Source organism: Ectopseudomonas composti, from assembly GCF_900115475.1.
Lineage (GTDB): Bacteria > Pseudomonadota > Gammaproteobacteria > Pseudomonadales > Pseudomonadaceae > Aquipseudomonas > Aquipseudomonas composti.
This window is the reverse complement of sequence record NZ_FOWP01000004.1, coordinates 228,615-286,285: the sequence shown is the minus strand read 5'-3', so window position 1 is coordinate 286,285 and position 57,671 is coordinate 228,615. Positions and strand designations below refer to the sequence as shown.

The window sequence follows — 57,671 nt, the reverse complement described above, 5'->3', positions numbered from 1 at the left end:
ACCTACCAGGGCCTGGCCGGCGACAGCATCGCCAGCGCCCTGTTGGCCAACCAGCGCTGGCTGCTGTCGCGCTCGTTCAAGTACCACCGCCCGCGCGGCCCGCTGTCGATGGCCGGGCAGGACGCCAACACCCTGGTGCAACTGCCGGACGAACCCAACGTGCTGGCCGATATGCAGCCGCTGTCTGGCGGCCTGCAAGTCAGCGCGCAGAACTACAACGGCAGCCTGGACAAGGATCGCGACGCCCTGCTCGGGCACTTCTCCAAGTTCATGCCGGTGGGCTTCTATTACCGCTCGTTCTACAAGCCCAAGGGCATGTGGAAGGTCTGGGAACCGCTGATCCGCAAGAAAGCCGGCCTCGGCGTGCTCAACCTCAAGCTGCAACCGCAGTACCACGACAAGGCCTTCCTTTTCACCGACCTGGCGGTGATCGGCGCCGGCCCAGCCGGCCTGTGCGCGGCGCTGACCGCTGCCAACGCCGGGGCCAAGGTGCTGCTGATCGAACAGCAGAGTTATCTGGGCGGCGCGCTGGCCTGGGCGCGCTTCGATGTCGAAGGCAAACGTGCCGCCGAGCTGCGCGCCGAGCTGTTGGCCGCCGTCGAAGGCCACGCCAATATCCGCATCCTCAAGGAAGCCACCTGCAACGCCTGGTTCACCGATCACTACCTGCCGGTGATCCAGGGCAATCGGATGTACAAGGTACGCGCCCGCCAGTGCATCAATGCCGCTGGCGCCTTCGACCAGCCGGTGGTGTTCCGCAACAACGACCTGCCCGGCGTGCTGCTGACTAGCGCCGCGCAGCGCCTGATCAAGCTCTATGCGATCAAGCCGGGTCAACGCGCCGTGGTGCTGACCGGCAACGACGACGGCTACCTGGCCGCCCTCGATCTGCTCGATGCCGGTGTCGAGGTCGCCGCCCTGGTGGACATGCGCGAACGTGCCGATGACGCCAATCTGGTCACCGCCCTGCAAACCCGTGGCGTTGCCTGCCATGCCGGCAGCACGGTCTACGAAGCGCTGGGCGACAAGCACCTGAACGCCGTCGACGTGCGCCGCATCAGCGGCCAGGGCAAGGTGGCCGACAGCAGCCTGCGCATCGGCTGCGACCTGCTGTGCATGTCCGCCGGCTACATGCCGGTGTACCAGTTGCTGTGCCAGGCCGGCGGCAAGCTGGCCTACGACGACGCCAGCGCCTGCTTCAGCCTGTCCGGCCTGCCGAGCGGGTTGCAGGTGGTCGGTTCGGTCAATGGCCGCAACGCCCTCGACGCGCTGCTCATCGATGCCGCCAACGGCGCCCTGCGCGCACTCGCCTCCCTCGGCCTGGAAGCCAGTCAGCCACTGCGCGAGCTGCCAGCCGAGCCACGGGTCAACTTCCCCTGGCCGATCTTCCCGCACCCGAAAGGCAAGGATTTCGTCGACTTCGACGAAGACCTGCAGGTGCGTGACATCGTCAACGCCACCCGCATCGGCTACCGCGACGTGCAACTGGTCAAACGCTTCTCCACCGTCGGCATGGGCACCTCGCAGGGCCGCCACTCGGCGCTGCCCACCGCGCGCCTGGTGGCCCAGGCCACCGGCCGCAGCGTCAGCGAAACCGGGGTGACCACCGCGCGCCCGCCGTTCAGCCCGGAAACCCTGGCGCAGGTCGCCGGCCGTGGCTTCGATCCGTATCGGCAAACCGCCATGCACGCGCGCCATCTGGAGCTGGGGGCGAAGATGATGCCCGCCGGCATCTGGCAGCGCCCGGCCTACTACGGCAAGCCGGAAGAACGCGAAGCCTGCATGCAGGCTGAGGCGCGCCAGGTGCGTGAGAAGGTTGGCCTGATCGACGTGTCCACCCTGGGCGGCCTCGACGTGCGCGGCCCGGACGCCGCCGAGCTGCTCAACCGCCTCTACACCTTCGCCTTCGCCAAACAGCCGGTGGGCCGTTCGCGCTATGCGCTGATGACCAACGAGCACGGTGTGGTGATCGACGACGGCGTCTGCGCGCGCTTCGCCGACGAACACTTCTACGTCAGCGCCACCACCAGCGGCGTCGACCGCGTCTACCAGCAGATGCTCAAGTGGAACGCGCAGTGGCGCCTGAACGTCGATATCACCAACGTCACCGCCGCACTGGCTGCGGTCAACCTGGCCGGGCCAGACTCACGCAAGGTGCTGGCCAAACTGTGCAGCGATATTGACCTGTCCGCCGAGGGTTTCCCCTACCTGGCGGTGCGCCTGGGCACGGTTGCCGGCATGCCCGCACGCCTGCTGCGGGTTGGTTTTGTCGGTGAACTGGGCTACGAAATCCACGTCCCGGCGCGCTACGGCGAAGCCCTGTGGGACGCGCTGATGGAAGCCGGCCGGGAGTTCGACATCCGCCCGTTCGGCGTCGAGACGCAGCGCCTGCTGCGCCTGGAAAAGGGCCACGTGATCATCAGCCAGGACACCGACGGCATGACCAGCCCAGCCGAGATCGACATGGGCTGGGCCATCGCCCGCAGCAAGCCGTTCTTCGTCGGCAAACGCTCGGTGGAAATTCTCGAAGTGCAGGCGCCGATCCGCAAGCTGGTCGGCTTCACCCTGGCCAAGGGCAGCAGCCAGCCGCTGGAAGGCCATCTGGTGCTCAAGGGCTCGGACATCAGCGGCAACGTCACCTCCTGCGAGTACTCGCAAACCCTCGGCCAGATCATCGGCCTGGCCTATTGCGCGCCCGACCAGGCCACGCCAGGCCAGCGCCTGCCGATCCGCGTCGAAGGCGGCGAGATGGTGCAGGCCACGGTGGTGCAACTGCCCTTCTATGACCCTGAAAGCCAACGCCAGGAGCTGTGAGATGACCCTCCAAGCCAATCAATTCGCAGCGCGCAACCCGCTCTACCGCCTGCAGACCGATGCCACCCTCGCGCACTTCGGTGAGAGCTGCATCGTCACCGACTACGGCCAGGGCGACGAAAGCGCCCTGCTGGGCCACTGCGCGCTCATCGACCTGACCAGCCTCGCCCGCTACGGCCTGCGCGGCCCGGCCGCCGCTGACTACCTGGGCGCCCTGGGCTACCAGCTACCGCAAGCGCCCAACCAGGCGCTGAGCCAGGCCGATGGCAGCCATGTGCTACGCCTGTCGCAAACCGAGTACCTGCTGCTCGGCAGCCTGCACGATGCCGGCAGCAAAGCGCAGCGCGAGGAAAGCCAGTGGCAGGCCAGCGCCGGCCAGTACCTGCTGCCGCGCCAGGACAGCCACGCCTGGCTGGTGCTCAGCGGCACCTGCCAGGCCGAGGTGATGGCCAAGCTCTGCGGCGTCGACCTCAGCGCGCAGGCCTTCGCCGTCGGCCAGGTGGCGCAGACTTCGGCGGCGCGGGTCAACGTCATCGTCGCCAACCTGCCGCTGGGCGAAGTGCCGTGCCTGCACCTCCTCTGCGACCGCGCCTCGGTGCATTACTTCTGGGGCGCGCTGCTCGACGCCATGCAGGAATTCAGCGGCCAGCCGGTGGGGATCGACGCATTGCCCTGAGCCCCCTGGTGCGCACGGCGCACCCTACGGCCATGGCGCCAAACGTAGAGTGCGCCATGCGCACCACCTCCCCAACGAATCTGGAGGACAACCATGGGCATCCACGAAGACGAGCTGGAACGCGACAGCGACTACCGCGTCCCCGCCCTGCAACGCGGCCTGAGCATCCTGCAGATGTTCAACGCCAGCGAGCGCAGCCTGAGCAGCAACGCCATCGCCGAGCGTCTCGGGCTCAGCGTCTCGGCCATCTACCGCATCCTGGTCACGCTCACCGACATGGGCTACCTGCACAAGCTCGGCAAGAACAGCTACGAGCTGGGCCCGCAGGTGCTCTGCGACGGCTTCGCCTACCTGGCCAGCCGCGACCTGGTGGACATTGCCATGCCGCACCTCAATGCCCTGCGTGATCGCACCTCGCTGTCGTGCCACCTGTCCATCCGCGAACAGACTGACAGCCTCTACATCGGTCGCGCCTTCGCTGCCCAGCGGCTGTCGGTGAACATCCCCATCGGCACGCGAATCCCCTGCCACTGCACGGCCATGGGCCGCATGCTGCTCAGCGGCCTGACGCCCATGGAACTGGACAAGCTCTACCAGCACGTCCGCCTGGACGACTACCCACCGCCCGCACCGAAGACCCTGCCCGAGCTGCAACAACTGCTCGAACGCGACCGCGAGCGCGGCTGGGTGATGCACCGCTCCGACTACTCCACCGCCATCGCCTGCGCCGTACGTGACCACCGTGGCGACGTGGTGGCGGCGATCAACCTGTCCGGGCCGGAAGCGGTGATGGACAGCCCCGTGGCGCGTGAACGCTACAGAGAAAGTCTGCAGCAATGTGCGGATGCTATTTCCCTCGAACTCGGAGGTAAGTAGGTCATTCGGCAGCGAATATGCTGAACTTCCCCGCAGGAACGCCAATAGACAGGCGTCATTTTTTTAACGAAATACGTAACATCATATTGCCATCATCTGCCAGATTGATATTCTGCGGACGCCAGATCACTTCGAGTGGCGAGCATTAACCGCACGCTTGCGGGCACATCCGATAACGCCAGGGTCAACTGTCACGCCCGGTGATGACCAGGAAGTCCACACGCGCCTCCTTCCATGAAACCTGGCCGGACACCGGACCAGCTCGCCTCCAGCACCACCCACTCGTTGTATTGGCACCCGCTTTGCCCACACGGTCGAGCATGCCTGCCGATCATTCCAGCAGGCAGTCATGCACGCTGCAGACCCCAGGTTCTGAGAGAAAACGCCTTACAAGGAGTTGCCATGAATACGCTTGCTAGAGTCCTGCTTGACCTGAGTGTCCGTAAGAAACTCATGGCCGGTTTCGGCCTGATATTGCTCATTACCCTGTGCACCGTATGGATCGGGCACTGGGCACTGGAAACCAGCCTGGCGCGCTTCGACAACCTGCTGGGCGTCAACGCCATCGACAGCAAGCTGACCCAGGCACGCCAGCAGGAAAAGAACTACATCATCCGTGGGGAAAACCAGTACCTGGCCCAGGCTGTCGCACTGGCCGATGAGGTCGACACCCAGGCACAGACCAGCGAAGCACGTCTGCAACTGCCGGAGAACAAGGCCCTGATGCGCCAGATCCAGGAGGATGTCGGACTCTATCGTGCGGAACTGCTCCATCTGCAGCAGACCACCGACAGCAACCAGCAGACCCAGAAAGCCATGGAAGACTCGGCCAGGACAGCCCTGGAACGCTTCGATACGCTGGCCGAACGCCTGCGCCAAACCGCCGTGGCGCAGATTCGCCAGACCAACGACGCGACCAGCATCGAACTGCTGAAGCACGCCAATCTGGCCAATACCCTCTCTACCGAGCTGCTCGAAGCCAGGCGTCGAGAGAAGGACTTCCTGCTACGCGGCAGCGACGATTACGCCAGCAAGCTCGAGGCGCACTTCCAGTCGCTTGAGAGCAATGGCGAAAAACTTCAGCAACTGCCTCTGGATGCCCAGGCGCGCCAGACCTTGGGTGAAGCCATGCGCTCACTAGGCGAATACCGCGAGCAGTTCAAGAACATGCGCGCCAGCATTCAAGCCCGCGACCAGTCCGAGCAGACGATGACCGAACGCGCCCGCGAAGTGGCGACGGCCTCAAGTAAATCATTGAGTTTGCAACGCACACTGCTGGAGAGCGACTCCGCCGATGCCAAGCACCTGTTGATCACCGCCGCCGCGGTAGCGTTCGTTCTCGGGCTGCTCTGCGCCCTGCTGATTACCCAGGTAATCGTCGGCCCGCTGCAGCGCGCTGTCAGCGTCGCACGCCAGGTGGCCAGCGGCGACCTGACGCTCGATATCCGCAGCGAACGACGCGATGAGCTGGGCCAACTGATGCAGGCCATGCAGGCCATGACCGAGAGCCTGCGTGACCTCATCGGGCGCCTCGGCGCCGGCATCACCCAGCTCGCCACCGCCGCCGAGGAACTTTCGGCCGTCACCGAACAGACCAGCGCCGGGGTCACCGAACAACGCATGGAAACCGAGCAGGTCGCCACTGCCATGAACCAGATGGCCGCCACCGTACTCGACGTCGCGCGCAATGCCGAAAGCGCGGCAACCTCGGCCAGCCATGCCGAGGATCAGACCCGCCAGGGCGGTGCCGTGGTGCAGCAAGCTATCACCAGCATCGAGCAGTTGGCCCACACGGTGGAGACCTCCGCCGAGGCCATCGGCCGCCTCAAGGGCGATAGCGCCAACATCGGCACCGTGCTGGACGTGATCAAGAGCATCGCCGAACAGACCAACCTGCTCGCCCTCAACGCCGCTATCGAGGCTGCACGCGCCGGAGATGCCGGCCGTGGCTTCGCCGTGGTGGCCGACGAAGTGCGCGCCCTGGCACGCCGCACGCAGGAATCCACACAGCAGATCGAACAACTGATCGAAACCCTGCAAAGTGGTGCCGAGAATGCCGTGGGCGTGATGACCAAAAGCCGCAGCATGGCGGGCGATACCGTGGAAGCGGCGCGCCAGGCTGGTAGCGCCCTGACCCTGATCGACGAAGCCGTGTCACGCATCCAGCAGATGAACCAGCAGATCGCTACCGCCTCCGAGCAGCAGAGTTCGGTGGCCGAGGAGATCAATCGCAGCATTTCCAACATCCGCGACATCGCCGAACAATCGGCCGCCGCCACCGAGGAAACCTCGGCGGCCAGCGTCGACCTGGCGCGCCTGGGCAGCGACCTACAGGAGCAGGTCAACCGCTTCCGGGTCAGCGCCTGAGCCCATGTGCGGCTTGGCGATACTCTCCAGGTCGCACACCTGATCCAATCGCGGCGCGACTCACCACGCGCCGCCCTTCCCGAACCGTCGGCCTGCCGCTAACCTGTCGCGTCCCCCCATGGACAGCGACTGGCAGGATGCACATGACCCCGCGAACCCTCACCGTCACCACCGCCCATACCAGCGAGTTTCCCCACCCGATCACCTTCACCGAGGGCGCGCCGCTTACGGTTGGCGACGCGTATCAGGGCGACGAAGGCTGGGATAACTGGTTTCTCTGCAGCACGCCGGGTCAGGAAGCAGGCTGGGTTCCCAGCCAGGTTATCGAAAGGCTCGATGGACAGCGCGCCCGTGCTCGCGAGGCCTATACCGCCCGCGAGCTCGATGTACGCGTCGGTGAACGGCTGATCGCCTCGCGCAGCCTCAATGGCTGGTTCTGGTGTACCCGCGAAGGCAGCACCGAATCAGGCTGGGTGCCCCAGGCCAACCTCACCGAACTCGCGCCGCGCTGCGTCATACAGGAAGAAGTCAGCGGCTGCGGCATCGCTGCAGCCGCCAACATTCTCGGCAAGCCCTACGCCGAGATGAAGGCAATTGCCAACGCCATGGGCATCCATGCCGAAGACGAATCGCTGTGGTCCGACACCCAATACGTCAGACGCCTGCTGGCCGCAGGCGGTGCAACAGCCGCCACAGGCGAAACCCCCTTCGAATCCTGGGAGAAACTCCCGGAGCTGGCCCTGCTGGCCATCAAGCACCACCAGGAAAACGGCCGCGACTTCTGGCATTGGGTGGTATTCGAACGCGCGGCCGGCCAGATGCATGTTCTGGACTCCGCCAGTTACCTGCCCAGCAACCTGCGCACCGACTTCGCAGCCATGCAGCCGAAGTGGTTCATCGCCGTGACCAGAACCAGCGCCTGACAGCCCCCGCGGCTGCGTCACGCGCAGCCGCCCCGCGACCTCTGACCGCGTCTAGATAACGCTAATCCATCTTATTTAAATTCCGTTAGCCTGCTAATCTTGGCGCCCCGCTTACTTGTCTGTTCGGATAGCTCCTCGATGTCGCCGCTCCAGCGTTGCCTGCTGCCTTTTCTGGCCCTGTCCCTGATCGCTTGCGAACAGCAGCCTGAATTTACCCAGGCAGAACCCGGCGAGGCCCTCTCGGCTGGTGCCGCGACGGTACGCAAGTTCGATCACAACGCTTTTTCCCAACCGTCGGCCAACCTGGCGCCGAGTCGTCGCCTGGACTTCGCGGTGGGCAACAGCTTCTTCCGCAATCCCTGGGTCACGGCACCGGCCACTACCACTGCGCGCGATGGCCTGGGGCCGCTGTTCAACACCAACGCCTGCCAGAACTGCCACCTCAAGGACGGTCGCGGCCACCCGCCGGGGCCAGACGCGGTCAGCGCCGTCTCGATGTTGGTGCGCCTGTCGATACCGGCCGGCCCGGAGCATGCCGAGGTACTGACCCGCCAGGGCGTGGTCGCCGAACCGACCTACGGCGCGCAACTGCAAGACATGGCCAACCCCGGCGTAGCACCCGAAGGCAAGGTGCGCGTGAGTTACAGCAGCGTGCAGGTGCGTTTCGCCGACGGCACGCTGGTGGAGCTGCGCAAGCCGGAGCTGGACATCAGCCAACTCGGTTACGGCGACATGCACCCGGACACCCGGTTCTCGGCACGTATCGCCCCGCCGATGATCGGCCTCGGCCTGCTCGAAGCCATCGCAGAGGCAGACATTCTGGCCGCGGCCGACCCGGACGACGCCGATGGCGACGGTATTTCCGGTCGCGCCAACCTAGTCTGGGATCGTACCCAGCAGCGCAGCGTGCTCGGCCGCTTCGGCTGGAAGGCCGGCCAGCCCAGCCTCAATCAGCAAAATGCCGAAGCCTTCGCCAACGACATGGGCCTGACCAGCTCGCTGATCCCTCATGACAATTGCACTGCGGCGCAAACCGATTGCCTGGCAGCGCCCCATGGCGGTGAACCGGAAGTCAGCGACAACATCCTCGCCAGCGTGCTGTTCTACAGCCGTAACCTCGGCGTGCCCGCACGGCGCAACGTCAACGCACCGCAAGTGCTCAAGGGCAAGAGCCTGTTCCACCAGGCCGGCTGCCAGCAATGCCATACCCCCAGCTTCACCACGTCGGCCGATGCCGCCGAGCCGGAGTTGGCCAGCCAGTTGATCCGGCCCTACACGGACCTGCTCCTGCATGACATGGGCGAAGGGCTGGCCGATGGTCGCGAGGAGTTTCTCGCCAGCGGCCGTGAATGGCGGACAGCGCCGCTGTGGGGCATTGGCCTGACGCAAGCGGTCAACGGCCATACTCAGTTCCTGCATGACGGCCGCGCCCGTAATCTGCTGGAAGCCATTCTCTGGCACGCTGGCGAAGCCGAAGCGGCCAAGCAGCAGGTGCTGCGTTTCGATAGCGATGAGCGAGCAGCGCTGCTCGCCTTCCTGAACTCTCTTTAAGGAGCCTGCGATGTTGCACAAAACCCTGATCGCCTCTCTACTCGGCCTGGCCCTGGTCGGTTGCGGCCAGCAGGACCCGAAAGCCAAGGTCAGCGCAGCGCTGACCGATGGCGTGCTGCTGCCGGCCTACAACAGCTGGCAGGAGGCCGACCGCCAGTTGGCCGTGAATGCCGCAGCCTTCTGCGCAGGTAACGCTGATTTGAGCACCGCTCGCCAGGCCTTTCTCGGCGCCCAGAGCGCCTGGGCCGGCTTGCAGCCGCTGCTGGTCGGGCCGCTGGCCGAAGGCAACCGCGCCTGGCAGATCCAGTTCTGGCCGGACAAAAAGAACCTGGTCCAGCGCCAGGTCGAAGCCTTGCTCAAGAGCAAGCCGCAGCTGAGCGCGGACGACCTGTCCAATGCCAGCGTGGTGGTGCAAGGCCTGACCGCCTACGAATACATTCTCTTCGACCCCAACCTGGACCTCGCCCAGGCCGAACAGAAAGCGCGCTACTGTCCGCTACTGCAGGCCATCGGCAAGCACCAGCAGGCCCTAGCGGCGGAGATCGTCGGTGAATGGCAGGCCAAAACGGGCATGGCCGGACAGTTGAAGCAGTTTCCCAACGAGCGCTACGCCGACGCCAACGAGGCGGTCGCCGAACTGCTGCGTGTGCAGGTCAGCGCCCTGGATGGCCTGAAGAAGAAGCTTGGGGCACCGATGGGTCGGCAGAGCAAGGGCATCGCCCAGCCTTACCAGGCCGAGGCCTGGCGCAGTGCCGCCAGCCTGGCCAACCAGGCCGCCGCGCTGGCCAGCGCCGAACTGCTGTGGCACGGCAGCAACCGTGACGGCATTCAATCGCTGCTGGGCGAAGATCAGGCCGACCTGGCAAAACGCATCGATGCCGCCTACCAGGACACCCGTCAACGCCTGGCCACACTCGACAGCCCGCTGGTCGAGCTGCTCGCCGACGAGGCCGGCCGTAGCGCCCTGAACGAGCTGTACGACAGCCTCAATCGCCTGCACCGCCTGCAGGAAAGCGAGCTGGCCAAAGCGCTCGGCGTGCAGATCGGCTTCAACGCCCACGACGGAGACTGAGCATGCGACGCAGAGCCTTCCTCGGCCTCAGTGCCGCGGCCGCCAGCCTCGCGGCCGCGGGTGCCTTCGGCGGCTGGACGCTGTTCGGTCCGTCCGGACAGCCGCTGCTGCTGTCGGCCCGTGACGATGGCGACGGCAACCACTACGCCGTCGGCTATCACCTCGACGGTGAACGCGCCTTCGCCACCCCCGTCAACGAGCGCTGCCACGATGTGGTGCCGCACCCCAGCCTGCCCATGGCCCTGTTCGTCGGCCGCCGCCCCAGCACCGAGAGCTACCTGATCGACACCCGCGACGGTCGCCTGCTGCAAACGCTTACCTCGCCGGCCGGGCGTCATTTCAACGGCCACGCGGTGTTCCACAAGGGCGGCGAGTGGCTGTACGCCACTGAGAACGACACCACCGAGCCAGGCCGTGGCGTGATTGGCACCTATCGCCTGCAGAGTGAGCAACTGCTGCGCGACGGCGAACACAGCAGTCATGGCGTTGGCCCGCACCAGCTGCTGTGGATGCCCGATGGCGAAACCCTGGTGGTGGCCAATGGCGGCATCCGCACCGAAGCGGAGAGCCGCGTCGACATGAACCTCGACGCCATGCAGGCCAGCCTGGTGCTGATGAAACGCGACGGCAACCTGCTCAGCCAGGAACACCTGGCCGACCAGCAGAACAGCATCCGCCACCTCGCTGTCGCGCGCGACGGCACCGTGGTCAGCGGCCAGCAGTACATGGGCGCCCTGCACGATGCGGTGCCGCTGTTGGCGATCAAACGCCCCGGCCAGGCCTTCCAACCGTTTGCCCTGGGCGAGCCGCAGCGCGCGGCGATGAACCAGTACACCGCCAGCGTGGCGATCCATGACGAACTGCGCCTGCTGGCGATGACCGCGCCGCGCGGCAACCGCTTCTTCATCTGGGACTTGGACAGCGCGCAGGTACGTCTGGATGTACCACTGCCGGACTGCGCAGGTGTTGGCGCGGTAGCCGATGGTTTCGTCGTCACCTCAGGCCAGGGCCGCTGCCGCCTGTACGATTGCCGCAGCACGCAGATCGTCACCAACGCCCTGCAGCTACCCGCCGGTTTGTGGGACAACCACTTACGACTGGCCTGACGGGCTCAGGCGCTGCTGCGCTCGACCAGCTCGAAACCGACGTCCAGGCGCAGCGGCTGGCGCGCTGCCGCAGGCTCGGCGAAGCGCGCCAGCAGGGCATCGGCGATGGCGCAGCCGATACGCGGTCCGTCCACTCGAACGGTGGAGAGTGGCGGATGCGTATGGGCGGCACTGGACAGGTCGCCGAAGCCCATCACGGCAAGATCCTCGGGGATGCGCAAGCCGCGGCTGAGCGCTTCAGCCATTACACCCTGCGCAACCGTATCGGAGCTGCAGACCACCACGTCGCCTGCTGCATTCTCCTGCAGCAGGCGAGCCAAACCCTCGCGACCGACCGCCAGGGTCGCCGGCGCGGGCAGGATCCGCGAGGCCACCGGCGCGGTCAAATGGCCCTGCAATGCCGCCACCAGGCTTCGATAACGACGCATGCCGCGCGGGTCATCGATGCCCACCACCGACACCCGACGATAACCTTTGCCAATCAGATAACGCGCTACCGCCTGGCCAACCGCCTCATGGGAAAACCCGACCAGCATGTCCACCGGGTGCTCGCTCAGATCCCACGCCTCGACCAGCGGGATACCAACCCGCGCCAGGCGCTCACGACTGGCCTGGGTGTGCTCGGTGCCGGTCAGCACGATGCCATCCGGTCGACGCCCGAGCACCGCTTCGAGCAAGGCTTCCTCCTGCTCGGGGCTATAACCGGTCAGGCCCAGCAAGGTCTGGTAGCCCGCCGCCGCCAAGCGCGCCGTCAATGCCTGCACGGTATCGGCGAAGATCGAGTTGGCAATGGTCGGCAGGAAAATCGCCACCAGCCGGCTGCGACTGGACGCCAGGGAGCCGGCCGCCAGATTGGGTACGTAGCCGGTCGCCCGAACCGCCTCCAGCACGCGTTTACGGGTGGCATCAGTGACCACTTCAGGCCGGCCCAGCGCGCGCGATACGGTAATCGGCGACACCCCCGCGACCCGTGCGACATCCACCAGCGTCGGCGCTGCACTACTGCGGATGCCAGCAGCTTTCCTGCTCATTTCACGCCTCCATTGCTTGTGTGCCACCCACCTGGCAGCACCTTCACACACTCGAGATACGTTGTCATACAACTTTAGTCAAATGTCCCGACGCTTGCCCGACGCACCTTCAGCGCGAAACCACATCGGCCCGTCCTGGGCCATCCTGCACCTTCGCGGTCAACTGGCGAGATAGAGCCATCAAGACCATGAATAGACTTGCAGCCAGGGGAAAATCAAGCTCCCTTGAGGGCAACTCAGGAGCAGAAGAAACCGCTTAAATTCTCTGCTCTGTCACGTTGACATTGCCTGGGTTGGTGCTGATAATCGATTCAAGTCATACGACAACGTATGACAATCCAATAACAACAAGCAACAAGAGTCCAGGCCCCGCCATGACCACGACTACCAGCGAACTGCGCCCCTTCAATCGCCTGCTGCTGACCGGCGCTGCCGGCGGACTGGGCAAGGTACTGCGCGAACGTCTGCGCCCCTACGCCACTATCCTGCGCCTTTCCGACATAGGCGAAATGGCCCCAGCTGCCGGCCCCCACGAAGAAGTGGTGCGCTGCGACCTGGCCGACAAGACCGCCGTGCATCAACTGATCGAAGGCGTCGACGCCATCCTGCACTTCGGTGGCGTCTCGGTCGAGCGCCCCTTCGAAGAAATCCTCGGCGCCAACATCTGTGGCGTGTTCCATGTCTACGAAGCGGCCCGCCGCCATGGCGTGAAACGCGTGGTATTCGCTAGCTCCAACCACGTCATCGGATTCTACAAGCAGGACGAGCACCTTGATGCCAACAGCCTGCGTCGCCCGGATGGCTACTACGGCCTATCCAAGTCCTACGGCGAAGACATGGCCAGTTTCTACTTCGATCGCTACGGCATCGAAACCGTCAGCATCCGCATCGGCTCCTCGTTCCCCGAGCCAGCCAACCGCCGCATGATGAGCACCTGGCTGAGCTACGACGACCTCACCCACCTGCTTGAACGCTGCCTGTACGCCCCGAACGTTGGCCACACCGTGGTCTATGGCATGTCGAACAACCGCGACGTGTGGTGGGACAACAGCAAGGCCGCGCACCTGGGCTTCACGCCCAAGGACAGCTCGGAAGTGTTCCGCGCCAAAGTGGAAGCGCAGCCGATGCCGGCCGCCGACGACCCGGCACGCATTTATCAGGGCGGTGCCTTCGTGGCAGCCGGCCCATTCGGCGACGATTGAACACATCGCTGCGACTGCCAAAAACCTAACAACACGTAGAGCGCCTGACTGCCATGACAGCCGAACTGATTGTCGATGCGCGCAACGCCACGGGTGAGAGCCCGGTTTGGAACACAGCCGAACAGGCTCTTTATTGGGCCGATATTCCTGCCGGACGCCTGCATCGCTGGTCCGCTATGACTGGCCAGACGCAGAACTGGCAGGCCGAGGAAATGCTCGCCTGCATCGCCATGCATCCGGCCGGCGGCTGGCTCGCCGGCATGCAGAGCGGCATCTTTCATCTGCGCCTGCAGGACGACGGTAAGGTACAGGCCGAACGCCTGGCAGCAGTCGAGCACGCCCGCCCGGAAATGCGCTTCAACGATGGCCGCTGCGACCGTCAGGGCCGTTTCTGGGCCGGCACCATGCTGCTGGACATGGCACAGGGCGCACGCGTCGGCGCGCTGTATCGCTACGACGGTCAACTGCAACAGGTGCTGGACGACCTCATCGTGCCCAACGGCCTGGCCTTCAGCCCCGATGGCCGCACCCTGTACCTCTCCGATTCGCATCCGAGCGTACAAAGCGTCTGGGCATTCGACTACGACATCGATAGCGGCACGCCGCACAATCGTCGTCTGTTCATCGACATGAACCAGCATCCGGGCCGCCCCGATGGCGCGGCGATGGACGTCGATGGCTGCTACTGGATCTGTGGCAACGACGAAGGCCTGATTCACCGCTTCACCCCCGATGGCCGACTCGACCGCTCACTCGCCGTACCGGTGAAGAAGCCGGCGATGTGTGCCTTCGGTGGCGCGAACCTGGACACCCTGTTCGTGACCTCGATCCGCCCCGGCGGCGATCTCTCCGAGCAACCGCTGGCGGGTGGCGTGTTCGCCCTGCAAGCCGGCGTGTGCGGCATCGAGGAGCCGGCTTTCCAACCCTGATCCGATTCACCCCGGGCCGTTCGCGGCACCGGTATACACAGCTGTTCACCAACAACAACAAGACGGAGTTTTCCGCATGAACCTCAAACGCAAGTTGCTTCTCGCCACACTTCCTCTAGCGCTCGGTCTGTCCTCCTTCGCACAGGCCGAGACGACCCTGAAGATTGCCGAGATCCATCCCGCCGGCTACCCGACCGTGGTTGCCATGGAGAGCCTCGGCAAGAAACTGGAGGCGGCCACCAACGGCGAAATCAAATACCGCATGTTCGCTGGCGGCGTTCTCGGCTCCGAGAAGGAAGTGATCGAACAGACCCAGATCGGCGCGGTCCAGCTGACCCGCGTGAGCCTCGGTTCGGTTGGTCCGGTGGTGCCTGCCACCAACGTCTTCAACATGCCCTTCGTGTTTCGCGATATCGATCACATGCGCAAAGTGGTCGATGGCGAGATCGGCCAGGAAATCCTCGACGCCATCACCAACTCCGACTTCAACATGGTCGGCCTGGCGTGGATGGAAGCCGGCAGCCGCAGCCTCTACACCAAGAAGCCAGTACACAAGCTGGAAGACCTCAAGGGCATGAAGATCCGCGTGATCGGTAACCCGCTGTTCATCGATACCCTCAACGCCATGGGCGCCAACGGCATCGCCATGGACACCGGTGAAATCTTCAGCGCCCTGCAGAGCGGCGTGATCGACGGTGCCGAGAACAACTCGCCGACCCTGCTCGAGCACAACCATTTCCGTGCGGCCAAGTACTACACCCAGACGCATCACCTGATCCTCCCCGAGCCCCTGCTGATGTCCAAGACCACTTGGGAGAAGCTCACCCCCGAGCAGCAGGCGCTGGTCAAGAAACTGGCCAAAGAGGCCCAACTGGAAGAGCGCGACCTGTGGGTTGCCAAGGAAAAGGCCAGCGACGAGAAGCTCAAGGCTGAAGGCGTCGAGTTCATCGAAGTCGACACCAAGCCCTTCTACGACGCTACCGCCCCGGTACGTGAGAAGTACGGCGCACAGTTCGCCGACCTGATCAAGCGCATCGAAGCCGTTCAGTAATCCACGCGCAAGCGCGCGGCGCCGGCTCTCGCCAGCGCCGCGCAACCGGTGAAGTCTCATGAAAAACCTGGTTCTGGGCGTCAATGACGTCATCTACCGCGCCTGTATCGCAACCGCCGGCCTGGCGATCGTGATCATGGCCCTGATCATCCCCTGGGGCGTGTTCAGCCGTTACGCACTCGGTCAGGGCCTGGGCTGGCCCGAACCCATCGCCATCCTGTTGATGGTGCTGTTCACCTTCGTCGGCGCCGCCGCCAGCTATCGCGCCGGTGCGCACATGGCCGTGCAGGTGCTGAGTGATCGCCTACCCGACGTGGCTCAGCCCTTCCTCACCCTGTTCGTACGCCTGGCCATGGGCGCCATCGCCCTGTTCATGCTGATCTGGGGCTACAAGCTGTGCGTCGCCACCTGGAACCAGTACCTCAGCACGCTGACCTGGATGCGTGTCGGTATCAGCTACGCACCCATCCCCCTGGGCGGCCTGATCACCCTGCTGTTCGTCCTCGAACAACTGCTCTACGGCGACCAGCACAAACGTCGCGTCGTCGATTACGAGAACTGCGAAGATTCCAAGGAGTCCGTGTAATGGATGCCGCCATTCTGCTGGGCAGCTTCATTGCCCTGATCCTGCTGCGCGTCCCGGTCGCCTATGCCCTCGGCCTGGCGACCCTGATCGGCGCCTGGTGGATCGAGATTCCCCTGCACGCCGTGATGATCCAGATCGCCGGCGGCGTGAACAAATTCTCCCTGCTGGCCATCCCCTTCTTCGTCCTCGCTGGCGCGATCATGGCCGAAGGCGGCATGGCCCGACGCCTGGTGGCGTTCGCCGGGGTGCTGGTCGGTTTCGTCCGCGGCGGCCTGTCGCTGGTCAACATCACTGCCTCGACCTTCTTCGGCGCCATCTCCGGCTCGTCGCTGGCCGATACCGCCTCGGTCGGCTCGGTACTGATTCCGGAAATGGAAAAGAAAGGCTACCCGCGTGAGTTTTCCACCGCGGTAACCGTCTCCGGCTCGGTGCAAGCGCTGCTCACCCCGCCCAGCCACAACTCGGTGATCTACTCGCTGGCAGCTGGCGGCACGGTGTCCATCGCCGCGCTGTTCGTCGCCGGTATCGGCCCGGGCCTGCTGCTCAGCTTCACCATGGCCGCGCTGTGCCTGTGGTTCGCCAAGAAACGCAACTACCCGAAGGGCGAAGTGATTCCGCTGCGCCAGGCGCTGAAGATCTGCGTCGAAGCACTGTGGGGCCTGATGACCATGGTCATCATTCTCGGCGGCATCCTCAGTGGCGTGTTCACCGCCACCGAGTCGGCAGCCGTGGCGGTGGTCTGGGCGTTCTTCGTGACCATGTTCATCTACCGCGACTACAAGTGGCGTGAACTGCCGAAGATGCTGCACCGCACCGTGCGCACGCTGTCGATCGTGATGATCCTGATCGCCTTCGCCGCCAGCTTCGGCTACATCATGACCCTGATGCAGATTCCGTCGAAGATCACCACCGCGTTCCTGACCTTCTCGGACAACCGCTATGTGATCCTGATGTGCGTGAACTTCATGTTGCTGGTGCTGGGCACGCTGATGGACATGGCGCCGTTGATCCTGATCCTGACCCCGATCCTGCTGCCTGTCGTCACCTCTTTCGGTGTAGACCCGGTACACTTCGGCATGATCATGCTGGTCAACCTGGGTATCGGTTTGATCACTCCGCCCGTGGGTGCTGTGCTCTTCGTCGGTGCCGCCATCGGCAAGGTCACCATCGAGAACACCGTGAAGGCACTGCTGCCGTTCTACGTGGCACTGTTCATGGTACTGATGCTGGTGACCTACGTCCCAGCCATTTCCCTGTGGCTGCCGAGCGTCGTGCTCTGACAGCAAACCCGGGCATTGAACGACAACGCCGCCCAATCGGGCGGCGTTTTGCTTTAGGGCCTGATTTTCAGGCGATGACAACAGGATTTCGTCATGCAAGGTTCCACCCCGTTTCCGCGTCACATCGCCGTCCTGATCCTTGCCACACTGGCTTGCTCGTTCGCCGGCAACCACATCGCTGCGCGGATCGCCTTCGACCACGACACCGGGCTGCTACTGGCCATGCTGGCGCGCGCTGGCGTGACCTTGCTGGCGTTGATCGCGCTGGTGCTGTGGCGGCGTGAATCGCTGAAGCTGGGTCGTGCCACCTGGGGCTGGCAGATTTTGCTGGGCCTGCTGATCGCCATCCAAAGCTTCTGCATCTACTCGGCCGTGGCGCGCATTCCCGTGGCCCTGGCGCTGCTGGTGGTCAACCTGTCGCCGATCCTGCTGGCACTGCTTACCTGGGCACTCGGTGGTGCAGCACCCACCCGGCAAGCACTGGCCATCATGGGCGTAATCCTCTTCGGCCTGGTGCTGGTCCTCGATATTGCCGGGCGACTGACTGGCAGCGCTGCGCCGGATGGCGAATGGATCGTCGGGATTCTGTTCAGCCTGACCGCTGCCGGCGTATTTGCCGTAGCACTGTGGATCACCGAAAACCGTCTTTCCAAAATGGCTGGCTCGGTACGCAGCATGCTGACCCTGGCCGTGGTGTTCAGCACCTCAACCCTGCTCGGTGCCAGCGGCCTGATTCCTGGCGGGTTGAGCCTGCCGAATGCCAGTGCTGGCTGGATCGCCCTGGCCTGCCTGGTGCTGCTCTATGGCGCGGCCTTTTCCACCCTGTTCATCTGCATGCCGCGTCTGAACATCGCGCGTAACGCGCCGGTGATGAACATGGAACCGGTGGCCGGCATGGTTCTCGGCTGGCTGGTTCTGGGCCAGGTTCTGGAAGCGTTGCAGGTGATCGGCGGCTTTATCGTGGTTGGCGGCATCGTCGCCCTGGCCTATCGCCGCTAACAGGCCCTTGAAACTGACTGCACTGGCAAGACTGCGCCTGAAACAGCCAGCCAAACCCATGCACGCCCAACTTTTCTCACCACCAAAACGCACTCGGCGGCCCAAGGCCGCCGAGTGTATGCAAGGCGTTTCAGCCGTGCAGCGCTTCGGCCTCGGCCGCTTCATGCGCCTGGCGCAGGCGCTCGCGACTGTTGGTCAGGTGCAGGCGCATGGCTGCACGCGCCGCTTCGGCGTCCTGCCGCGCGATGGCTTCGAAAATCTGCTCGTGCTCGCGCTCCAGGCGCGCCATGTAATGGGTCTGATCGTCACGCGCCAGGCCGGCGGAATTGACCCGGGTACGCGGAATGATGCTGGTGCCCAGATGGCTGAGAATGTCGGTGAAGTAGCGGTTACCCGTGGCTTCGGCGATGCGCAGGTGGAAGTGGAAGTCCGAAGACACCGCATCACTGGCATGCGCGGCACTTTCGTTGATGGCATCGAGCGCCTCACGAATGGCCTTCAGTTGCACATCGGTACGGCGTTGAGCCGCCATCCCGGCAGACTCCACTTCGAGGCTGATACGCAGTTCGAGAATAGCCAGCACATCACGCAAGGTGACGATGGTCGCCGGGTCGATGCGAAAACCACTAGCGCTGGGCGTGTCCAGCACGAAGGTGCCGATGCCATGACGGGTCTCCACCAGGCCAGCTGCCTGCAACCGCGACAAAGCCTCGCGCACCACGGTACGGCTGACGCCCTGCTCTTCCATGATCGCCGACTCGGTCGGCAGCTTCTCGCCGCGCTTGATCAGCCCATCGCGAATGCGCTGCGACAGATCGGCTACCAGCTCCTGAGCCAGGCTGCGGTGCTTGCGACGAGCACGAGGTTGAGCGTTTTGCATTTCCATGGCGGACGAGTTCTCGACTTAAGACTTGAGGCTTTGCAGTAATGATAGCCTAGCAGTTGTACGATGACACTATGAATTCCCGACAATTACAGCCCTCGGAGCGCCAAATGCCAACGACTCTGCTGACTCTGCGCGATAGCCTGACACAACTGACCCTTGCTCCGGAACTGGGCGCAAGTCTGGTCAACTGGGTGCGCCTGAGCGACGGCCTGCCGCTTCTTCGCCATAACGACGAACAGGCGCTGGCCGCCGCCAATCCTCGGCGCCTGGCCTGTTACCCCTTGTTGCCCTGGTCCAATCGTATCGGCGGCGGTGGTTTCGCTACACCCGCAGGCTGGCAAGCGCTGAGCGCCAACACCGAGCATGAGCCCCTGCCGATACACGGCAGTGCCTGGCAACAATCCTGGCAGGTAGTCGACATGACATCAGACAGCGCCAACCTGCAGCTGGAATGCCAATCGCCTTTTCCCTACCGCGCCAACCTCCATGTACGACTATCTGACGGCTGCCTGCGCCTGACGTTACACGCCACCCATCTCGGCGCGCAGGCCGCCTGGTATGGCCTTGGCTTTCATCCCTATCTGCCACGGACCGCGCATACGCGCTTGCAGGCACAAGCAGGTGGTGTCTGGTTATGTGGCGAAGACAAACTGTCCAGCCATTGCAGCGGGCTACCCGCACACTGGAATTTCGAAGAGCCTACCTTGCTGCCGCAACAACTTGTCGACAATGCCTTTACCCAATGGCCAGGCAGCGCTCGCATCATTCAAGCGGACGCTGGCTATCAGCTCGTCTGCGAAGCCCAGGGCAGCGATATATTTCTATTGTTCTGCCCAGAAGCGCAGCACTTCTTCTGTTTCGAGCCCGTCACTCACCCGGTCAACGCCCACCATCTGCCGGGTCGGCCTGGACTGCAATTGCTGGCACAGGGACAAAGTTGTCAGATGAGTTTCACCCTGCGTTATCAGGCGCTTGCCGGTTGATCACTAGACATTCGAATGGCGTTGGTGATAATACGCAACAGTTGCACCATGCAACTTTTCTCGGAAAAAAGTTACTGACAGATAAGTAACCGAAGAGAAAAGAGAACGATGTAAAGCACGAAGCTTTACGAACTTTCTCCCTGCCACCCAAGGCAAACACCCTAGATCGACTGCAGGCGCAACGGTTAAACGTGGCGCTCCCACTATTCTGTGTATCGATCACAACCGACAGGTAAAACCCGTGACGAAAGACGAACTGCGCGCCGAACTCGAGCGCCAGGCGCAGCGTTACAAGGATGTATACGGCGGAGAAGTCATCACCTACGCCGCTCAACCAGACCCCGATCGCAAACCCTGGCGCAAGAGACCCAGCCTGCTCGATCAGGCGTTCGATAAAGAAATCGAGAAGATCGAAAAAGAGCGCCAGGAAAAGAAAGAAGCGGCCAACGAGTGCGAATAAGCTCCTGAGCGGGTATTGCAGCCGCGTAAAACGCGGCTGCAAGTGACATCAACGCTTCTTGCCTCCCATCAGCGACCCCATCAATCCACGCACCAGTTGCCGACCGAGTTGATTGGCCGCCTGGCGCATGGCACTTTTCATCGCGCCGCCGAGCAACTCGCCCGCCATCTGCCCAAGTCCCTGATCCTGCGTTGCTGTCTTGGTCTTGGTACTGACTTGCGCCGGTGCTTCGGCGGCTGCCTGCGCCGCACGAGCAGTCAGCAGCTCGTAGGCCGACTCGCGGTCGATGGGTTTGTCGTAACGACCGGCGAGGGGCGATTGACGCACCAGCGCCGCTCGCTCGGCTTCGTTCAACGGGCCGATGCGTGATTGCGGCGGGGCGATGGCCACGCGCTGAACCATGGCCGGCGTGCCCTTTTCCTCCAACGTACCCACCAATGCTTCGCCAATCCCCAGTTCGGTGAGCACATTCAGCGTGCTGAACGCCGGGTTCGGGCGAAATCCATCAGCCACCGCACGCAAGGCCTTTTGCTCCTTGGCAGTGAAGGCACGCAAGCCGTGCTGGATGCGCAGACCAAGTTGAGCCAGTACGTCGTCCGGCAGATCGCCTGGCGACTGAGTGACGAAATACACCCCGACGCCCTTGGAACGAATCAACCGCACCACCTGCTCCAGCCGCTCCTGCAGCGCCTTCGGCGTGCCCTGAAAGAGCAGGTGCGCCTCATCGAAGAACAACGCCAGCACCGGCTTGTCGGCGTCACCGCGCTCCGGCAGTTGTTCGAACAACTCAGCCAACAGCCACAGCAGGAAGGTTGCATACACCTTTGGCGCTTCGTGAACCAGGCGGGTGGCATCGAGCAGGTGCACGCGGCCGCGGCCATCGCGATCAGGATGCAACAGGTCTTCGAGCTGCAACGCCGGCTCGCCGAACAGGGCCTCGGCGCCCTGCTGCTCCAGCCCTGCCAGGCGACGCAACAGCGCCTGCGCGGACGTATTGGTGAACAGTGCACTGTCCTCACCCAACACCTGCGGATTGTCCTTGAGGTAGCCGAGCAGTGCTTTCAGGTCCTTCAAGTCGAGCAGCAGCAGACCTTCGCGGTCAGCCACCTTGAACGCCGCATAGAGTGCCGCCTGCTGACTGTCGGTCAGCTCGAGCAGCGCACCGAGCAGCAGCGGCCCCATCTCACTGAGCGTGGTACGCAGTGGATGGCCACTCTGGCCATGTACGTCCCACAGCGTCACCGGATACGCCTGCGGCTGGTGATTCAGCCAGGGCATGCTGGCGATACGCTCGGCGACCTTGCCTTGCGGCATGCCGACAGCGCCAAGACCACACAGGTCGCCTTTGACATCGGCGGCGAACACTGCCACCCCGGCGTCACTGAAGGTCTCGATCAATCGCTGCAAAGTCACTGTCTTGCCGGTGCCGGTAGCGCCCGCAATAAGGCCGTGACGGTTCGCTAGACGTAATGGCTGACCAACCGCCTGACCATCACTGCCAGCACCCAATACGAACTGTGAATTCAAAGGCATCTTGCCATCCCCTGGGTTAAAGCTTTACTGCAGATATGCCGACACAAACAGCAGAGCAAGTAGCTATTCCACCTGCCGCAACAGCCCACACAAGCGCCCTTCAAGCGCCGTCGTGGAACACAAGACTGGTTCCAGAGCCATTCGGACGCAAGACAACATGACCAAAAACCTGCAGTTCAGCCACAAGATTCTGCTCGCAGCGTCCTTGGTGGTGATCGCCGCCTTCTCGCTGTTCACCCTCTACAACGACTATCTACAACGCAATGCCATCCGCGAGGACCTGGAAAGCTACCTGCAGGAAATGGGTAACGTAACGGCCAGCAACATTCAGAACTGGCTATCCGGGCGCATTCTGCTGGTGGAAAGCGCGGCGCAGTCGATCAGCAATGACAGCGAGACGGATCGCGTGGTCAAGCTGCTGGAGCAAAAGGCACTGACTTCTTCTTTCGCCTTCACCTATCTGGGCACCGAGAGCGGTGGTTTCACCATGCGCCCGGACGAGCAGATGCCCGCCGACTACGACCCACGCAGCCGCCCCTGGTACAAGGATGCCCTGGCCGCCGGTGGCACTACCCTGACCGAGCCTTACGTCGACGCGGCCACCAGTGAGCTGATCATCACCATCGCCACCCCGGCACGCCCGGCTGGCGTGGTCGGTGGCGACCTGAGCCTGCAAACTCTGGTCAACATCATCAATGCACTGGACTTCGACGGCATCGGCTATGCCTTCCTGGTCAGCGCCGACGGCAAGATCCTGGTACACCCGGACAAGAACCTGGTGATGAAGAACCTCAAGGATATCTACCCGCAGAACACCCCGAGCATCAGCAACGCATTCAGCGAAGTGTCAGTCGATGGCGACACCCGCATTCTCACCTTCACCCCGGTGCAGGGGCTGCCTTCGGTCAAGTGGCACATCGGTCTGTCCATCGACAAAGCCAAGGCCTACTCGATGCTCAGCGAATTTCGCACCTCGGCCATCGTCGCCACGGTAATTGCTGTGGTGCTGATCATCGCCCTGCTCGGTCTGTTGATCCGCGTGCTGATGCAGCCGCTGAACACCATGGGCAAGGCCATGGAGGACATCGCCCAGGGCGAAGGCGACCTGACCAAGCGCCTGGCGATTCAATCCAACGACGAATTCGGCGCGCTGGCCAGTTCCTTCAACCGCTTCGTCGAGCGTATCCACAGCTCCATCCGTGAGGTGTCGTCCGCCACGGTGCAAGTCAACGAAGTGGCCAAGCTGGTGGTCAATGCCTCCAACTCGTCGATGGCCAACTCTGACGAACAGGCCAGCCGCACCAACAGCGTGGCGGCGGCGATCAACCAACTCGGTGCCGCCGCGCAGGAAATCGCCCGCAACGCTGCCGACGCCTCGAACCAGGCCTCGGATGCTCGCCATCAGGCGGAAGATGGCGGCAAGGTCGTGCAACAGGCGATCCGCTCGATGAGCGAGCTCTCGGACAAGATCAGCGACGCCTGCGCCAAGATCGAAATGCTCAACAGCAAGACCGTGGACATCGGCCAGATTCTCGAAGTGATCAAGAGCATCTCCCAGCAGACCAACCTGCTCGCGCTCAACGCCGCCATCGAAGCGGCCCGCGCCGGTGAAGCCGGTCGCGGCTTCGCCGTGGTCGCCGACGAGGTGCGCAACCTGGCGCACCGCACCCAGGAGTCGGCACAGGAAATCGAGAAGATGATCGAGGAGCTGCAGGTTGGCTCACGCGAGTCGGTCACCACCATGACCGAAAGCCAGCGCTACAGTGAGGACAGTGTGGAGATCGCCAACCAGGCCGGTGAGCGCCTGGGCACGGTGACCGCGCGTATCGGTGAGATCGATGGCATGAACCAGTCGGTCGCGACCGCCACCGAAGAGCAGACCTCGGTGATCGAGTCGCTGAACATGGACATCATCGAGATCAACACCCTCAACCAGGAAGGTGTGGAAAACCTGCAGGCCACCCTGCGCGCCTGCGGCGATCTGGAGCAACAGGCCGTGCGCCTCAAGCAACTGGTCGACAGTTTCCGCATCTAACCCACCGGCAACGAAACGGGCGCCTCGGCGCTAATGCCAGTCAGTCAAGCGTCAGGATACGGGTATAGGTAGGGTGCGCCGTGCGCACCGAAATGCCGACGTTACCTTCATTGGTGCGCACGGCGCACCCTACAAAGGCCATCCGCGCCAGACATTACGTCTCATCTGATCGGGCATGAGTCTCGGTGCCCTTCTTCTTTATCGCTCGTGCTCGGGTTTGTCTTCGGTCTGTTCCTGCAACTGGCGCCACAACTCGGCCGCCTCGGCGAACTCGGTACCATCCTCTTCGCTCAACGCGTCGGGATCGTAACGCCGCACGCAGCCCTCTCCCAATGTCGGCGGCGCCTTGGAGGTCGCCTTGTCCAACGGATCGCTCATTGCCGCCTCCTCAGCCTACGCTCAACTCGCCCTGCTCATGCTGGGCGAATTCCTTGACTGCGCGAAGCACGTCATGACGGCTGATCTGACCAACCAGACGACCGTTCTCGATCACCGGCATGCGCCGACGCCGCCCACGCAGGAAACGTTCCGACAGATCGATGATGTCCGCCTCCGGGCTGACGGTCTCGACCTCGGTGGTCATGTAGGTGCTGACGTTGCCACCAGTGGCTTCGTAGTAGGCGCCAGAGAGAATGCCACGCAAGCAATCACCCTCCGACAACAGGCCAATCAGGTGGCCCTGGGAGTCGACCACCGGAGCGCCGGAAATACGGTGCTCCAGCAATCGGTTGATGGCAGTGAACAGATCGGTATCCGACCTGAACGTCACCAGATGGCGGGTCATGTAGTCGCGCACCTTGATGGACTTGAGCATGGGCGTTCTCCTGTGACAGGCATCGAGTCGGCCCACACCGCAAGATCAGTCGAACACCACCGTCTTGTTGTCGTGCACCAACACTCGGTCTTCCAAGTGATAGCGTAGCCCACGGGCCAGAACCATTTTCTCCACGTCCTTACCGAGGCGCACCATCTCCTCGATATCGTCGCGGTGCGTCACGCGCACCACGTCCTGCTCGATGATCGGGCCGGCGTCCAACTCCTCGGTCACGTAGTGCGAGGTGGCGCCGATCAACTTCACGCCGCGCAACGAGGCTTGGTGGTAGGGCTTGGCGCCGACGAACGACGGCAGGAAGCTGTGATGGATGTTGATCACACGCTGAGCGAATTCGGCGCACAACGCCGGTGGCAGGATCTGCATGTAGCGCGCCAGGACGATGACATCGGCCTGATGCTCCTTGACCAGACGCTCCACCTCGGCGAAGGCCGGCGCCTTGTTCTTGGGGTCGACCGGAACATGGAAGTACGGAATGCCATGCCACTCGACCATGCTGCGCAGGTCGTCATGGTTGGCGATCACACAGGGGATCTCGCAGTCGAGCTCATTGCTGTGCCAGCGGTGCAACAGATCAGCCAGGCAGTGCGACTCACGACTGGCCATCAGCACCACACGCTTTTTCTGTGCCGAGTCGGTGACGCGCCACTCCATGGAGAACTCACGGGCAATCGGCGAGAAGGCTTGCTTGAAACCGTCCAGGTCGAACGGCAGGGAATCGGCACGAATTTCATGGCGCATGAAGAACCAGCCACTCTGCGTATCGGAGTGGTGGCTGGCTTCGGTAATCCAGCCGTTATAAGTGGCGAGGAAATTACTGACTTTGGCAACGATGCCGACGCGGTCAGGGCAGGAGATGACCAATCTGAACGTACGCATGACTAAAACCCCAATGCCAATAGCGGCGCAAAAGTCGGCCATTCTAACGATATGCCGGCAAAACTGCAGCAACGACGCACCTTTCAAGGCCACGGCCGAACGGATAGAAAGTGCACGACTAACGCGCATTGAAAACTTCATGAGCGAGTTGCAACTGCCAATTTAATTCAGGCGCGTGCGACACAAAGGGTTGCATTGCACTGCAGTTATTTCATGGCTCGCTGTTTACTTGCTATAAGTGCGTGACTATTATTACGCCACTGTTCACTCCTCCGATTTATTCACGCCAAGGTAATGCCCATGTCGCTGATCAATGAATACCGCGCTACAGAAGAAGCCATCAAGGAACTGCAAGAGCGTCTGAAGAACCTGTCGCAAGACGACAAGCTGAAGAAAGAACTGGAATTCGAAGGCAAGCTGCGCACCCTGATGGGCGAATATCAGAAGTCGCTGCGCGACATCATCGCCCTGCTCGACCCTGAGGCCAAAACTGCCAAAGGCGCACGCGCCAGCAAGCCGGCCGCCACCAAGCGCGCACGCAAGGTGAAGCAGTACAAGAACCCGCACAGCGGCGAAGTGATCGAAACCAAAGGCGGCAACCACAAGACCCTGAAAGAGTGGAAAGCCAAGTGGGGCGCCGATGTCGTCGAAGGCTGGGCCACGCTGCTGGGCTAACACCTGAGCGACACCGAAAACGCCAGCCATGCTGGCGTTTTTTATTGCTTATGTTTTCCTGCATCGACCGAGAAAGCAGTTTTGGGCAATGTCTTGTGCCGAGACTTGCCGCGCTCAATTAATCTGAGCACTGCCCAGCCGGCAGCAAAAAGAAAAGTTCCCCCCTTCACGTTTCTTACAACGTTCCGAAAACAGCATGGTCCTCATCCATCGCCATGGCGGTCTCCTGCCCGATTAAACGCCGGCCGTATTCACGGCGAAACGCGACCGCAGTTGCTCGGCATACGCCTGCCATTGCTGAAGAAGTTGCAATTGCGCTGGGCTGCAGTCAGTGCGCAACTGTTCGAGCGCCACATGAAATTGCGCCAAGGTATTCGGCGCACCGAATTCTGGATCGCTCAGACGCTGCCGACAGAAGTCCGTCCAACGCTGATGCTCGGCGGCTGACAGACTCTCGGGGAAATTGCGTGCCCGATAGCGAAACAACAACTCTGGCAGTCGCGCATCGTCGAACGGCCACTTGTCGCTGGCCAATGCCTGGGGCTGAGCACTACGCACCTGCTCACACAACCGACGATCACGATCGCCAATAAAACCATCGTAAAGCTGCTGCTCGGGATCATGACTACCGGCGAAGTCTTCCTCACGGTAAATAGCCGCCAACTTGTCCTGCCACAACGGCTGTTCATTCTTCAGCGCTTCGACATTGCGCTCGCAGCTCGACCAGTCCAGTTGCAGACGCTGGCGATCCGCCTCACGCAATACCGAGAGCGGCGCTACCACCGGACAGCGATTGATATGCAGCAACTTCAGCGGCACTGGCGCCTCACCCTCGGCGAGGTCCTCGCGGCGCGTGTAGAGACGACTACGCAGGGTATCGGCATCCAGGTTCAGCAAAGGCGATGGATCGGCCTGCAGGTCGCAGACGATCAGCGCGTTGCGGTTGCGCGGATGCCAGGCCAACGGCAGCACCGGCGCCAGGTAATGGCGCGCCGCGGAGAAACGCCCGGAGATATGCAGCAACGGCTGTAGCAGGCGAATCTGGTCCATGACCCGCTGCTTGCTGCGCAGTTGATAGAGAAAGTCGTAGAGCCGTGGCTGCCGATCCCTTAGCAGACGCGCCAGGCCAATGGTGGCGCGCACGTCGGACAGCGCGTCGTGCGCCTGACCATGATCGATGCCATTGGCCTGGGTCAGCCGCTCCAACTTGAGCGAGACCCGCCCCTCTTCCTCGGGCCACTCGATGCCTTCGGGACGCAGCGCATAGGCCGTGCGCACCAGATCGATCAGGTCCCAGCGGCTGTTGCCGCCCTGCCACTCGCGCGCGTAGGGGTCGAAGAAGTTGCGATAGAGGCTGTAGCGCGTCACCTCGTCATCGAAGCGCAGGCTGTTGTAGCCAGCGCCACAGGTGCCCGGCGCCGAGAGCGCCGCATGCACGCGGGTCATGAACTCGCCCTCATCCAGCCCCAGTTGCTGCAGGCGCTGCGGGTCGATCCCGGTCACCAGGCAGGCAGCAGGGTGCGGCAGGATGTCATCGCTGGGACGGCAATAGATGTTCAGCGGCTCGCCAATCTCGTTCAGCGCCTCATCGGTACGGATACCCGCCACCTGCAGGGGACGGTCACAACGCGGATTGATACCGGTGGTCTCGTAGTCGTACCAGAAGATGCTGGAAGTCATGGGCGGCTCCGTACCTGACGTAAAGTTGCCGGCAGTCTATCATCCGCCTCCGGGCTCGCCGCCCGGGCCAAAACATGAACCAGCGCACAGCCGCTATACCGCCAGGCGCGCCGCACTTGTGGGGCGAGCGCCGTAACCACTAGCATTGGCAGGACACCCCACTCTACTTACAAGGATGCAACCATGAGTGACGCGATCACCCCCAATCCCTATACCGCTCCCGTCAGCGACCTGCAACCGACCTCCAACAACCAGGTGCCGAGCATCGAAGAAGCTCTGGCACGCGGCTATGACTTCAGTATCGGCGACCTGCTGAGCGAATCCTGGAGCAAGGTCAAGGGCACCAAAGGCATCATCATTGGTGGCTTCCTGGTGTTCTACGTGGTGCTGCTGGCCGCCACCTTCATCCTCGGCGGCATCGTCGGTATCTTCAGCGCACTGAGCGACAACCTGTTCATCATGTTCGCCGGCGAGATCGTGATCTCGCTGCTGGCATCGGCCCTGGCCTACCCCTTCATGGCCGGCATCAACATGGTCGGTATTCGCCGCGCCGCCGACCAGCCGCTGAACTTCAACGAAATTTTCAGCCACTTCGGTCGCACCGTACCGCTGATCATCACCGCCGTGGTGATGATGCTGCTGATCTACCTCGGCATGATCCTGCTGCTGATCCCCGGTATCTATCTGGCCGTTGCCTACCTACTGGCCATTCCGCTGGTGGTCGAACGCGGCCTGTCGCCCTGGCAGGCTCTGGAAGCCTCGCGCAAGGCCATTACCCAACACTGGTTCAAGGTCTTCGGCCTGTTCCTGCTGCTCGGCCTGATCGTCATGATCAGTGCCATTCCGCTGGGTATTGGTCTGGTGTGGAGCATTCCGCTGATGGTCGTGGCCATGGGCGTGCTGTATCGCACCATTTTCGGCGTACTGCCTGCCGCCCAATAAGCCGACGAGACTCGGGCCAGTTCGCTGGCCCGGTTGCGTTCGTGGCCCGCTGCTCGCTAGCATCGGGCTTTCTTTGATGCAGTCCGCCGATGCCCTCACGCTCAAGCGCCAGCCTTTCGTCCCACCAGTCGCCCCTGGATACTCGCTATCAGATCGAAACGCCGGAAGGTATCGATCTGCATCTGCGACCGGCCGGGCTGGTCCCGCGTGCTCTGGCGTTCGCCATCGACCTGGCCATCCGTGGCCTGATCCTCGCGGTAGTGTTCATCGTTCTCGGGCTGCTCGGTCAGTTCGGCATGGGCCTGGGCACCATCCTGCTGTTTCTCGTGACCTGGTGGTACATGGTGCTGTTCGAGGTGCTCAACCAGGGCCGCTCCCCCGGCAAGCAGATGCTCGGCCTGCGCGTGGTGCACGATGACGGTACGCCGATCGGCTGGGCCGCATCACTGACCCGCAACCTGCTGCGCTTCGTCGACATCCTGCCGTTCGGCTACACCCTGGGCATCATCAGTTGCCTGAACCACCCCGCCTTCAAGCGCCTCGGCGATATCGCCGCCGGCACGCTGGTGGTCTATCGCGATGCGCCGCTGAGCAAACCGCAGCTCGCCGATGCCGACCCCCTGCCAACGCCCTTCCCGCTCAGCCTCAGCGAACAACGCGCCATCCTCAGTTTTGCCGAGCGTGGCAGCCAGTTGTCCGCAGCGCGTAGAGCCGAACTGGCAACGCTACTGGCCGAGCCATTGCAAGTGCCGGCCGAGCAGGCGGAGCCGCGCATCAATGGCATCGCCCATGGCCTGCTGGGGAGCGCCCCGTGAAGCAGAGCCTGTTCGAAAGTCGCCATCAGGCGGACTGGGATGCCTTCGGCAGCCAGCTCGAAGCACTCGAGCGCGGCAAGGCAGACGCGCAAGCCTCCCAGGGTTTCGCCGCCCAATATCGGCAGCTTTGCCAGCACCTGGCCCTGGCCCAGGCTCGCGGTTACAGCAGTCACCTGATCGACCAGTTGCAACAACTGGCGATGCGTGGCCACCAGCAGTTCTACCGTCATCGCAGCCACCTTGCCGCGCAACTGATCCGTTTTCTGTTCGGCGGTTTCCCACGCCTGGTACGCAGTGAATGGCGTAGCGTGTGCGTGGCCAGCCTGCTGTTCTTCGGCAGCCTGGCGTTGATGGGGCTGCTGACCTACCTCTATCCCGAGCTGATCTTCAGCCTGGTCAGCCCCGACCAGGTCACTGAAATGGAAAGCATGTACGATCCCGACGCCCGTCGACTCGGGCGCTTCAGCGAACGCGGCTCCGGCGATGACTGGGTGATGTTCGGCTTCTACATCATGAACAACATCGGCATCGCTTTTCAGACCTTCGCCAGCGGCTTGCTGCTAGGGCTCGGCAGCCTGTTCTTCCTGCTGTTCAACGGCCTGATGATCGGTGCAGTGGCGGGCCACCTGACGCGCATCGGCTATGGCGAGCCATTCTGGTCCTTCGTCATCGGTCATGGCGCCTTCGAGCTCACTGCCATCGCCCTGGCCGGTGCAGCAGGTTTGAAGCTCGGCTGGGCGCTGCTGGCCCCTGGCCGCCGGCCTCGTGGCGAAGCCCTGCGCCTGGCCGCAGGCAAGGCGATTCAGCTGGTGTGCGGGGTGATCCTGTTCCTACTGCTGGCCGCCTTCATCGAAGCGTTCTGGTCCTCCACCACCTTCGCCAGCCCGAATATCAAGTACGCCGTCGGTGCCGGGCTCTGGTTACTGGTGCTGAGTTATCTGCTGCTGGCCGGCCGGAGGCAGCATGCGCCTGACTGAAGCCAGCGTCGCCATCCGTCCGCGCAGCGCCTGGGAAGCCATCGACCTCGGTGTGCTGCTCGCCCGTCGTCACGCCGGCCTGTTAATGGCCAGCTGGGCGTTGGTCACGATCCCCTTGTTCGGCCTGCTCTGCGCCTTGCTCTGGCAGTATCCAGGCTGGGCGATCTTCCTGTTCTGGTGGCTCAAACCGGCCTATGAGCGGTTGCCGCTGTACATCCTTTCGCACGCCCTGTTCGGCAACACACCCTCGTTGAAACAGGCCCTGCGCGCCCTGCCAAAACTGTTGCGACCGCAATTGCTGGCCAGCCTGACCTGGCGTCGGCTGAGCCCGACGCGCAGCTTCGATCTGCCCGTGCTGCAACTGGAGGGCCTGGCCGGCCAGGCACGCAGCCAACGCCTGGTGGTGCTCGGCCAGCGTGACAGCGCGGCGGCCACCTGGCTGACCCTGGTCGGCATGCATCTGGAAATCGCCCTGTGGATGGGCCTTGCCGCCCTGTTCTATCTGATGCTGCCACAACAGGTAGAACTGAACTGGACCTGGGAAAGCCTGCTTGCCGCAGGCAGTGGCCAGTGGATGTGGCTGGAGCACTTGTCCAATCTGCTCTACGTGCTGCTGCTGATCCTCTGGGAGCCGGTCTACGTCGCCTGCGGCTTCACTCTCTACCTCAACCGCCGCACGGCCCTGGAAGCCTGGGATATCGAACTGACCTTCCGCCGCCTGCGCCAGCGCCTGACCGGCAGCGCCTATGCGCTGTTGCTCGGTTGCGCCCTGCTGCTGACGCAGGTGCCGAATGCTGCATGGGCCGACACGCCACCAGTTGCCAGCGAAGAAGCCGAGCAGGCTGACCCGCAAGGCCCTGATGCACCGCGCCTGCTCAAGCAGCAACTGAGCAGCCAGGCCGCGCGTGAAAGCATCGAAGCACTGCTTGACGAACCGCCCTTCCAGCACCGCGAAACCGTGACACGCTGGCGCCTGGGCGAAGAGAAACCCGCAGAGGAACCCAAGCCGGAAGACGTCGAAGCGTTCCTCGACATGCTCAAGAACCTGCTCAAGCTGGGCGAATGGTGGAAGAGCCTGGACGTTGTCGCACAGATATTCGAAGTGCTGTTATGGGCGACCCTGGCCGCGCTGCTGGTCTTCGTCCTGTGGCGCTACCGCGAGTGGCTGCAGGCCTTTGGCGAACGTATCGGCCTGCCGACGCGGCGCAGGCCGGCCGCACCACAACAACTGTTCGGCCTGGAACTGGCGCCAGAGACGCTACCCGATGATGTCGCCAGCGAAGCCGAGCGACTCTGGGCCGAGCAACCTCGCGCTGCACTGGGCTTGCTCTACCGCGCACTGCTCAGCCGCCTGCTGCACGAGCATCGCCTGCCGCTGAAGCAGTCGCACACCGAAGGCGAAGTGCTGCATCTGGTCACCGACCTCGGGCAGCAGAATCTGGAAAACTACAGTCGTCAGCTCACCCTGCATTGGCAGGCGCTGGCCTATGGTCATCGCCTGCCTGCCGAGTCGTCGCGTCAGGGCCTGTGCCAGGGCTGGCGTAGCCTGTTCGGCCAGGAGCGTGCGGCATGAGTCGGCGCGCCGGCTTCCTCCTCAGCATGGCTCTGCTGCTGGGCCTGGGGCTGTTCGCCAGTTATGTGCTGGGCAAGCTCGAACCTTATGACGACGTGGTCGAGCACGGCCCTTCCCCCGAGGTTGCCAGCAGCCCGTACCTGGCTGCCGAGCACTTCCTGCGCAAACAGGGCATCGCCGCCCGCCGCGCCGAAGGCCTGGAGGTGCTGGACGGCCTGCCCAGCGAGGGGCAGACCCTGATGCTGCTGGCTGACCGCGGCAACATGACGCCGCGCCAGGTCGAACGCGTGTTGCAATGGACGGCCAATGGCGGTCATCTGCTGTTCATCGCCGAACGCCTGTGGGATGAAGAGGAAGGTAAGAGCGGCGACCTGCTGCTCGATCTGCTCGGCATCCAGCAATACATGAGTGACGATCTCGACGACGAAGAAGCCAGTGAGCCCGAGCCAGAAAGCGAAGCGAGCGAAGCCTACCCGCAACTCACCAAACTCTATCTGGAAAACGAACAGGCCCCGGCCTACATCGCCTTCGACACCGACTTCCACCTATACGATGCGCAGAACCGGGCGCACGCCTGGGCCAACAGCGACTCTGCCACGCACCTGCTGCAGCTGTACCACGGCGACGGCCTGATCACCGTACTCAGCGACCCATGGATCTGGCAGAACCGCAGCATCAACGAATACGACCACGCCTGGCTGCTCTGGTACCTGAGCCAGGACAGCGCGGTGACCCTGCTCTACTACGCCGACAGTGACGGTTTGGCCCGCCTGCTGCTGCGCCACTTCCCGCTGGCATTGCTGGTGCTGGCGCTGTTGATCATCGCCACCCTGTGGCACGTCGGCGTGCGCCACGGCCCGCTGCTGGCGCCGGCCAGTCGTGCCCGTCGTCAGCTCGAAGAACACCTGCGCGCCAGTGCCGACTTCCTGCTCCGTCGCAGTGGTCAGCACAGCCTGCTCAAAGGCCTGCAGCAGGACATCAATCGCCGCGCCCGGCGCCGTCATCCCGGCTTCGAGAAACTCGCCGTCGCCGAGCAATGGCAGGTTCTCGCTCGCCTGACCCGCCTGCCCACCAAGGACATCAGCCAGGCCATGCGCCCATTGCCGCCGCAGCGCCTATCCGCCAGTGACTTCACCCGCCAGGTCGCCCACCTGCAAACCCTCAGGAATGCCCTATGAGCGAGACCCCCGAGAACGACAACCTGCCGGTGCAGGACACTCCAGCTGCCGCGCCGAGCAATCCGCAGGTGCAGCAGCGCCAGCGTGCCAGCCAGTTGGCCCAGGCCCTGCGTGCCGAATTACGCAAGGCCGTGATCGGCCAGAGCGCGGTGATCGACGATGTGCTGACCGCGTTGATCGCCGGTGGCCATGTGCTGGTCGAAGGCGTGCCAGGGCTCGGCAAGACCCTGCTGGTGCGCGCACTGGCGCGCTGTTTCGGCGGCGAGTTCGCACGCATCCAGTTCACCCCGGACCTGATGCCCAGCGATGTCACCGGCCATGCCGTGTACGACATGCAGAGCGAGCAGTTCAAGCTGCGCAAGGGCCCGGTGTTCACCAACCTGCTGCTGGCTGACGAAATCAACCGCGCACCGGCCAAGACCCAGGCCGCCCTGCTGGAAGTGATGCAGGAGCGCCAGGTGACCCTGGAAGGCCGCGCCCTGCCGGTACAGCTGCCATTCATGGTGCTGGCGACCATGAACCCGATCGAGCAGGAAGGCACCTACCCGCTGCCGGAAGCCGAGCTGGACCGCTTCATGCTCAAGCTGCGCATGGATTATCCGCAGCAGGACGAAGAGCTGAACATGGTGCGTCAGGTGACGCGCTCGGCCAAGGCCGACATGCTCGAAGTCAGCCCGCTGCGTACCCTGCTGCAGGCCAAGGACGTGCTGGCGCTGCAGAAGATCGCCAGCGATCTGCCGCTGGATGACCAAGTGCTCGACTACGCCGTACGCCTGGCCCGCGCCACCCGCAGCTGGCCGGGCCTGGCCATGGGCGCCGGGCCGCGTGCCTCGATCGCCCTGGTGCGCGGTGCCCGTGCGCGCGCGCTGCTGCGTGGCGGCGACTTCGTTCTGCCGGATGACATCAAGAGCTGCGCGCTGGCGGTGTTGCGCCATCGCGTGCGCCTGGCGCCGGAGCTGGATATCGAAGGCCTGTCGGTGGACCAGGTCCTGCAACAGCTGCTCGATCAGGTGCCGGCACCGCGCCTATGAAACCTTCGCGCCTGCTCCTCGGGCTGCTCGGCGGCCTGTTCGCCGCTGCCGTATTGCTCGGCGCCCTGCCCCTGCTCGGCATACGCCTGGCAGACAGCCTGACGTCGCTGGCCTGGGGGCTGTTGCTGACCATACTGCTGGTCGCCGCTGTCGATGCCTTGTGGCTGCGTCGCCAGCGCTCGCCACGACTGGAGCGCGTATTGCCGGGCAACCTGCCGCTCGGGCGCTGGAGCGAGGTGCACCTGATCGCCCATCACGACTTCACCCAGACGCAACAAATCGAGGTCTTCGACCATGTGCCTGAAGGCATGGCTTTCGACTTTCTGCCGCAGCGCATCACCCTGCACCCTGGCCAGCAGACGCGCGTCAGCTATCGCCTGAAACCGCTGATCCGCGGGCACTTTCACTTTGCCCAGTGCGAGCTGCAATTGCCCAGCCCGCTGCACCTGTGGCAGGCCAAGCGCTTGCTGCCACTGCCTGACGAGAGCCGCGTCTACCCGGACTTCGCGCGTCTCTACGGTGCGCAGCTCAAGGCCGTGGACGATTGGCTAAGCCAGTTGGGCGTGCGCCAACGCCAACGCCGTGGCCTGGGCCTGGAGTTTCACCAACTGCGTGAATTTCGTGATGGCGACACCCTGCGCCAGATCGACTGGAAGGCCACCGCCCGCAAGCGCATGCCCATCGCCCGCGAGTACCAGGACGAACGCGACCAGCATATCGTCTTCCTGCTCGACTGCGGCCGGCGCATACGCAGCCAGGACGACGAGCTGTCGCACTTCGACCACGCTCTCAACGCCTGCCTGCTGCTCAGCTACGTGGCGCTGCGCCAGGGCGACGCCGTCGGTCTGGCGACCTTCGCCAGCAACCAGTCGCGTTACCTGGCACCGGTCAAGGGCCCTGCTCAACTGAACGTGCTGCTCAACGCCGTGTATGACCTCGATACCAGCCAACAACCGGCCGACTTCAGCGCCGCAGCCGATCTGTTGCTTGCACGCCAGCGGCGTCGCTCGCTGGTGGTGCTGGTGACCAACCTGCGCGACGAGGACGATCAGGATCTGCTCGCTGCCGTACGCCGCCTGTCACGCCAGCATCGCGTGCTGATCGCCAGCCTGCGCGAGGAAGCACTCGATCGTCTGCGGCAAACGCCCGTGGAGCAATTCGATCAGGCCCTGGCCTACTGCGGCACGCTGGACTACCTCAACGCCCGCGCCGACCTACACGAGCGCCTGGCCGCCCACGACGTGCCAGTACTCGACGCGCGTCCGGGCGAACTGGGCCCGGAGCTGGTCAGCAGCTATCTGGCCTGGAAGAAGGCCGGCGCACTTTAAGGTCCGTTGGTGTTTCGGCAAGACCGCGCCGAAAGAAGCAACTGCTGGCGCCTCTGCTTGTCGAAGCCAATGCTGCAGAGGCCCTGGCACCGGCTTTCCCACACAGATGTTGCGTGGTTATGGCCGTGGCCGGGTGCTATGATCCCGAGTCTGCGGCGCAAAGAGTACAAACTCGACGCCGCCCATAGGCCGCCCGTGATCGGCCTTGCGCATACCGCACACGACCTGAGTAGGAGATAGACCATGGCTTTTGAATTGCCGCCGCTGCCTTACGAAAAGAACGCCCTCGAGCCGCACATTTCCGCCGAGACCCTCGAGTTCCACCACGACAAGCACCACAACACCTACGTCGTGAACCTGAACAACCTGGTGCCGGGCACCGAGTTCGAAGGCAAGAGCCTGGAAGAAATCGTCAAGACTTCCTCGGGCGGCATCTTCAACAACGCCGCTCAGGTGTGGAACCACACCTTCTACTGGAACTGCCTGTCGCCGAACGGCGGTGGCCAGCCGACCGGCGCCCTGGCTGACGCCATCAACGCTGCCTTCGGTTCCTTCGACAAGTTCAAGGAAGAGTTCAGCAAGGTTTCCATCGGCACCTTCGGTTCCGGCTGGGGCTGGCTGGTGAAGAAAGCTGACGGTTCCCTGGCCCTGGCCAGCACCATCGGCGCTGGCTGCCCGCTGACCTCCGGCGACACTCCGTTGCTGACCTGCGACGTCTGGGAACACGCCTACTACATCGACTACCGCAACCTGCGTCCGAAGTACGTCGAGGCGTTCTGGAACCTGGTGAACTGGGACTTCGTCGCCCAGAACTACGCGGCCTGAATCTCAGCCCCGTAATGCGAAAACCCGGCCTTCATGGCCGGGTTTTTCGTTTCTGCATCATGTCTGCGCAGCTAGAGCAATCTGCGCGGTGAAAACTCCGCCCCCTGCTCCTCCACACGGTTGACCGCCTGGCTCAGTACGCGGTCGGCACGCACCGGTCCGAGGAACTCACAGAGCCCGATATAGAGCAGGTTCAGCAGCTTGCGCAGTTGCTCCAGCCCGAGACTGGCGACGCCGTCGCCACCCCCTTGCTCCAGCCAGATACGCAAGCGCGTCGACAGCTCGGAACTCACCCCCATGCCGGACAGATTACCGGCGGCAAAACGCCTCAGCGCGGCCTGCTGGGCACTATCGAGCTGCTCCTGCAAGGCCTGGCTCAGGGCCAGGAAAGTCGTTTGCGCGGCGCTGTCCGGGGTCGCGACTTGCCGCACGGCCTCATTGCGCCCCTGGCGCCAGGCGGCCAGTTGTTCCTCCGGGTCAGGCAGCAACTGCGCAGGTGGCCCGGTCAGGGCCCCCACCAACTCGCGATACAGCCGTGCCCGTTCGAGCTTGCGCTCGGTACGTAGCACCACCTCGGCGAGAAACTCATTGAGAGCGAACGGTGGCTGCTCCGCGTACTTGTTCTCCCACAACGCCAGCAGTGGCCAGACCTCTTCATCCGAGAAATGTCCGGCCAGACCGGTGTAGATCGCGCGACGACGCAGACTCAATCTCATCCTCAGCCCCTCCTCGACCATTGCTCGCTGTCGAAGGTCTGCGTCAGGTTGAACTCCGGATAACCAACCTCGGCATGCTCGGCAAAATCCAACCCGCGCTGCTCATGCTGGGTCGAAACCCGCAGCCCCATGGTCTTGGCCAACAGGAAGTAGAACACCAGGGCGACCGGGAAGGCCCAGAGAAAAGCGGCCGCAGCACCCAACGCCTGCACGGCAACACGCTCCCAGTTGAACAGGTCGCCCTGGTAGAACAGCCCGGCCGCCAAGGTACCCCAGATGCCGGCGAAGCCATGGACCGGAATCGCACCGACGACGTCATCGAGCTGCAGGCGATCGAGCAAGCGCATGCCATACACCACGACGAAACCGGCGATAAGCCCGCTGAACAAAGCGAAACCCGGCGCCATGCTGGCGCAACCGGCGGTGATGCCGACCAGACCGCCAATCGAGCCATTCACCGTAGTGGTCAACAGCACCGGGCTTGCCGTGCTGCGCTGCGCCAGTAGAGCGCCGAGCGCTCCAGCAACCGCAGCCAGATGCGTATTCAGGGCGATCAACCCAAGGCTGCTGCTGACTTCCAGGTTGCTGCCGGCATTGAAGCCGAACCAGCCCACCCAGAGGATGAAACCACCCAATGCCACCAGGCCGAGATTGTGCCCGGGGATCAAACGCGCCTTGCCATCAGCGGCAAAGCGACCGAGGCGCGGACCGAGCACCAGAATCCCTGCCAACGCACACCAGGCACCGACGCTATGCACCACGGTCGATCCCGCGAAATCGATGAAGCCGAGCTTGGCCAGCCAGCCCTGCCCGCCATACAGACCGCCCCACACCCAACTGCCGAATATCGGGTAGATCACACCGCTGATCAGCACAGCACCAACCAGGTAGGCGCCGTAGCGCGTACGCTCGGCCATGGCCCCGCTGGCGATGGTCGCAGCAGTGGCGGCGAACATCATCTGAAACAGTAGAAAGGTGTAATCCCAGGGCTCGCCAGTGTTCGGTGCAAAATGACTCATACCGAACCAGCCGGTGAGGTTGGCGCCGAACATCAGGCCAAAGCCGACCAGCCAGAACACGATGCCGCCCACACAGAAGTCCATGTAATTCTTCATCATCACGTTGACGGCGTTCTTGGCCCGCGCCATGCCGCTCTCCAACAAGGCGAACCCCGCTTGCATGAAGAACACCAGTACGCTGGCCATTACCAGCCAGGCCGTATTGACGGCCTCTTCACTGGCGGCGTGGGCCTGTGGGGCAAAGCTGATAGCGACGAGCAACAGCATGAGTGTTTTCATCACGGATCCCCTCCTGGTCGATGCCCGGTCTTCGCAACTCTTGTGCCAGCCTCGAAACAGGCGACAAGCGCCGCGACACAGGGCGTAACAGCAACAGGTGATCAATACGACCAAGGGTGCTCAAGTCCGTAACAATCGCACCGACACAGAGCAAGGAGTCGACCCAGAGACGTCGAATCGCACCAGGAGCGTTCCTTGTGGGATAAAAAGTGCCACCAGGCATGATGGCCCTTTGACGGCCAGGTCTAGATTGCCAATACTCTCGTCTGACTGACGCTGTAAGCATCGACATAAGGAATTGCCTTTGAAGCTGGAATTGAAAAACAGCTTGTCACTCAAGTTGCTCCGCGTGGTGCTGCTTTCAGCGCTGGTGGTCGGGGTGGTATTGAGCTGCGCTCAGATCGTCTTCGATGCCTACAAGACGCGCCAGGCGGTATCCAACGACGCGCAACGTATCCTCGGCATGTTCCGTGATCCCTCGACTCAGGCGGTGTACAGCCTGGATCGGGAAATGGGCATGCAGGTCATCGAGGGTCTGTTCCAGCACGAATCGGTGCGCTATGCGGCCATCGGCCACCCCAACGAGCCTATGCTGGCCGAGCGCACGCGCGAGTTGGCGCAGATTCCCACGCGCTGGCTGACCGACCCGATCCTCGGCCAGGAGCAGCAGTTCTCCACCAAACTGGTTGGCCGTGGCCCCTACAGCGAGTATTACGGCGACCTCAACATCACCCTGGACACAGCGCCCTACGGCGAAAGTTTCGTCACCAACTCGGTGATCATCTTCATCTCCGGCGTGCTGCGCGCCATGGCCATGGGCCTGGTGCTCTATCTGGTCTACCACTGGCTGCTGACCAAGCCACTATCGAAGATCATCGAGCACCTCACCCACATCAACCCCGACCGGCCCAGCGAGCACAAGCTGCCCATGCTCAAGGGCAACGAGAAGAATGAACTGGGACTGTGGATCAACACCGCCAACCAGTTGCTCTCCTCCATCGAACGCAACACTCACCTGCGCCGCGAAGCCGAGAACAGCCTGCTGCGCATGGCCCAGTACGACTTCCTGACCGGCTTGCCCAACCGCCAGCAACTGCAGCAGCAGCTCGACCAGATTCTCGAAGACGCCGGCCGACTGCAGCGCCGCGTCGCCGTACTGTGCGTCGGCCTGGATGACTTCAAGGGCATCAACGAGCAGTTCAGTTACCAGAGCGGCGACCAGTTGCTGCTGGCGCTGTCCGACCGTCTGCGCAGCCACAGCGGTCGCCTCGGCGCGCTGGCCCGTCTCGGTGGCGACCAGTTCGCCCTGGTGCAGGCCGATATCGAGCAGCCTTACGAAGCCGCCGAGCTGGCGCAAAGCGTACTCGACGACCTGGAGCTGCCCTTCCAGCTCGATCAGCACGAAGTACGCCTGCGCGCCACTATCGGCATCACCCTGTTCCCGGAAGACGGCGACAGCACCGAGAAGCTGCTGCAGAAAGCCGAACAGACCATGACCCTGGCCAAGAGCCGCTCGCGCAACCGCTACCAGTTCTACATTGCCAGCGTCGACAGCGAGATGCGCCGCCGCCGTGAGTTGGAGAAGGACCTGCGTGACGCCCTGGCGCAGAACCAGTTGCACCTGGTCTACCAACCGCAAGTGGACTACCGCGACCATCGCGTGGTCGGCGTCGAAGCGCTGCTGCGCTGGCAGCATCCGCAACATGGCTTCGTACCGCCGGACCTGTTCATTCCGTTGGCCGAACAGAACGGCACCATCATTCCCATCGGCGAATGGATTCTCGACCAGACCTGTCGCCAGCTGCGCGAATGGCACGATCAGGGTTTCAGTGATCTGCGCATGGCCATCAACCTGTCCACCGTGCAGCTGCACCACGCCGAGCTGCCGCGCGTGGTCAACAACCTGATGCAAGTCTACCGCCTGCCGCCGAAGAGCCTCGAACTGGAAGTCACCGAGACGGGCCTGATGGAAGACATCAGCACCGCGGCCCAGCACCTGCTCAGCCTACGCCGCTCAGGCGCACTGATCGCCATCGACGACTTCGGGACCGGCTATTCGTCGCTGAGCTACCTCAAGAGCCTGCCGCTGGACAAGATCAAGATCGACAAGAGCTTCGTCCAGGATCTGCTCGAGGACGAAGACGACGCCACCATCGTTCGCGCCATCATCCAGCTGGGCAAGAGCCTGGGCATGCAGGTCATCGCAGAAGGCGTGGAAACCGCCGAGCAGGAAGCCTACATCATCGCCCAGGGCTGTCATGAGGGTCAGGGCTACCTGTACAGCAAACCGCTGCCAGCACGCGAGCTGACCCTGTTCCTCAAGCAGGCACGCCGCCTGAGTTCAGCGGCAACGCTCTGACCCCCACCAACGAAAACGCCGCGATTGATCGCGGCGTTTTCGTTTGAGCTCTGCACATTCGGCTTACCAGTTCTGCACACCAAACAACCAGGCCGTGGCCAACGCACCAGCCAGGCATAGCACAGCGCCACCGGCGGCCTGCCAATAAAAGTTGCGCGCCAGTTCGTCCTCTCCGCTGTTGGAGAGAATGAACGGCTGCCGTTCGCTGGGCTTGGCCATGTGATGCCGAGCCGGCTCGGATGCCTTTTGCCGGTGCCGGTCCTCAGCCTCCAGTTGCGCCGCCAGCCGCACGCGGTTCCATTCCTGCTCGTCGAGTTCGCCGTTGCCGTCACTGTCGAAGCGTCGCAGAAGACCGACGTAGTCGCCCTTCCACTCGCGGATGACTTCGCCTTGAGCGTTATGACTGTCGAATCCCTGCTGCGCAGCGCCACGGGTGCGAAAATCACCGATGGCATACAACGGCTGGCCGACATGCAAACGCTCCTCGCTGTAGCGATAACGCTGGCCGCTGGTGAGAAAACCGAACAGCCCGGTCTTTGCCGGGCCCAGCGGGTGGCGCAGATTGCCCTCCCAGACTTCGTGTACCGCCGCACGAATCTCGGCACCACGAGGATCGATCAGGCATTCGCCGGTACCATCGACCAAGCGCAACCAGGCATCGCTGGCGCCACTCTCGATGATCCGCCAACTGCGCTTCTTGCCGCTGGAGCGATACTCCTCGATACGAAAGCGCCACCACAGGCAGGGTTTACCGGTCAGTGGCCCACGCAGTTGCATGTCCGGCAACGCCTCAAGCACGCCATAGAGTTCGACGTAGCCCTGCGCCGCCGAACGGATCTTCGAGGTTGGCGTATCGAGCAGATGGCGCGCCTGCGACCAGCGCCGCAGGCACCACCAGGCGCCGCCCAGACAGGCGCCCATGGTGAAGGTCAGGGTGAAAAAAAAGCCGAAAGGGTCGACCTGCAACATCTAAGAACCTGTTCATGATCTCGCGAGCTAGAGCGATACAAGGCAAAAGCACGCGAGGAAGCGGAGTTTACGTGCTGTAAATGAGCATCCGAGCGTGCTTTTAACGCAGTAGCGCCGACGCGCAGCAGATCATTAACAGGTTCTCAGTTGAACAGTGATTTCATGTCCACATCGGCTTTTTCCGCCTCGCTGAACACCAGCAGTTCGGCAGCCTGGAAGTTGAACATGCGCGCGATGAGTACGTCGGGAAACTGCTCGATGCGCACGTTATTGAGGTTGACCGCCTCGTTGTACAGCTCGCGGCGGTCGGCGATGCCATTTTCCAGGCCGCTGATACGCTGCTGCAGGTGCTGGAAGCTGTCGTTGGCCTTCAACTCGGGGTAATTCTCGGCCAGGGCGAAAAGCTGGCCGAGGCCTGCGCGCAGACCACTCTCGGCCTTGCCCAGGGCGCCGACGTCGTGCTGCTCGCGAGCGCTGGCAACGGCGCTACGGGCGGCGATCACCCGCTCCAGGGTCGAGCCCTCGTACTGCATGTACTGCTTGCAGGTTTCCACCAGCTTGGGCAATTCGTCATGCCGCTGCTTGAGCAGCACATCGATGTTCGACCAGGCCTTGCTCACGCCATGTTTGAGGCGCACCAGACCGTTGTACAACGACACCGCATAGGCGCCGAGCAGAACGAGGACAACGATGACGATCACGGCGGTCAGGCTCATGCAGTTTTCTCCATGCAGAACTGCGATTCAGGTGCTGGCATTCTAGCGGCAGCGCAACGCCTCGGCAGCGATATCCCGCACAGCGACGAATAATGGCCTTTACACATAATGCGAAACATTTGCATTATGTTGCAGTTTTTCAGGTACTGCTGAGTACCGTCCACATTTCGTACACGCAAAGGACACCGCCATGATTCGTATGCCCCTGGCCTCCGCCAGCCTGTTGGCCATTGCCATTGCCCTCGCTGGCTGTGGCGAAGACAAAGCCCCCGCGACCCAGGCAGCTGCACCTGCCGCCACCGAGAGCGCAGCACCTGCTGCAGCCAAGGTCGACGAGGCGGCAGCGAAAGCCGTGGTCAACCATTACGCCGACCTGGCCCTGGCCGTGTTCAGCGACGCCGCGAGTACCGGCAAGGCCCTGCAGACTGCCATTGATGCACTGCTTGCCGATCCCAGCGAAGCGACCCTGAAAGCCGCACGCGAAGCCTGGCTGGCCGCACGCGTTCCTTACATGCAGAGCGAAGTGTTCCGTTTCGGTAACCCGGTGGTCGACGAGTGGGAAGGCCAGCTCAACGCCTGGCCGCTGGACGAAGGCCTGATCGACTACGTCGCCGATGACTACCAGCATGCACTGGGCAACCCAGGCGCGCAGGCCAACATCATCGCCAACACCGAGATCCAGGTCGGTGAAGACAAGCTCGACGTCAGCGAAATCACCGGCGAGCTGCTGGCCAGCCTGAATGAGCTGGGCGGCTCCGAGGCCAACGTTGCCACCGGCTACCACGCCATCGAATTCCTGCTCTGGGGCCAAGACCTCAACGGCACCAACCCTGGCGCTGGCGAGCGTCCCTACACCGATTACGTGGTGGGCGAAGGCGCCACCGGTGGTCACAACGAGCGTCGCCGTGCCTTCCTCAAGGCAGCTACCGACCTGCTGGTCAGCGACCTGAACGACATGGTCGAGCAGTGGAAAGACGGCGTTGAAGGCAACTACCGCAGCGAACTGGTCGCCGATTCGGCCGAGAACGGCCTGCGCAAGATGCTGTTCGGCATGGGCAGCCTGTCGCTCGGCGAACTGGCCGGCGAGCGCATGAAGGTCGCGCTGGAAGCCAACTCCACCGAAGACGAGCATGACTGTTTCAGCGACAACACCCACAACTCGCATTTCTACAACGGCAAGGGCATTCGCAACGTCTACCTGGGCGAGTACAAGAAGGTCGATGGCAGCACCCTGACCGGCCCGAGCCTGTCCGAGCTGGTGGCCAAGGCCGACGCCCAGGCCGATGCCACGCTCAAGACCGACCTGCAGGAAACCGAAGCCAAGCTGCAGGCCCTGGTCGACAGCGCCGAGAAGAACAACGTGCACTTCGACCAGTTGATCGCTGCCGACAACGCCGAAGGTCAGCAACTGGTGCGCGATGCCATCGCCGCACTGGTCAAGCAGACTGGCGCCATCGAGCAGGCTGCCGGCAAGCTGGGCATCAGCGACCTGAACCCTGACACCGCCGATCACGAATTCTGATCGTCCTAGCAGGTTGAAAAGCCGGCGCCCCGCAAGGAGCGCCGGCTTTTTTATGGCGGCTGGTGCCGTTCGGTAGGGTGCGCCGTGCGCACCAGCAGCCGTCGGTTCCCCGGTGCGCATGGCGCACCCTACATCCGCGCTACGCCGCTGCGATACTCACCGGGACTGACGCCATAAACCTGCTTGAACTGTCGCGACAGGTGGCTCTGGTCGGCGAAGCCCAGCTGCATGGCCACGCTGACCGCCGTGCAGCCACTCTTGAGCAAGGCCCGCGCCTGTTCCAGGCGTCGCTGCTTGAGCCAGGCATGCGGTGGCAGCCCCGTCGCACGACGAAATACCCGCGCGAAGTGAAAAGGTGAAAGATTGACCGCTGCCGCCAGCTCCTCCAGCGAAGGCGGCTCGACCAGGCGTTCGGCCAGCATCTGCTTGGCGCAGGCCACGGCCCAGGGCTCGCGCCCAGGCGCGGGCGGTTCGGCAAGCTGCGCATGGTGCTGGAACAGCAGCAGGATCGCCTCACGCCAGGCCAGTTGCTGCTGCAACGCCTCGGCGCCGTGTTCGAGCAACTGGTGCAGGTGCAGAAAGGCGGCGTGCAAACGCGGATCATGCAGCACGCTGAAGGAAAATGACGGCATGCCGGTCTTGGCCAACCCCAGCTCCTGCAGTGCCCCCAATACCTGGGCATTGTCGGGGTAGAAACCGCGATAGCGCCAACCGTCTTCGTGCGCCTTGGAGCCGGTGTGCACTTCGTCCGGGTTGATCAGCACCATGCTGCCCTGCGGCGCCAAGTGATCGCTGCCACGGTGGCGAAAGCGCTGGGCACCATGTTCGATCACGGTGAAGACGAACCCTTCATGCACGTGCGGCGCGAAGCGCTGCTCGAGGTAGCGCGCCTGCAACAATTCGACGCCGCTCAATGCGGAAGCTTTCCAGAAGCGGGTCTGCTCGCGGCTGTGCATAAGGTTCAGGCGTTGAAGCCAGCCTCCATCGCCTCACGCAACGCTGGCCACTCCAGGTCGGTGATGCTGTACAGCACGGTGTCATCGAGACGACCATCAGCCAGGCGGCGATGGTTGCGCAGCAAACCTTCACGGACGGCACCGAGCTTCTCGATGGCGCGTTGCGAGCGCAGGTTACTGGCAGCGGTTTTGAGCTGTACACGCACCACGCCCCAGTTATCGAACGCATGCCTGAGCATCAGGTACTTGATGGTGGTGTTCAGTCCGCTGCCGTGTTGATTGCGGTCGAGCCAGGTCCAGCCGATTTCGCAGGCTGGCAGGTTGTTCATGAAATCGGCAAAGCGCGTGGTGCCCACCAGTTCGTCACCCAGACGAATGACGAACGGCAAGGCCCGCTGCTCGCGCAGATCGGCCAGGGCGCTGCGGTACCAATCCAGTCGCTGGGTGCCGCTCATGTACAGCAGCTCCTCACGATTGGCCTCGGCCAGCGCCACCAGGGCGGGGATATCCGCGTCAGAAAGCGGTTCCAGGCGCAACGCGCCACGTTGCAAAGTCACCAGCTGCGGCTTGAACATGGAGTCCTTCCTCGGACAGAGTCGCAAACGCACCACGCTATCAGCCCCTGGGCTCCGGCACAATCGAGTCCCGTCGCAAAGCCTGTGGTGGGCCCTGCGACCTTGGTCGCAGCCGACAGCGTCTGGCTTTGTGCAACACTGATCAGCATCTGCCTCGCCTCGGCGGCCAGGCTCAACTCGTTCCACTGTGCGTTTCGGAGTCTGCATGTCGCTGTCCCCTGGGTTGATCGCCGCGGTCGCCTTGATCTACATGGCCATTCTTTTCGCCATCGCCTTCTATGGCGACCGCCGCAGCGCGCCCATGCCGCCGAAAATCCGCGCCTGGGTGTACTCGCTGTCGCTGGCGGTCTATTGCACCAGCTGGACCTTCTTCGGCGCCGTCGGCCAGGCCGCCGAACAGCTGTGGTCGTTCATCCCGATCTACCTCGGCCCGATCATCCTGATGCTGACCATGCCCTGGGTGCTGCAGAAGATGGTGATGATCAGCAAGCAGGAGAACATCACCTCCATCGCCGACTTCATCGCCGCGCGCTACGGCAAGTCGCAGTCACTGGCGATCGTCGTGGCGCTGATCTGCCTGGTCGGTGTGCTGCCCTACATTGCCCTGCAGCTCAAGGGCATCGTCCTTGGGGTCAATCTGTTGATCGGCGTGCACGCCCAGGACACCGGCACCAGCGCACAGGACACGGCGCTGATCGTGTCGCTGGCACTGGCGCTGTTCACCATCTTGTTCGGTACGCGCAACCTCGACGTCACCGAGCACCACCGCGGCATGGTGCTGGCCATTGCCTTCGAATCGCTGGTCAAGCTGCTGGCCTTCCTTGCCGTGGGCGCGTTCGTCACCTTCGGCCTGTACAACGGTTTCAACGACCTGCTGGAGCAGGCGCACAACACCGCCGAGCTGGACGACTTCTGGAACGAGGCGGTGAACTGGCCGGCGATGCTGGTGCAGACTGGCATGGCGATGATCGCCATTGTCTGCCTGCCGCGGCAGTTCCATGTCACCGTGGTGGAAAACATCGAGCCCAAGGACCTGCGCCTGGCGCGCTGGGTATTCCCGGCCTATCTGGTGCTGGCCGTGCTGTTCGTCGTACCCATCGCCCTCGCCGGACAAATGCTGTTGCCGGCCGGCGTGACACCGGACTCCTTCGTCATCAGCCTGCCCTTGGCCGAAGCCCATCCAGGCCTGGCCGTGCTGGCCTTCATCGGCGGCGCGTCGGCCGCCACGGGCATGGTCATCGTCGCCTCGGTGGCGCTGTCGACCATGATATCCAATGACATGCTGCTGCCCTGGCTGCTGCGCCGGCAAAGCACCGAACGGCCATTCGAAGCCTTCCGTCACTGGATGCTTACCGCACGCCGGGTCAGCATCGTGCTGATCCTGCTGCTGGCCTACGTCTGCTATCGCCTGCTCGGCGAGGGCACCAGCCTGGCGACCATCGGCCAGGTCTCGTTCGCGGCCATCGGCCAGTTGGCGCCGGCCATGTTCGGTGCACTAGTGTGGAAGCAGGCCAACCGCCGCGGCGTGTTCGCTGGCCTGATCTTCGGCGCCATGCTCTGGTTCTACACCCTGGTTCTACCGCTGGCCGCACGCGGTATGGGTTGGTCGCTGGACAGCTTTCCCGGCCTCACCGCTCTGCTCTACGCCCCCATCGGCCTGCAGGTCGACCCGCTGACACGCGGTGTGGTGCTGTCGCTGGCTGGCAATATGCTGCTGTTCGCCTGGGTTTCCTGGTTCTCGCGCACACGCGTGTCAGAGCACTGGCAAGCCGGTCGCTTCATCGGCCATGACCTGGGCACCAAACCCAGCAACCGCAGCCTGCTGGCAGTGCAGGTGGCCGATCTGCTGATGCTGTCCAGCCGCTTCGTCGGCGAAGAACGTGCGCGGCAGAGCTTCACCCGCTTCGCCCTGCGCCAGGGCAAAGGCAAGGACTTCGATCCCAACCAACCAGCCAATAGCGAGTGGATTGCCCACACCGAGCGCCTGCTCGCCGGTGTCCTGGGCGCCTCCTCGACCCGTGCAGTGGTCAAGGCCGCCATCGAAGGCCGCGAGATGCAGGTCGAGGATGTGGTGCGCATCGTCGACGAAGCCAGTGAGGTGCTGCAGTTCAACCGCGCCCTGCTGCAAGGCGCGATCGAGAACATCACCCAGGGCATCAGCGTGGTCGATCAGAACCTGCGCCTGGTGGCCTGGAACCACCGTTACCTGGAATTGTTCGAGTACCCCGAAGGCTTGATTTACGTCGGTCGACCGATTGCCGAGATCATCCGCTTCAATGCCGAGCGCGGCATGCTCGGTGGCGGCGACCTAGAAGCGAACGTGGCCAAGCGACTGTACTGGATGCGCCAGGGTACTGCGCACAGCTATGAGCGGGTATTCCCCAATGGCCGGGTGATCGAGTTGATCGGCAACCCCATGCCGGGCGGCGGTTTCGTCATGAGCTTCACCGATATCACCGAGTTCCGCGAAGCCGAGCGTGCACTCAAGGATGCCAACGAAAGCCTCGAACGGCGGGTTGCCGAACGCACCCACGAACTGTCGAAACTGAACCAGGCGCTGACCGAAGCCAAGGCCCATGCCGAGGCTGCCAACCAGTCGAAAACGCGCTTCCTCGCTGCGGTCAGTCATGACCTGATGCAACCGCTCAATGCGGCTCGGCTGTTCTCGGCCGCGCTGTCCCATCAGGACGACGCCCTGCCCTGCGAAGCTCAGGAGCTGGTTCGGCACCTGGACAGCTCGTTACGTTCGGCCGAGGACCTGATTACCGACCTGCTGGATATCTCGCGCCTGGAGAACGGCCGGATCACCCCGGATCGCCACCCCTTCGCCCTGGCCAACCTGTTCGACACCCTCGCCGCCGAGTTCGGCGTGCTGGCAGCCGAACAGGGCATCGACCTGCGCGTACGCGGCAGTCGGCAATGGATCGACAGCGACATCAAGCTGCTGCGCCGGGTGCTGCAGAACTTCCTGACCAATGCTTTCCGCTATGCCAAGGGCCGCGTGGTGCTCGGTGTGCGGCGTGAAGGCAATCAACTGCGCCTGGAAGTCTGGGATCGCGGCATGGGTATCCCCGAGGACAAACGCAAGGTGATCTTCGAGGAGTTCAAGCGCCTCGACAGCCACCAGACGCGCGCCGAAAAAGGGCTGGGGCTGGGGCTGGCAATTGCCGACGGCCTCTGTCGCGTGCTCGCCCACCGCCTGGAGGTACGTTCCTGGCCGGGCAAGGGCAGCGTGTTCAGCGTCAGCGTGCCACTGGCGAGAAGGCCCGCGCCGAAACCACAAGGCGTTAGCGTGCCGACCGTCGATGGCCAACCGCTGCAAGGCACCCAGGTGATCTGCATCGACAATGAGGACAGCATCCTCACTGGGATGTACAGCCTGCTGTCGCGCTGGGGCTGCCAGGTGTGGACAGCACGCAATCGCCTGGAGTGTGAGCACCTGCTCAGTGAGGACGTGCGTCCGCAGCTGGCGTTGGTCGACTATCACCTCGACGAAGGCGAAACCGGTACCGAACTGATGGCTTGGCTGCGCACGCGCCTGGGCGAGCCGGTACCCGGCGTGGTGATCAGCGCCGACGGTCGCCCGGAGTTGGTCGCCGAAGTGCATGCCGCGGGTCTCGACTACCTGCCCAAACCGGTCAAACCAGCCGCCCTGCGCGCGCTGCTCAGTCGTCACCTGGTACTGCGCGGCTAAGGCATTGGCGGGCACATCAGCCGCGCTGCAGGAACCCCTGCAGCAGCTGATGCACCCGTTCGCTCAGCTCGCGGTTGGCGGCCACCGGCAGACCGCGCGCCAGCTCTGCTTCGACCACCTGTTCGACCAGCGGACGCAGCTGCAGCAGCTGAGCACTTAGCCCTTCCAGCTGATCCGCGCGAGGCAGCGAACTCTGCAGCAGCGGGTTGACCAGATGACCGACGATCATCTGCACGATACCGGTTGACACCTGCTCGACGTGCCGGCGAATCGATTCCAGCTCGTCAAGCAATGCGGGCAGTGGAATACCGGCGCGGTACAACTCGACACCCGCCGCGAACAGGCGCGGGCTGGGCACGCTGAGGTGGTCACCGGCGAACTGCAACAAGCCCATGGCCATGGCACGGTCAATCACCGCCTCCTCCAGATCGTCAGCGAAGATCGCCTGCAACTCGGCGAACTCCAGGCGCCCCGGCTGCTCGGGCTCACCGGGGCCACGGATGGCCTGGTCGAGCCCCAGTACATGGGCCAGATCGCGCCCTTGCGCCCAGGCGTCGAACAGTTCGCGGATGCTGGCGATGCTGTAGCCGCGCTCCAGCAGTTGGCCGACCAGACGCAGGCGTGCGAGGTGCTCGCCGTTGTAGACGCCGACACGCCCGCGCCGTTCGGGCGGCGACAGCAACCCGCGGTCCTGATAGGCGCGCACGTTGCGCACGGTGGTTTGCGCCGCCTGGGCCAGTTCGTCGACCGTGTATTCGGCGGCAACCGCCGCCGCCACAGGGGCGGCATTGCCAAGCAGGCGCTGGAAAAACAGGGAAACGTCAGTCATGCGCCGATCATAGTCGCGCGCCGAGCCCCCGCCAACCGCGTCACGCGCCCCAACCAAGGTCTGGACTTGCTCGGACACAACCCGGCACCAGGTCGCCCAGCAACGCCGCAAAGCCCCTGCACAGAGCGGCTCAGACAGTCGCGGTAACGAAGTAACGCTGATATCCAGGCACGTGCGCATGGCTAGGCAAAGGCAGCATCACGCTCAACAATGACGATTACATCAAACAATGTAATCGTCATCTTCCGGAGCCTGCCATGTTCCCGCTCGCCGATTCTCTCGGTCTCTTCCGATGAACGCGCCGCTGCAGCGCCATGAACGGCCACCACAGCAGTTAGACGTCCACAGCGACGGCCTGCGCCTGTGCACCTACGTCTGGGACAAGGCCGACGCACCGACCCTGCTGCTGGTGCACGGTTATCCGGACAATCACGAGATCTGGCTGCCGCTAATTCGCGAGCTGGCCGACGACTACCGCATTGTCGCCTACGACGTGCGCGGGTGCGGCGCCTCCCAGGTGCCGAAGCGCCTGCGCGACTATCGCCTGGAGCAGTTGGCGCGCGATCTGGAAGCGGTGCTGCGGGCCACCAGTGCGGATCGAACGGTGCACCTGATCGCCCACGACTGGGGCTCAATCCAGAGCTGGGAAGCGGTGACCGAACCGCGCATCCAGCCACTGCTGGCGTCTTACACCAGCATCTCCGGCCCCTGCCTCGACCATGTTGGCCACTGGATGCGCGAGCGCCTGAACCTGCGCCGCCCTGCCGCGCTGCTGCAAGCCCTGCGGCAGTTGTTCAGCTCCTGGTACATCGCCTTCTTCCACACCCCGCTGCTGCCGGAACTGGGCTGGCGGCTGGGGTTGGATCGCGCCTGGCCCTGGCTGCTGCGCCGCCTCGAAGGCGTACCCAACCTGCCGCCGAGCCGCACGCAGCGCGCCGACGGCATACGTGGCGTGCAGCTGTATCGCGCCAACTTCATCCGCAGCCTGCTATGGCCTCGCTCGCGCAGCACCCGCGTGCCGGTGCAACTGATCGTGCCGCTCAACGACCGTTTCGTGCGCCCGCAGCTGTTCGACGATCTGCAGCACTGGGCACCGCTACTGACCCGCCGTGAAGTCCGCGCCGGCCACTGGCAGTTGCTGGCCGAGCCCGGTGTCCTGGCCGGCTGGCTGCGTGAGCATGTGAACAAACTGGAGCAAGTACGCCCCCGAGAGGCCCGCACATGAGCCAAGCCAATCAACCGCCCCTGCAACAGCGCAAGGTGCGCTTCGATTTCGCCGACACCCCGCTGCACTGGGTGCCGAACGAACCGGAGGCCTCGCACATCATGAACGGCCTGCACCTGCTGCTGCCGGCCGGCGAATTCTGGTTTTGCAAGGTCTACAACAAGGCCCTGCCACTGGTCAGCGAGCCCAGCCTGCGCGAGGACGTGCGCGGTTTCGTGCTGCAGGAGGCGCAACATGCCCGCGCCCATGGCAGTGCGTTGACGCCCTACCTGATCCGCCACGGCATCGACCCCAAGCCCTTCACGCGCAAGGTCGACTGGCTGTTTGACAAGGTTCTGTGCGACTACCCGCTGGGCGAGAACGCCCTGACACGCCGCTTGCAACCCTGGTGGCTACGCCAGCGGGTCGGCCTGATCGCGGCCGTGGAGCATTTCACCTGCGTGCTCGGTGACTGGGTCGTCAACAGTCGTGGGCTCGACCGTGCCGACCCGGTGATGCTCGACCTGCTGCGCTGGCACGGGGCCGAGGAAGTGGAACACCGCTGCGTGGCCCATGACCTGCACGTGCACCTGGGCGGCAGCCTGGCGATGCGCTGGCTGTTCATGCTGATCGCCACGCCAGCGCTGCTCTATCTGTTCAGCGATGCAATGAAGGTGATGATGCGCCAGGACCCGAGCACACGTTACCGCCCTGGCTTTCTGCGCATGTGGCACGACCTGGGCGAGCGCGGCCTGCTGCCGACCACGGCCAGTGTCGGCCGCTCGGTGCTGCGTTACTTCAATCCGCGTTATCACCCGCGTATCGAGGGCGATCTACAGGCGGCACTGAATTACCTGGCCAACTCGCCGGCCGCGCTACGCGCCGAGGCGGAAAAAGCCGCGGCCTGAAGCGGTGGATCGCCACATGTAGGGCGGGTGCAACCCGCCATTGGCACTCCGGCGGGTTGCACCCGCCCTACGTCCTACAATCACCGGCAGTGAGCGCTCACTCGCCCAGCTCATCCAGCGCCGGCAGATCGGCGGACCGCTCCAGCAGCTCGTTCGGCAGGCTCTTGCTGGCACGGGCGCCCAGCAGCTTGAGGTTTTCCACACGGCCGACCAGGTTGCCGCGACCGTCCACCAGCTTGTTGCGAGCACTGGCATAGGCTTTGTCCAGTTGCTGCAAGCGGCTGCCCATCTCGTCCAGATCGGCGACGAAGGCGACGAACTTGTCGTACAGCTGGCCCGCACGCTCGGCGATCTCGCGGGCATTCTGGCCCTGCCGCTCCTGGCGCCAGAGGCTGTCGATCACCCGTAGCGTGGCCAGCAAGGTGGTCGGGCTGACGATCACCACTTGTTGCTCGAACGCTTCCTGAAACAGGTCCGGCTCGGCCTGTAGCGCCGCGGCGAACGCTGCTTCGATGGGGACGAAGAGCAGAACGAAATCGAGACTGTGCAGCCCTTCCAGGCGCTGGTAATCCTTGCCGGAGAGCCCCTTGAGGTGACTGCGCAGGGACAGCAGGTGCTGCTTGAGCGCCTGCTGGCGAATCGGCTCGTCCACCGCCGCGACGTACTGCTGATAGGCACTGAGGCTGACCTTGGCATCAACGATCACCTGCCGGTCACCGGGCAGACGAATCAGCACATCCGGTTGAAAACGCTCACCGCCGGCGCCCTTGAGGCTCACCTGGGTCTGGTACTCGCGGCCCTTCTCCAGGCCGGCATGCTCCAGCACCCGCTCCAGCACCAGCTCGCCCCAGTTGCCCTGGGTCTTCTGCCCCTTGAGGGCGCGAGTCAGGTTGGTCGCCTCGTCACCCAAACGCTGATTGAGCTGCTGCAGACGCTCCAGCTCCTTGCTCAGGGAAAAGCGCTCGCGCGCCTCTTGTTGATAACTCTCGTCGACGCGTTTCTCGAAGGCCTGGATCCGCTCCTTGAGCGGATCGAGCAACTGGCCCAGGCGCTGCTGACTGTTCTCGGCGAAACGCTGCTCGCGCTCATCGAAGATCTTCGTTGCCAACTCAGAGAACTGCGCGCGCAGCTCGTTGCGCGCGCCCTGCAGGTCATCCAGGCGCTGCTGCTGGTTGTCGCGGTTTTCCTGCAGCTCGGCGGCCAGCGCCGCACACTCGGCGCTGAGCCGTCGCAGTTCAGCTTCATTACGATCGCGCTGCTGATTCCACGACTGTGCGGCTTCGCGGGCGATCTGCCGCTCCTGCTGCAGCAATTCGTTCTCACGGCGCAGCCCGGCCAGCTCGGTCTGCTGCTCCACCTTGATCTCGCTGACTTCGGCCAACTCGTCGCGACAGGCATCGAGCTGCGCCAACAACCCGGCCTGACTGAGCTGCGCATGCTCCAGACGCTCCTGCAACAGCGCCTGCTCGCCCTGCTCACGAGTCAGCCGGCGCTGCAAGGACCAGAGGCCAGCCAATAGCGGAACCAGCGCGACGACGGCGCCAATGGCGAGAGATAAAGGATCGATTGGCATAGACGCTCCATGTTTGACCGCCGAGCAGTATACCCAGCCGGCGATTTACACGGGGCCAGCACGCAATCAGCGCGACAGGCGCTCCAGCTCTTGCTGGGCACCACGGTCGCCTGCACGCGCAGCCTGGCGCAGCAGTTCATAACCGATGCGGCGGTCACGGGTATTGCCGCAGTCGCGGCAGAGCAGTTGGCCCAGTCGGCTTTGCGCCTGCACACAACCTTTACGGGCAGGCTGCTTGAGCAGATTGCCAGCGATGCGTTTGACGCTGGAGGTTTGCCCCAGACGCGGGCTGTCGAGCAGCCAAAGCGCGACGCGCATGGGCAGACGAGAAGAGCTGGAACGAACCGCGGAGGATGAAGCCGGTAAAGCGCGAGGCATAAATAAAGAGGGGGGTGACTGCCGGGGCGCGCCACTCTACTCCTTTTTTCCTGAAGGTAAAGCCTTGCCTGCCAGAAGGATTTCAGCGCCTCCAAAGAGTTCCCTCACAATCCACAGAAGCTGTGGATAACTCCGTGCACAACTTGGGCGAAAGCGCTCACAGGGCCGATGGCTTGGGGCTCGCAGTCAAACTGACGATTTTTTCACCAATGGAAAAAATGCATATTTTTCATTGACTTAAAAATGAACCACGGAAAATCAAACGTTTAGCGGCGATTCTGACAGTGAGATGACAGACTGCTTCAGCATTGTGCACAACTCTCTGCGACATATCCGCGCAGCGCTCTGTTTCGGGGCATTTCGCCGGCCAGCGCAGTATTCATGCGGGGTGTGGCAGCTGCCCCTGCACCAGGAACTGCTCCCAGTGAAACAGCCGAGGCTGATCCGGCGTCTGCGCATGTTTGAACGCCACGTAGTCGCCCGTGGTTTCGCACAGCCAGGCCGTCAGGTTACGCGGCCGTTTTTCCGCGAAGGCGGCCGGCACGTAGAGCGCGACATTGCTACCGCCGTCCGGGCAGCGCGCCGAGCGATACTCGAAGGCCTGAATACCGGCCGCACGCATTGCTGAGCCGAGGCGCTGGGGCACGCTGTAGTCGCTAGGGTGAGCCAACAGAGCGCCGTGCTGATCAAACGGTGGCTGCTGCAACTGAATACCGCGCTCGACGCGATAGCGCGCTTCGAAGGTGGAATGCTCGGAGAGGATGCGCCCGCTGGGCGGCGGCGTGGCCATGCCGTTCCACAGCACGAAGCGATAGTAGGCGGCCTCGGCCATCGCCGTTTCCAGACGCTGGGCGGCATAGAACAGGCTGGGCTCATGCACGCTGCCAAAACGCGAGCCCCAGCGCAGTGGTGGATAACGAAACGGTGTCTTCAACAGATAGTGCAACGGCTCGGCGGCTTCGGGCAGCGGCGGCTTGCTGCTCTCGAGCAACTCTTCGAGCAGCGCTTGCTCGGCGAGGTTATCCACCAGTTGCAGGGTCGCGACCTGCGCCTGACTTTCCACCATGCGCAGCAGCCTGCCGCGCAGCGGTCGCACCTGTCGCTCGCCCTCACATAGTTGCCAGATGTCCATGGCGATCCCTCCCTACCTCATATCGCTGCCGCGAACCGCGCCGACAATCGGTGCGCATGGCGCACCCTACTTGTACTCAGACCTTGCCACGAATGGCGTCCAGATACTCGACGACGCGTACCAAGCCCTGCACCTGCCCCATCTGCTGCAGCGGCACGCCGGCCAGGTGGCGGTTCTCGGTACGCAGAAAGTGGCGCATGTCCTGCTGGTTGCCGCCGAACAGGGCGAACAAGGCGCGGTAGGCGCGAATCAACAACAGGGCCAGTTCACCCGTCTTGCTCTGCGGGCGCAAACCGCCCTGCTCGTTCCAGCGGCTGATGGCGCTGCGATGCACGCCGACGATATCGGCCAGCTCCTGCTGGGTCAGCCCCAACTGTTCACGGGTATTGAGCAAGGCCTTGGCCAGTACCGCATCGGCGTCAGGCTGGCTGCGAGTCACTGCACTCATCATTTCCTCCTACGCGTGTTTTAAACAAAAAAAACAATAAAAGCTGTAAACACACAATAGCACGGAAAGCCGCTTGGCACCCACCCGAGCATGGGGTACCGTCCCTTGCACGGCATCTGGCAAGGAGAACTCATGAGCCGCCGGCGTTTCTGGCTGAGCATCTGCGTAGCGACTCTGGCGGTGTTGTCGCTACTGGTCTGCTACGCCGGCTACCGCGTGCAACAACTGCTCGAGGAGCAGCACGTCGAGCTGGACTGGCAACGACTGAGCCTGTCCTGGCGCGGCCTGCAGTTGCACGATGTGCGACTGACGCAGCGTCAGGGCGGTGAGTTGCACGCGCAGGCCAGCCTACTGCAACTCGATTGGCTGGCCAGCGAGGCGCCGCGCTATCGGCTGCTTGCCCAAGGCCTGCAAGTCGCCTGGCAACCCGCGCCAACAGCCCCGCAGAAATCGGATGACAGCGACCTCGGTGCCCTCTTCGAGCGCGCACTCAACACCCTGCCCTGGTTGCCACGACAGATCGACGTGCGCGACGCCCAGACGCAGTTGCCCTGCCGCAGCGGTCAATGCACGCTCGACGGCAACCTCAGCCTGCAGCATCTGGACGATGCACTGCAGTTGCACCTGCAACTTGAGCGCGAGACGCACAGCGCGCAGCTACACGCACGGCTGCAGGGCCTGGGCTCTGCGCCGGATAGCACACGCCAGCTGGCGATGAACCTGCACCTCGACAATCAGCAGCAGATGGAGCTGCATAGTGATCTGCTCGCCCAGGGCGATGCATTGCAGTGGTCTGGCAACCTGCTGCTCGCGCCTCTGCAGGAGATCGCCTGGGTCGGCGCCTGGCTGAGCGAATGGACACCACTCGACGCAGCCAACCTGCCAGCCACGCCGCAGCAAGCCGGCATCATCGCCCACTGGCAACTGCAGTTGCCGCAGGCCACCCGACAGCTCGGCGAGCTACTGGCCGCGCCGGGGTGGCTGCGTGTCGACGCCCAACTGCCGCAGCCCTGGCCGCTGCCCGGCGTTGGCCTGGTCAGCGGCGAACTGCAGCTCGACCTGCTCAACGCCACAGGCACGTGGCAAGCGCGCAAGCTGCACGGCAACCTGCAACTCGACACTCACGGCGCGCCCTGGTTGGCCACGCTGCCAAGCGGCTTGCAACCCAACCAGTTGCAGATGCAGCTCACACCACTGGAGAACGACCACGACAACGAGCTGGCCGTGCAACTCAAGCTCAGCGGACAGGGCGCACTCGAGCTGCAGGTGAACGCCGAGCTCGGCCTGCAGCAGGCGCCC

General features: G+C 63.4%; 50 protein-coding genes (2 of these 50 cut by a window edge). 32 read left to right on the top strand and 18 right to left on the bottom strand.

The features are described 5' to 3' along the window. From BM059_RS09760 to BM059_RS09725, 8 genes are all read left to right on the top strand, one after another. Nucleotides 1-2,814, top strand: partial view of a 2Fe-2S iron-sulfur cluster-binding protein gene (locus BM059_RS09760; RefSeq protein WP_074938279.1) — the 3' portion only. It extends 84 nt beyond the left edge of the window; only the last 2,814 of its 2,898 coding nucleotides appear in the window; its start codon lies beyond the left edge, outside the window; the stop codon is at nt 2,812-2,814. Nucleotide 2,815: 1 nt separating this feature from the next. Next, on the top strand, nt 2,816-3,490 hold the full coding sequence (locus BM059_RS09755; RefSeq protein WP_083413255.1) for a sarcosine oxidase subunit gamma: 675 nt from the start codon (nt 2,816-2,818) through the stop codon (nt 3,488-3,490). A 93-nt stretch (nt 3,491-3,583) separates the two neighbouring features. Further along, entirely contained in the window at nt 3,584-4,366 is a 783-nt protein-coding gene (locus BM059_RS09750; protein ID WP_074938277.1) for an IclR family transcriptional regulator, read from the top strand. Between the two features lie 402 nt (nt 4,367-4,768). Beyond that, nucleotides 4,769-6,733, top strand: coding sequence for a methyl-accepting chemotaxis protein (locus BM059_RS09745; RefSeq protein WP_074938276.1), 1,965 nt, complete (start codon nt 4,769-4,771; stop codon nt 6,731-6,733). Between the two features lie 143 nt (nt 6,734-6,876). Further along, nucleotides 6,877-7,656 (top strand): SH3 domain-containing protein, encoded by a 780-nt coding sequence (locus tag BM059_RS25060; protein ID WP_083413254.1) that lies wholly within the window; start codon nt 6,877-6,879, stop codon nt 7,654-7,656. A gap of 138 nt (nt 7,657-7,794) precedes the next feature. Next, entirely contained in the window at nt 7,795-9,207 is a 1,413-nt protein-coding gene (locus tag BM059_RS09735) for a di-heme oxidoreductase family protein (RefSeq protein ID WP_074938274.1), read from the top strand. A gap of 10 nt (nt 9,208-9,217) precedes the next feature. Beyond that, nucleotides 9,218-10,279 (top strand): imelysin family protein, encoded by a 1,062-nt coding sequence (locus BM059_RS09730; protein ID WP_074938273.1) that lies wholly within the window; start codon nt 9,218-9,220, stop codon nt 10,277-10,279. Between the two features lie 2 nt (nt 10,280-10,281). Then, nucleotides 10,282-11,385 (top strand): DUF1513 domain-containing protein, encoded by a 1,104-nt coding sequence (locus BM059_RS09725; RefSeq protein ID WP_074938271.1) that lies wholly within the window; start codon nt 10,282-10,284, stop codon nt 11,383-11,385. 5 nt (nt 11,386-11,390) lie between these two features. Here the strand turns inward: BM059_RS09725 and BM059_RS09720 are convergent, their stop codons facing one another. Continuing rightward, complete coding sequence (locus BM059_RS09720) at nt 11,391-12,416, bottom strand: LacI family DNA-binding transcriptional regulator (protein ID WP_074938270.1); 1,026 nt, start codon at nt 12,414-12,416, stop codon at nt 11,391-11,393. A 374-nt stretch (nt 12,417-12,790) separates the two neighbouring features. On the opposite strand from BM059_RS09720, the gene BM059_RS09715 reads away from it, so the two are divergent. From BM059_RS09715 to BM059_RS09690, 6 genes are all read left to right on the top strand, one after another. Continuing rightward, nucleotides 12,791-13,618 carry an NAD-dependent epimerase/dehydratase family protein gene (locus tag BM059_RS09715; RefSeq protein WP_074938268.1) on the top strand — a complete coding sequence of 276 codons (828 nt, stop codon included), beginning with the start codon at nt 12,791-12,793 and terminating at the stop codon, nt 13,616-13,618. A gap of 53 nt (nt 13,619-13,671) precedes the next feature. Then, nucleotides 13,672-14,547: an SMP-30/gluconolactonase/LRE family protein gene (locus BM059_RS09710; RefSeq protein WP_074938267.1), complete on the top strand. Its 876-nt coding sequence runs from the start codon at nt 13,672-13,674 to the stop codon at nt 14,545-14,547. A gap of 76 nt (nt 14,548-14,623) precedes the next feature. Beyond that, nucleotides 14,624-15,598 (top strand): TRAP transporter substrate-binding protein, encoded by a 975-nt coding sequence (locus BM059_RS09705; protein WP_037003198.1) that lies wholly within the window; start codon nt 14,624-14,626, stop codon nt 15,596-15,598. A 58-nt stretch (nt 15,599-15,656) separates the two neighbouring features. After that, nucleotides 15,657-16,184 (top strand): TRAP transporter small permease, encoded by a 528-nt coding sequence (locus BM059_RS09700; protein WP_037003197.1) that lies wholly within the window; start codon nt 15,657-15,659, stop codon nt 16,182-16,184. Continuing rightward, on the top strand, nt 16,184-17,464 hold the full coding sequence (locus BM059_RS09695) for a TRAP transporter large permease (protein WP_037003196.1): 1,281 nt from the start codon (nt 16,184-16,186) through the stop codon (nt 17,462-17,464). The genes BM059_RS09700 and BM059_RS09695 overlap by 1 nt, the downstream gene beginning before the upstream one ends. Nucleotides 17,465-17,557: 93 nt before the next feature. After that, entirely contained in the window at nt 17,558-18,463 is a 906-nt protein-coding gene (locus BM059_RS09690; protein ID WP_074938265.1) for an EamA family transporter, read from the top strand. Nucleotides 18,464-18,593: 130 nt separating this feature from the next. Here the strand turns inward: BM059_RS09690 and BM059_RS09685 are convergent, their stop codons facing one another. Next, entirely contained in the window at nt 18,594-19,349 is a 756-nt protein-coding gene (locus BM059_RS09685) for a FadR/GntR family transcriptional regulator (protein WP_037003194.1), read from the bottom strand. Between the two features lie 107 nt (nt 19,350-19,456). Here BM059_RS09685 and BM059_RS09680 point away from each other — a divergent pair, with 107 nt between their 5' ends. Next, nucleotides 19,457-20,332 (top strand): aldose 1-epimerase, encoded by an 876-nt coding sequence (locus BM059_RS09680; RefSeq protein WP_074938263.1) that lies wholly within the window; start codon nt 19,457-19,459, stop codon nt 20,330-20,332. A 241-nt stretch (nt 20,333-20,573) separates the two neighbouring features. Continuing rightward, nucleotides 20,574-20,792, top strand: coding sequence for a hypothetical protein (locus tag BM059_RS09675; protein WP_037003192.1), 219 nt, complete (start codon nt 20,574-20,576; stop codon nt 20,790-20,792). A 48-nt stretch (nt 20,793-20,840) separates the two neighbouring features. On the opposite strand, the gene BM059_RS09670 is transcribed toward BM059_RS09675, so the two are convergent. Beyond that, nucleotides 20,841-22,325, bottom strand: a complete 1,485-nt coding sequence (locus tag BM059_RS09670; RefSeq protein ID WP_074938262.1) for a helicase HerA-like domain-containing protein — start codon at nt 22,323-22,325, stop codon at nt 20,841-20,843. A 157-nt stretch (nt 22,326-22,482) separates the two neighbouring features. Between BM059_RS09670 and BM059_RS09665 the strand changes: the two genes are divergently transcribed. Continuing rightward, a complete protein-coding gene (locus BM059_RS09665; protein ID WP_074938260.1) occupies nt 22,483-24,360 on the top strand; it encodes a methyl-accepting chemotaxis protein in 1,878 nt (625 codons plus the stop codon). 198 nt (nt 24,361-24,558) lie between these two features. Here the strand turns inward: BM059_RS09665 and BM059_RS09660 are convergent, their stop codons facing one another. Genes BM059_RS09660 through purU form a run of 3 tightly spaced genes read right to left on the bottom strand, consistent with a single transcriptional unit; the run spans nt 24,559 to nt 26,071 of the window. After that, complete coding sequence (locus BM059_RS09660) at nt 24,559-24,738, bottom strand: hypothetical protein (protein ID WP_074938258.1); 180 nt, start codon at nt 24,736-24,738, stop codon at nt 24,559-24,561. 10 nt (nt 24,739-24,748) lie between these two features. Then, nucleotides 24,749-25,174, bottom strand: coding sequence for a CBS domain-containing protein (locus tag BM059_RS09655; protein ID WP_037003186.1), 426 nt, complete (start codon nt 25,172-25,174; stop codon nt 24,749-24,751). Between the two features lie 45 nt (nt 25,175-25,219). Beyond that, nucleotides 25,220-26,071 carry a formyltetrahydrofolate deformylase gene (gene purU, locus BM059_RS09650; RefSeq protein WP_074938256.1) on the bottom strand — a complete coding sequence of 284 codons (852 nt, stop codon included), beginning with the start codon at nt 26,069-26,071 and terminating at the stop codon, nt 25,220-25,222. A 300-nt stretch (nt 26,072-26,371) separates the two neighbouring features. Here purU and mvaT point away from each other — a divergent pair, with 300 nt between their 5' ends. Next, nucleotides 26,372-26,746, top strand: coding sequence for a histone-like nucleoid-structuring protein MvaT (gene mvaT / locus BM059_RS09645; protein WP_037003183.1), 375 nt, complete (start codon nt 26,372-26,374; stop codon nt 26,744-26,746). Nucleotides 26,747-26,980: 234 nt separating this feature from the next. On the opposite strand, the gene sbcB is transcribed toward mvaT, so the two are convergent. Then, nucleotides 26,981-28,426, bottom strand: a complete 1,446-nt coding sequence (gene sbcB / locus BM059_RS09640) for an exodeoxyribonuclease I (protein ID WP_074938254.1) — start codon at nt 28,424-28,426, stop codon at nt 26,981-26,983. 183 nt (nt 28,427-28,609) lie between these two features. Between sbcB and BM059_RS09635 the strand changes: the two genes are divergently transcribed. The 8 genes from BM059_RS09635 to BM059_RS09600 all read left to right on the top strand — a co-directional run bounded on the left by BM059_RS09635 (nt 28,610) and on the right by BM059_RS09600 (nt 37,095). Then, on the top strand, nt 28,610-29,368 hold the full coding sequence (locus BM059_RS09635) for a DUF975 family protein (protein ID WP_074938252.1): 759 nt from the start codon (nt 28,610-28,612) through the stop codon (nt 29,366-29,368). An 89-nt stretch (nt 29,369-29,457) separates the two neighbouring features. After that, nucleotides 29,458-30,183, top strand: a complete 726-nt coding sequence (locus tag BM059_RS09630) for an RDD family protein (protein WP_074938250.1) — start codon at nt 29,458-29,460, stop codon at nt 30,181-30,183. After that, nucleotides 30,180-31,160 (top strand): stage II sporulation protein M, encoded by a 981-nt coding sequence (locus BM059_RS09625; RefSeq protein ID WP_074938248.1) that lies wholly within the window; start codon nt 30,180-30,182, stop codon nt 31,158-31,160. The genes BM059_RS09630 and BM059_RS09625 overlap by 4 nt, the downstream gene beginning before the upstream one ends. Next, entirely contained in the window at nt 31,147-32,733 is a 1,587-nt protein-coding gene (locus BM059_RS09620; RefSeq protein ID WP_074938246.1) for a DUF4129 domain-containing protein, read from the top strand. The genes BM059_RS09625 and BM059_RS09620 overlap by 14 nt, the downstream gene beginning before the upstream one ends. Next, the gene (locus tag BM059_RS09615) at nt 32,730-33,911 is read left to right on the top strand and encodes a DUF4350 domain-containing protein (RefSeq protein ID WP_074938244.1); all 1,182 of its coding nucleotides are present in this window, start codon (nt 32,730-32,732) and stop codon (nt 33,909-33,911) included. Before BM059_RS09620 ends, BM059_RS09615 begins: the two co-directional genes overlap by 4 nt. Further along, nucleotides 33,908-34,942: an AAA family ATPase gene (locus BM059_RS09610; RefSeq protein WP_037003174.1), complete on the top strand. Its 1,035-nt coding sequence runs from the start codon at nt 33,908-33,910 to the stop codon at nt 34,940-34,942. Before BM059_RS09615 ends, BM059_RS09610 begins: the two co-directional genes overlap by 4 nt. Further along, nucleotides 34,939-36,270: a DUF58 domain-containing protein gene (locus BM059_RS09605; RefSeq protein WP_074938242.1), complete on the top strand. Its 1,332-nt coding sequence runs from the start codon at nt 34,939-34,941 to the stop codon at nt 36,268-36,270. Before BM059_RS09610 ends, BM059_RS09605 begins: the two co-directional genes overlap by 4 nt. A gap of 243 nt (nt 36,271-36,513) precedes the next feature. Beyond that, nucleotides 36,514-37,095, top strand: a complete 582-nt coding sequence (locus BM059_RS09600) for a superoxide dismutase (RefSeq protein WP_003462535.1) — start codon at nt 36,514-36,516, stop codon at nt 37,093-37,095. A gap of 71 nt (nt 37,096-37,166) precedes the next feature. Here BM059_RS09600 and BM059_RS09595 read toward each other — a convergent pair whose 3' ends face one another. Then, nucleotides 37,167-37,811, bottom strand: a complete 645-nt coding sequence (locus BM059_RS09595) for a hypothetical protein (protein WP_074938240.1) — start codon at nt 37,809-37,811, stop codon at nt 37,167-37,169. A gap of 2 nt (nt 37,812-37,813) precedes the next feature. Beyond that, on the bottom strand, nt 37,814-39,109 hold the full coding sequence (locus BM059_RS09590; protein WP_074938238.1) for an ammonium transporter: 1,296 nt from the start codon (nt 39,107-39,109) through the stop codon (nt 37,814-37,816). Nucleotides 39,110-39,413: 304 nt separating this feature from the next. On the opposite strand from BM059_RS09590, the gene BM059_RS09585 reads away from it, so the two are divergent. After that, nucleotides 39,414-41,468, top strand: a complete 2,055-nt coding sequence (locus BM059_RS09585) for a putative bifunctional diguanylate cyclase/phosphodiesterase (protein WP_037003169.1) — start codon at nt 39,414-39,416, stop codon at nt 41,466-41,468. A gap of 63 nt (nt 41,469-41,531) precedes the next feature. On the opposite strand, the gene BM059_RS09580 is transcribed toward BM059_RS09585, so the two are convergent. Continuing rightward, nucleotides 41,532-42,437 (bottom strand): GIDE domain-containing protein, encoded by a 906-nt coding sequence (locus tag BM059_RS09580; protein WP_074938236.1) that lies wholly within the window; start codon nt 42,435-42,437, stop codon nt 41,532-41,534. A 143-nt stretch (nt 42,438-42,580) separates the two neighbouring features. Next, nucleotides 42,581-43,153, bottom strand: a complete 573-nt coding sequence (locus BM059_RS09575; RefSeq protein ID WP_003462549.1) for a LemA family protein — start codon at nt 43,151-43,153, stop codon at nt 42,581-42,583. Between the two features lie 190 nt (nt 43,154-43,343). On the opposite strand from BM059_RS09575, the gene BM059_RS09570 reads away from it, so the two are divergent. Beyond that, nucleotides 43,344-44,675: an imelysin family protein gene (locus tag BM059_RS09570; protein ID WP_074938234.1), complete on the top strand. Its 1,332-nt coding sequence runs from the start codon at nt 43,344-43,346 to the stop codon at nt 44,673-44,675. A gap of 128 nt (nt 44,676-44,803) precedes the next feature. On the opposite strand, the gene BM059_RS09565 is transcribed toward BM059_RS09570, so the two are convergent. Next, the gene (locus BM059_RS09565) at nt 44,804-45,631 is read right to left on the bottom strand and encodes a helix-turn-helix transcriptional regulator (RefSeq protein ID WP_074938232.1); all 828 of its coding nucleotides are present in this window, start codon (nt 45,629-45,631) and stop codon (nt 44,804-44,806) included. A 5-nt stretch (nt 45,632-45,636) separates the two neighbouring features. After that, nucleotides 45,637-46,206 (bottom strand): GNAT family N-acetyltransferase, encoded by a 570-nt coding sequence (locus BM059_RS09560; protein WP_074938230.1) that lies wholly within the window; start codon nt 46,204-46,206, stop codon nt 45,637-45,639. Between the two features lie 205 nt (nt 46,207-46,411). On the opposite strand from BM059_RS09560, the gene BM059_RS09555 reads away from it, so the two are divergent. After that, on the top strand, nt 46,412-49,900 hold the full coding sequence (locus BM059_RS09555) for a hybrid sensor histidine kinase/response regulator (RefSeq protein ID WP_074938228.1): 3,489 nt from the start codon (nt 46,412-46,414) through the stop codon (nt 49,898-49,900). A 16-nt stretch (nt 49,901-49,916) separates the two neighbouring features. Here the strand turns inward: BM059_RS09555 and BM059_RS09550 are convergent, their stop codons facing one another. Beyond that, on the bottom strand, nt 49,917-50,729 hold the full coding sequence (locus BM059_RS09550; protein WP_074938226.1) for a MerR family transcriptional regulator: 813 nt from the start codon (nt 50,727-50,729) through the stop codon (nt 49,917-49,919). 292 nt (nt 50,730-51,021) lie between these two features. Between BM059_RS09550 and BM059_RS09545 the strand changes: the two genes are divergently transcribed. Next, nucleotides 51,022-51,954: an alpha/beta fold hydrolase gene (locus tag BM059_RS09545; RefSeq protein ID WP_074938223.1), complete on the top strand. Its 933-nt coding sequence runs from the start codon at nt 51,022-51,024 to the stop codon at nt 51,952-51,954. Beyond that, nucleotides 51,951-52,841, top strand: coding sequence for a metal-dependent hydrolase (locus BM059_RS09540; protein WP_074938221.1), 891 nt, complete (start codon nt 51,951-51,953; stop codon nt 52,839-52,841). Before BM059_RS09545 ends, BM059_RS09540 begins: the two co-directional genes overlap by 4 nt. 97 nt (nt 52,842-52,938) lie before the next feature. On the opposite strand, the gene rmuC is transcribed toward BM059_RS09540, so the two are convergent. From rmuC to BM059_RS09520, 4 genes are all read right to left on the bottom strand, one after another. After that, entirely contained in the window at nt 52,939-54,414 is a 1,476-nt protein-coding gene (rmuC, locus tag BM059_RS09535; protein ID WP_074938219.1) for a DNA recombination protein RmuC, read from the bottom strand. Between the two features lie 66 nt (nt 54,415-54,480). Next, nucleotides 54,481-54,732: an SEL1-like repeat protein gene (locus tag BM059_RS09530; RefSeq protein WP_037003154.1), complete on the bottom strand. Its 252-nt coding sequence runs from the start codon at nt 54,730-54,732 to the stop codon at nt 54,481-54,483. 439 nt (nt 54,733-55,171) lie between these two features. Next, nucleotides 55,172-55,924, bottom strand: a complete 753-nt coding sequence (locus BM059_RS09525; protein ID WP_074938217.1) for an RES family NAD+ phosphorylase — start codon at nt 55,922-55,924, stop codon at nt 55,172-55,174. Between the two features lie 76 nt (nt 55,925-56,000). Continuing rightward, a complete protein-coding gene (locus tag BM059_RS09520) occupies nt 56,001-56,372 on the bottom strand; it encodes an XRE family transcriptional regulator (RefSeq protein ID WP_074938215.1) in 372 nt (123 codons plus the stop codon). A gap of 132 nt (nt 56,373-56,504) precedes the next feature. Here BM059_RS09520 and BM059_RS09515 point away from each other — a divergent pair, with 132 nt between their 5' ends. After that, a protein-coding gene (locus BM059_RS09515) for an intermembrane phospholipid transport YdbH family protein (protein WP_074938213.1) crosses the window boundary here: on the top strand, nt 56,505-57,671 show its start. Its footprint extends 1,389 nt past the window's final position; the window shows 1,167 of its 2,556 coding nt (coding positions 1-1,167); its start codon is at nt 56,505-56,507; its stop codon lies beyond the right edge, outside the window.

Coding starts and splice junctions, on each gene's coding strand:
- BM059_RS09730 (WP_074938273.1), top strand. CDS start 9,218: ATGTTGCACAAAACCCTGATCGCCTCTCTACTCGGCCTGGCCCTGGTC.
- BM059_RS09560 (WP_074938230.1), bottom strand. CDS start 46,206: ATGTTCAAGCCGCAGCTGGTGACTTTGCAACGTGGCGCGTTGCGCCTG.
- BM059_RS09575 (WP_003462549.1), bottom strand. CDS start 43,153: ATGAGCCTGACCGCCGTGATCGTCATCGTTGTCCTCGTTCTGCTCGGC.
- BM059_RS09550 (WP_074938226.1), bottom strand. CDS start 50,729: ATGACTGACGTTTCCCTGTTTTTCCAGCGCCTGCTTGGCAATGCCGCC.
- BM059_RS09710 (WP_074938267.1), top strand. CDS start 13,672: ATGACAGCCGAACTGATTGTCGATGCGCGCAACGCCACGGGTGAGAGC.
- BM059_RS09615 (WP_074938244.1), top strand. CDS start 32,730: ATGAGTCGGCGCGCCGGCTTCCTCCTCAGCATGGCTCTGCTGCTGGGC.
- BM059_RS09520 (WP_074938215.1), bottom strand. CDS start 56,372: ATGAGTGCAGTGACTCGCAGCCAGCCTGACGCCGATGCGGTACTGGCC.
- BM059_RS09600 (WP_003462535.1), top strand. CDS start 36,514: ATGGCTTTTGAATTGCCGCCGCTGCCTTACGAAAAGAACGCCCTCGAG.
- rmuC (WP_074938219.1), bottom strand. CDS start 54,414: ATGCCAATCGATCCTTTATCTCTCGCCATTGGCGCCGTCGTCGCGCTG.
- BM059_RS09540 (WP_074938221.1), top strand. CDS start 51,951: ATGAGCCAAGCCAATCAACCGCCCCTGCAACAGCGCAAGGTGCGCTTC.
- BM059_RS09660 (WP_074938258.1), bottom strand. CDS start 24,738: ATGAGCGATCCGTTGGACAAGGCGACCTCCAAGGCGCCGCCGACATTG.
- BM059_RS09705 (WP_037003198.1), top strand. CDS start 14,624: ATGAACCTCAAACGCAAGTTGCTTCTCGCCACACTTCCTCTAGCGCTC.
- BM059_RS09635 (WP_074938252.1), top strand. CDS start 28,610: ATGAGTGACGCGATCACCCCCAATCCCTATACCGCTCCCGTCAGCGAC.
- BM059_RS09695 (WP_037003196.1), top strand. CDS start 16,184: ATGGATGCCGCCATTCTGCTGGGCAGCTTCATTGCCCTGATCCTGCTG.
- BM059_RS09605 (WP_074938242.1), top strand. CDS start 34,939: ATGAAACCTTCGCGCCTGCTCCTCGGGCTGCTCGGCGGCCTGTTCGCC.
- BM059_RS09685 (WP_037003194.1), bottom strand. CDS start 19,349: ATGGAAATGCAAAACGCTCAACCTCGTGCTCGTCGCAAGCACCGCAGC.
- BM059_RS09725 (WP_074938271.1), top strand. CDS start 10,282: ATGCGACGCAGAGCCTTCCTCGGCCTCAGTGCCGCGGCCGCCAGCCTC.
- BM059_RS09670 (WP_074938262.1), bottom strand. CDS start 22,325: ATGCCTTTGAATTCACAGTTCGTATTGGGTGCTGGCAGTGATGGTCAG.
- BM059_RS09715 (WP_074938268.1), top strand. CDS start 12,791: ATGACCACGACTACCAGCGAACTGCGCCCCTTCAATCGCCTGCTGCTG.
- BM059_RS25060 (WP_083413254.1), top strand. CDS start 6,877: ATGACCCCGCGAACCCTCACCGTCACCACCGCCCATACCAGCGAGTTT.
- BM059_RS09590 (WP_074938238.1), bottom strand. CDS start 39,109: ATGAAAACACTCATGCTGTTGCTCGTCGCTATCAGCTTTGCCCCACAG.
- sbcB (WP_074938254.1), bottom strand. CDS start 28,426: ATGACTTCCAGCATCTTCTGGTACGACTACGAGACCACCGGTATCAAT.
- BM059_RS09620 (WP_074938246.1), top strand. CDS start 31,147: ATGCGCCTGACTGAAGCCAGCGTCGCCATCCGTCCGCGCAGCGCCTGG.
- BM059_RS09745 (WP_074938276.1), top strand. CDS start 4,769: ATGAATACGCTTGCTAGAGTCCTGCTTGACCTGAGTGTCCGTAAGAAA.
- BM059_RS09555 (WP_074938228.1), top strand. CDS start 46,412: ATGTCGCTGTCCCCTGGGTTGATCGCCGCGGTCGCCTTGATCTACATG.
- purU (WP_074938256.1), bottom strand. CDS start 26,071: ATGCGTACGTTCAGATTGGTCATCTCCTGCCCTGACCGCGTCGGCATC.
- BM059_RS09735 (WP_074938274.1), top strand. CDS start 7,795: ATGTCGCCGCTCCAGCGTTGCCTGCTGCCTTTTCTGGCCCTGTCCCTG.
- BM059_RS09655 (WP_037003186.1), bottom strand. CDS start 25,174: ATGCTCAAGTCCATCAAGGTGCGCGACTACATGACCCGCCATCTGGTG.
- BM059_RS09690 (WP_074938265.1), top strand. CDS start 17,558: ATGCAAGGTTCCACCCCGTTTCCGCGTCACATCGCCGTCCTGATCCTT.
- BM059_RS09570 (WP_074938234.1), top strand. CDS start 43,344: ATGATTCGTATGCCCCTGGCCTCCGCCAGCCTGTTGGCCATTGCCATT.
- BM059_RS09750 (WP_074938277.1), top strand. CDS start 3,584: ATGGGCATCCACGAAGACGAGCTGGAACGCGACAGCGACTACCGCGTC.
- BM059_RS09665 (WP_074938260.1), top strand. CDS start 22,483: ATGACCAAAAACCTGCAGTTCAGCCACAAGATTCTGCTCGCAGCGTCC.
- BM059_RS09595 (WP_074938240.1), bottom strand. CDS start 37,811: ATGAGATTGAGTCTGCGTCGTCGCGCGATCTACACCGGTCTGGCCGGA.
- BM059_RS09680 (WP_074938263.1), top strand. CDS start 19,457: ATGCCAACGACTCTGCTGACTCTGCGCGATAGCCTGACACAACTGACC.
- BM059_RS09755 (WP_083413255.1), top strand. CDS start 2,816: ATGACCCTCCAAGCCAATCAATTCGCAGCGCGCAACCCGCTCTACCGC.
- mvaT (WP_037003183.1), top strand. CDS start 26,372: ATGTCGCTGATCAATGAATACCGCGCTACAGAAGAAGCCATCAAGGAA.
- BM059_RS09580 (WP_074938236.1), bottom strand. CDS start 42,437: ATGTTGCAGGTCGACCCTTTCGGCTTTTTTTTCACCCTGACCTTCACC.
- BM059_RS09530 (WP_037003154.1), bottom strand. CDS start 54,732: ATGCGCGTCGCGCTTTGGCTGCTCGACAGCCCGCGTCTGGGGCAAACC.
- BM059_RS09630 (WP_074938250.1), top strand. CDS start 29,458: ATGCCCTCACGCTCAAGCGCCAGCCTTTCGTCCCACCAGTCGCCCCTG.
- BM059_RS09610 (WP_037003174.1), top strand. CDS start 33,908: ATGAGCGAGACCCCCGAGAACGACAACCTGCCGGTGCAGGACACTCCA.
- BM059_RS09545 (WP_074938223.1), top strand. CDS start 51,022: ATGAACGCGCCGCTGCAGCGCCATGAACGGCCACCACAGCAGTTAGAC.
- BM059_RS09565 (WP_074938232.1), bottom strand. CDS start 45,631: ATGCACAGCCGCGAGCAGACCCGCTTCTGGAAAGCTTCCGCATTGAGC.
- BM059_RS09720 (WP_074938270.1), bottom strand. CDS start 12,416: ATGAGCAGGAAAGCTGCTGGCATCCGCAGTAGTGCAGCGCCGACGCTG.
- BM059_RS09525 (WP_074938217.1), bottom strand. CDS start 55,924: ATGGACATCTGGCAACTATGTGAGGGCGAGCGACAGGTGCGACCGCTG.
- BM059_RS09700 (WP_037003197.1), top strand. CDS start 15,657: ATGAAAAACCTGGTTCTGGGCGTCAATGACGTCATCTACCGCGCCTGT.